Below are 57671 nucleotides of genomic sequence, written 5' to 3'. Positions count from 1 at the left end.
AAATCCTATCAGTAAAAAATCTTATTAATGAACTTCTTAGTGAGTGCAATTCTACATTAGCGACATCTAATCACATTTAATTTTTCAAACGCCCACATTCTTTTATAAATGTGGGCGTTTAATATATCTTATGACTTTGTATCTGCAATCAGTATTTTCTCATTTAATTATTTCTCATCCACCACCTGGAACACTAAGAACTTTAGATAATAGCTTTCATCTGCAGCCCAAAGAATTGGGTGGTCTGGTGCCTGAGTGCGGAACTCTACCTGGCGAAGGCGCTTATGAGCAGCCTTGGCAGCCTGGCCGATTACTTTTACAAACAAATCCTGTGTCATGAAATGTGAACATGAGCAGGTAGCTAAATAGCCGCCATCTTTAACAAGCTTCAACCCCTTCATGTTAATCTCGCGGTAGCCCTTCATGGCATTCTTTGTTGCTTCACGAGATTTTGTAAATGCTGGTGGATCCAATATTACCACATCATATTTTTCTCCAGCTTCTGCGAGCTTTGGAAGTTCATCCAGCACATTTGCCTGACGAAACTTAACAGTTTCATCTAAGCCATTAAGCTTGGCATTTGCAGTAGCCTGTGATACAGCAAACTCGGATATATCAAGTCCTGTTACATCTTTAGCCCCTGCGATACCTGCATTAAGAGCGAATGTTCCCATGTGGGTAAAGCAGTCAAGAACCTTCTTGCCCTTACATAAGCGCTGAATAGCCAGACGATTGTACTTCTGATCAAGGAAGAATCCTGTCTTTTGACCATTCACCACATCCACCATATAGTGAACGCCGTTTTCTACAATCTCTACATTTGTATCAAACTCTTCACCGATAAATCCCTTATATGGTGCCAATCCTTCCTTCTTACGAACAGCTGCATCGCTACGCTCATATACACCACGGATATTAAATCCATCCTCTGCCATAAGCGACTTAAGATGCTCTACAATCTGTACCTTGAATCTATCAATACCAAGTGCCAATGATTCCACCACAAGCACATCATCATACTTATCAATTACAAGACCAGGCAGGAAATCTGCCTCGCCAAAAATTACTCTACAGCAATTCAAATCCTTCTCTAGCAGCACTGATTTACGATACTCCCATGCATTCTTTACTCGCATGGCAATAAAATCATCATCTATAAGCTGCTCTTTATCTCTTGTCATCATACGCACTCTAATCTTTGAATTAGTGTTGATGAAGCCGCGGCCCATCATATACCCATCAAAATCATGAACAATGACAATGTCTCCGTTTTCGAAGGAGCCCATTACTGTGTCTATTTCGTTGTCGAATATCCAGGCGCCGCCGGCCTTAATAGTACGGCCTTCGCCCTTTTTTAATGTTACAATTGCTTCCATAAGATAATTAATATACTCCGGCATGTTCCTAGTTCTCCGTGCTCCCGCAAGCCATCTCCCATTTCAGCCAAGGGAACCTCCCTAAAGGGTCCCTCCTTAGCTGAATGGGGCCCTCTTGCTCGCGCTTGCCGAGGTTGTGTACATGCCTCATTTAAAATTAAAAAATTGCTTAGTCACGAGAAAATACATCTCTGGTATATACCTTGTCGCGGACGTCGTCGAGGCAAGGGTTGTAGCGGTTGGCAATGATGGCGTTGCTGAGGGCCTTGAACTTGGCAAGGTCGTTGACTACACGAGAGCCAAAGAATGTAGTGCCGTCCTCTAATGTTGGCTCGTAGATGATTACGGTAGCGCCCTTAGCCTTTACACGCTTCATAACACCTTGAATTGAAGACTGACGGAAGTTATCAGAGTTAGACTTCATAGTCAGGCGATATACACCGATTGTTACTTCCTTTTCTGCTTCCTTGCTATACTGGTTAGATTCGCCATAGCCATAGTAGCCAGCCTTTTTAAGAACCTGGTCAGCGATGAAATCCTTACGTGTTCTATTTGATTCAACGATGGCACGGATAAGCTCCTGTGGAACATCGTTGTAGTTTGCAAGTAACTGCTTGGTATCCTTTGGTAGGCAGTATCCGCCGTAACCAAATGAAGGATTGTTATACTGGTCAGAGATACGTGGGTCGAGGCAAACTCCCTTGATAATCGCCTGTGTATCCAAGCCCTTTGTCTCTGCGTAAGTATCAAGCTCGTTGAAATAGCTTACACGAAGTGCAAGATAAGTATTAGCAAAAAGCTTTACAGCCTCTGCCTCTGTAAATCCCATTACAAGAGTATCAATGTTTTCCTTAATTGCACCTTCCTGAAGAAGTGCAGCAAACTCATGGGCTGCCTTTGTAAGAGCAGCATCCTTTTCATCTGTACCAACGATGATACGGCTTGGATAAAGATTATCATAAAGTGCTCTTGATTCACGAAGGAACTCAGGACTAAACAAAATCTTATCAGAGCCCATTTTCTCACGAATTCTCTTAGTGTAGCCTACAGGGATTGTAGACTTAATCACCATGTATGCATTAGGATTAACCTTCTGAACAAGCTCGATAACTGCCTCTACAGCAGAAGTATCAAAGTAATCCTTTGTACTATCATAATTTGTAGGTGTTGCAATAACTACGAACTCTGCATCCTTATATGCACTCTCTCCATCAAGTGTAGCTGTAAGGTCAAGCTCCTTATTTGCAAGATAATCTTCAATCTCTGGGTCTACGATTGGAGACTTTTTGTTATTGATTAAATCTACCTTTTCTGGGATAACATCTACAGCCATTACGTGATTGTGCTGCGCTAATAACGTAGCTATAGATAATCCTACGTAGCCAGTACCAGCTACTGCAATTTTTCTATTCATATAATGCTCCTAATCCGGACATATCCTAGGTTTTCAAAGCTCCCGGAGGCCACCTTCCATACTGCGCTAGGCAACCTCCCGCTACGCGGTTCCTTCCTAGCTTGCATGGAGCCTTCCTCCTCGCGCCTTCCAAGACTATGTATGTCCTCATTGAAATGATTTATATATTCAAATATAAATTAGCCTTTGACTACTTTACGTTTACTCTTCCTTTAAACGATACCAACCATCGAGAATTGATAGGTTTGGGTTGTAGTATGGGTCGCCTTTTTCAAGGATGTCCGGCCAATATTTTTCTAGCTTTTCTACTTCGGAATTGAAGCGGGCAACCTTTTCGCCGGTGTCTTCGTAACCGCGGGATTTAGATTCGTAGTGATATAGCTCAGCGTGTGGGTTGTAGACTACTAGGTAGCCCTTATCGCGAACCTTCATGCAGAAGTCTACATCGTTGAATGCAACGGCAAGGTCCTCTGTAAGACCGCCAACTTCTTCAAAAACATCACGTCTTACCATAAGGCAGGCTGCTGTAACAGCTGATAGGTCCTGAGTGGTTACGGCTCTAAACATGTAGCCTGGCTCGCTTCGCTCTAGGCCTACAAATGTGTGACCTGCAATACCGCCGATTCCCATAACAACACCAGCATGCTGCACTGTGTTATCAGGATAGTATAAAAGCGCTCCACAGATACCTACATCTGGACGAAGGCACACATCAACCATTTCCTTGATACATGTTTCGTTAATAATTTCTGTGTCGTTATTAAGAAGCAGGAACATCTCGCCCTTAGCTTCCTTTGCTCCGCAGTTATTGATTGCAGAGAAATTAAAGCCTGGTGTCTCATAGCGGACAATCTTTACATCAGGGCGATTCTCAATACTCTTATAATACTCAAATGTTTCTGGTTCTGTAGAATTGTTCTCTACAATGATATACTCAATATTCTTATATGTGCTCTTGGCATCAATAGACTTGATACATTTGTCCAAATCATCTGTATGATCCTTATTAGGAATGATGATTGAAACAAGTGGTTCCTTGCCCCAATTATATGTGGTGCGATAGCAGCCATAGAATGTATCCTGCTCAACTGTGGCAGGGATGCCTAGTCTATCGTAATGAGCCTGTACTGCCTTAGCACCTGCATCAAAAGCGTAAAGCTTGCTTTCAGCACTCATGGCTGTAGATGCTGCGTGGCTTCTCCAGTGATAAAGTGCCTTTGGCACATGATGAACCTTAGTGGCAGCCTCACAGTAGCGAAGGATTAAATCATGATCCTGGGCACCATCATATTCCTTGTTAAATCCGCCAACCTTCTCAAACAAATCCTTTTTGAAAATGAATAAGTGGCAGATGTAATTAACCGAGCATAGTAAATCCAGATTGAAATCAGGCTTAAACACTGGCTCAAAATATTCCTTGGAATCCATGGAAATCTTGTCCTCGTCAGTGTAAAGCACATCTATGCTTCTATCCTTATTAATAGCAGCCACGCACTCATACATAGCGTTTGGTGCCAGTGTATCATCATGGTCGGAAAGCACGATATAATCACCAGTTGCAAGAGCTATGGCAGCGTTAGTATTCTCAGAAATACCTAAGTTATCTGAAAGCAATGTGTATTTGATTCTGCTTTCCTTAGGGTATTTCTTCTCAATAAACTTGCCAATTGAATCATCCCCACTGCCATCTGCCAGACAAAGCTCCCAGTTAGGATAAGTCTGGGCGATAATAGAATCAATAAGCTCCACTAAGTACTTTTCTGGTGTCTTATATAATGGAATTACAATACTCATAAGTGGATTGTAATCGAATTTCTCGTCACGCTGACGCTGAAGCTCCACTTCTGTAGGACCAAAGCTTGTAAGGAAATCCATGTAGGTGTACTTAGGCGCATCCGCATCCTTGAACTTATCAATGGCATGCTTGATAGTTGCACCTAGTCCGTTGTCCTGACGATAAAGCTCGATACGTTCCCACAGGCTCTTCTTAGGAAGAAGATTGCCACCTGTAAGGACGTGCTCTGTATCAACCTTGCAATCGTAAACCTGTCCATTTGCAGTGATTGTAAGGCGAAGCTTCTTGTAATTACCCTTGTCAAAAACTATCTCTAGGCCTGAATCACATTTTTCAGTAAGCTCAGGATAAACACCGTAAACATCCTTTCTGAACATACGCTTTACAGAAATAGGGATTTCGGTGTTGCCATCATATAGATGGAACTCCTCTGGAACATTGCCGATAGCCCAGCCTAAAATCTGAATCTTATCATCTGTAACAGCAGCACGCTCTAGATTGTATTCGTATTCCTTCTTAAGCTTTTCAAGGTCACGACCATTTGCCTTGTACACAACACTTTCAGTGTCACCTAAAACACAAACAAGCTTAAGCGACTTTACCTGCTTTAAATCCTCTGGCAACTGGATTTCGCCAACATATTCCTTTGACACACTTTTGTGTGCTGCGATATATCTACGGCGCACTTCGTTACCCTCGTTGATGGTAATATCCATCTTATAAGGCTCACCATTCATCTGAGCAACAAGCTCGTATCCCTTAGGATTGTCAAATGGGTAAAAGCCCTGGAATAATAATGTATTTTTCTTGGTTAGGTGATATCTAATGAATACCACATTAAAAGTATCTCTCATTTATAAACACCTCATCAGTCACCTGCGGTGACAGCTTCCCCTCAAGGGGAAGCCACATCCCATGTACCTGTCTTTACGTCAAATTTCTGGACACCGCCGCGGCTATAGCCATCCTCAACAGATAGAGAATCAGCAATATCCTCAGTCAATGTACCGTCTGCAATTATATCATAGAATAAATCTTCTACAAGTGTTGTATCTGCCAAAAGCCCATCCATTGTATCCTTGGTACTATCGGCAAACTGCTTAACAAAGTCCAAAATACCCTGCTGAAGCCTTCTAACATCCTCGCTTACATAATCGTCATCCTTAAAGTGAGGCTGTGGTTTGCCACCTTCCATGGTGAAGTTGATAAGCTGTCCCACCGGTGCCTTAAGGGCACTCTCTAGGAACAATTGATATTTTAACAGCTTGCTATCTCCGATTTTGTTAGCATCAGTTATCTCATAGATTGCATCCGCACGGCCTCCAATTCGCTCAGGCTTGTTTGAATGAAGCGCCATGTAGTGCCCTGCAATATCCCTGCCTGTAAGCTTCATTAAAAAATACTGGATTGTGCCGGAAAATCCCACATCAATAACTGCCAAGTCAGATGATGTTGCAATGAATTCATTAGCGTAGTTAAGATAAGAATTCTTCTCAACTGATGCTTTCTTAAGTATCTCATCCTTGTATGGCGCAATCATTGCCATCAGTGCATCCTGAGAGGTTTCGTAATCAATCTGAACATCCTCTTCACCATCATGAATGCTGATTCCAAAGCGCTCATCCAAAAGATTACTGAAGCTTCCCTGATACTTCTGTCTTAAAAGCTCACGAATATCCTCATCATTTTCAAGGGCTGGCACTGCCACTGCCCTACGGGATGTAAGGAAATAATGAGCAACAGGCATATCTACAGCACGATTCTTGCAGTAATCCTTAAGCATCTGCTCTAGTAAATATCCTTCCCTGGCAAGGAGAAGTAACGCCTCACCTGACTTTTTATTATTCTCTACTATCCACTGAATAAATCTGGCCATAAGTGGCCCCATAGTGGTGTAGCCAAAATCGTAGTTGTTCTTAAACTGCAAAGTACCATCAGCATTGTAAGCAAATGGTGAGTTAAACAAACCGCCGTTTAAAGCCTGCCCTAACATCAATGAATTAGCAATGCTTCCCTTGGCAAAACCCTTAAGATAAGCAAAATCTGATAGTTCAAACATTGCCCTTGGACTAAGCACCACATGGCTTGCCACTCCTCTGTCCATGAGGAACTGCGAATCCGAACGGAAATTGTCTCCCACATGGATAAAGCTGCCCGGATTAATGCCGGAAAGCAGCATATCCCACATGCTTCCGTCATCCTTTCTAGCTCCTACCTCGCAGGAAATAATAAGCTCGTCATATCCACCGATGCCGCATTTATGAAGAATTCCAACCATCTGAGCACGGTTAAGATACATATCGCTCACAAGAATTACATGTCTGCCCATGGCCTTCAGTGTGTTAAACACATCCACCATGTCCTTCCTTGGCATGCAAAGCCTTGTTTCAAGGTCAACCTCCAGCTTCTTAATATCCTGGGCGATATTTCCTAAGGTCTTGTCGTTAGCCACCTCCACATAGATTTTATCTAATGTGGTCATTGGGCCGTATTTCTTAACTGCCTCTGCCTCTGCAGCCTTTCTAATCTTAAGGAACTGCACCTTCTTACCAAACTTATTAAGAATGATTTGCTCCATCAGCTTAAACACATCATCAGGCTCATAGATGCCCCTGGTAACCAGTGTATCGAAAATATCAAAGGACACCACATCATAAGCCCCAAGCTTCATGGTAAGAAGTTCCTTATCCACCTTAAATGTATTAAAGAATGGCCTTAAGCTCTTATTCTTAACTGTATCCGCTTCGTTAAGATACAGAATGTAATCGTCGTAGCCCTGCTTTCTGGAAACAAACGGCAGGATGCGCTCTAGTGCGTGGGCAAGTGTACCATCTGTCTGCCCCTGCTCCCTAGGGAAATCCTCATAGGTGTAGCCATGCTCCAGCAAAGGGCGCAATGCATCACATCTAGCCCAGAAGAATGAACCAGCTGGATAGTTAAACACCGATGGCATATCACCAAGGTCGTACTCCTTGAAAAGCTGTCTGCCTAAGCCTTCATTAGCAAGCCATGAATAGGCAATAGTAGGAACCTCTTCCTGAATATCAGGATAGATAAGCCCTGCATTACCATTCTTAAATAAATCTATGATACCTTTTATCTTATCCTCAGAGCCTAGTAGAAGCTCTAGTGAGAACTGTCTCCAGCCTCCCTTCTCCTGACCGGAATAAAGGGACTTCTTACTATGTATATGTAAAAAATAATCGTGATTTAATATTTCATTTGCAAATTTCACATACAATGGAGCTAAATCCCTGCCCCTATTTGGAAGAGGTCGGATATCAATTATCTTAGCTTGTTTTAATTCTTTAAGCCCTGATTTAATTTCGGCAACATTGGCATCTTCCTGACATGAGATATATAAATCAAACCTGTATGGCATATTTGCAAAATAGCTGACAAACTCTGGCAACAAATCCACGTAGAATAGATGCAGATGAATAGCTATGCTTGGCTCTGGCTCTCCCATTGCAGCCAGGCGCTTAGCTTCCTTTGCTGCCTGTTTAGCACGCTTTTTTTCTTCCTTAGCTGCACGCTTTGCCTGGCGGGCTGGAGTATCCTTTCCAGATAAGAAAGACTTAAAAGCTCTAATGCTTTCTAATGTCTGATAGCCTCTGGTATTGACTGTGTTATCATATATGGTCTTAATCTGCTCCAGGTTAGCCTCGATATTTCTGATATGAACATCCTTAGCTGCAATCAGTTCCTGCAGCTGCTTTATCTGGTAATCACGGCTTGCGATAGCAAAAACAGCACTTGTTTTGCTGCGGCTGTTTGCATGCTCTCTAAGCTCATGCAGATTCTTAACATCCTTAAAGATATACTTAGACTGGAAATGATCCTCCATCTGCTGATAAGCTGCCTTTTCTGCATCAGATATCTCCACCAAATGCTCTGGCAAATCACTAAACTTGCTGGCTCTGTAAAACACATAATTGATTGGTACAAGAAAATCAAATGTCCACTCGTAATCAATTATCTGCCAACCCTTATCTGTTTTTATAACATTGTCAAAAATTAAATCTACATCTAAGTATTCACTTGCAAGCACTCCACGTGGCAAATCCACCTGGCCGAACACCTCTTCAAACTCAGGGCTAGTCTGAAACTCCTTAGCATTCTTAAGGTATGCATCCTTAACAGCCTTTATAAATACAGTTGCATCATCTGCTGTAATATGCTGCCCTTCAAGAAATTCACTTTCGATGGAATCCCCCACCAAATTACTTTCATTTACGCAAAAAGCAGAGCCTTGCAAAACTTCCTGCAAGCCTCTGTAACAATCATAAACTCTATGTATGTGGCCTTTGGCCTCTTCATTGTAAGGGCGTTTAATAACTACCCTTTTTCCGTCTCTTTCTACTATATCTGTGATGATATTGTATTTTGGATTACGCTCATTCGAAAGCTTTTCGTACAGTAATCTCTCCATTATCTAGCAATGAGCAGATAGTCGCCTGCTCCTCCCCCTATATAGTCCTCTGCGTATATTTCTGTGGTAAACATATAATCTGGGCTTACCCTATAGGTCTTAATATCCTCAAAGCCAGCTTCCTTAAGAAGCTTCTTAGCAAAGTCCGCAATTCTTTGCTTTTCAGGCAAAGCATATACCAGCTTGCCATCTGTAGATAGCATCTTCTTAAGAACTGATGGTGTTTCTGTTAAATAGCCTAGGTTGATGATAATATTAAATATGCCTTTAATTTCATCCAAGTTGTCAGTCATGCCAACAGTTACTGTTGCCTGCTCTTCTTCCTTGAGCCATTCTACCAAGGCTTCACTGTCTGGTTCGATAATAAGCACATTATCACCCTTTTCAATCCCTACTGGAGTCAGCACATTACTCCTAAGGTGTGATAGGTTTTCAATTGCCTCTTCTGTTCCCTCATCAAAAATACGCCTGTTATATTTTTCTTGAATCATAGGCACTCCCCTTTATTTTACCTGCTCAACAGAAACCATTGAATTCATATCATAAAAACCTACAGTATTCTTAGTACTTACAACTGTAAGATTCATAACATCGTATAATCTGTGGTATGCCACAAAGTCTACTCCATCAAAGCCTGTGCAGCTAATTGACATCAGGTACTCGCCGCCTTGCATATCCATCCGTTGTGTGAAGGTAGCCACGTATTCGCTGCCCTCTTTACAAAGCCCAACATCACACTTTTCGTACATGGTGTTTGTTCCTGTAACATCTATTCCCTTAAGGGTCTTAAATGTAAGTGTGAAAATAGGATTCTCGATATCTGTATTGAAATGCACCTTGGATTTAACTGTAAAGGTGCTTCCCTTCATAATAGCATTAGTGTAATTGCCGTTATCATCTATTACTGCAAAATCCACAATAGAGGCACGGCCATCACCGTATTCATTAACATTAGGATTAAGCTGATAGTTAGACTTCCATGTGGTGCCATTATCTGCTGCATTGTCATGCTTGCCACCATCTGCTGCAAACCCGTCTGCCATATCCACCTTACTGTTAAGGGCTGGCTCCTGACCTACCAATATCTTCTTGTAGATATCTATCATATCCTTTGGTGTGCCCTCAGCCACCTTATCACCCTTGTTGATAAGCACTGCCTTATCGCAGTATTTGCTGATGGCGCCCAAATCGTGAGAAACAAATAGAATAGTCTTTCCTGCTGCCTTAAATTCCTCGAACTTCTTGTAGCACTTAGCCTGAAAGAAAACATCACCTACAGAAAGCGCTTCATCTACGATTAAGATCTCTGGATCTATATTAATAGCAACCGCAAATGCAAGACGCACAAACATACCGCTTGAATATGTCTTGACCGGCTGGAAAACAAAATCTCCTATATCTGCAAAGCTAAGAATGTCATCAAGCTTCTCATCAATCTCTTCCTTGGAATAGCCAAGCATGGTTCCGTTAAGGTAGATATTTTCCATACCAGTGTATTCCTGATTAAATCCTGCTCCAAGCTCCAGCAGTGCTGAGATACGACCATCTACAGTAACCTCACCTGCTGTAGGAGAAAGCACTCCTGTGATAATCTTTAGAATGGTGGACTTACCAGAACCATTGGTTCCAATAAGACCTACGCACTCACCCTTTTTAACAGTAAAAGACATATCCTTAAGAGCGTAATGCTCCTTATAATTCTTTTTTCTTGAAAGCCCCAGTGTATCTGCTACCCTGGCTCTATTGCTATCGTAGAGCTTATAAACCTTATCCACATGCTCCACGTTAATAACGAAATCGCTCATATTATCTCCAATCTTACGTATTCCGTTATATTTTAACACATTTTCACCATAGTATACAAAAAATCTGTTTAAGAGCCAGATGTGCCGCAGCACTCACCCAGCTTCACTTCCGTTTCCACCCCTGATTCTGAGGCCTTCAGGATATCATCATTGATGATAGCAACATTCTTAGGAATTAGTAGGATGATAGTGGATCCACCGTATTCAAAATGTCCCTTTTCACTGCCTCTCATAACAGCAGCAGGTGCCATTTCTTCATTTACGATGCGGCCAACTAGCATTGCCCCTACTTCCATTTGGACGCATCTGCCAAAGCTTTTTGTGTCGATTACCGTATACTGTCTGGCGTTTTCAGTAAAAACAGGCCCTGCTTCTAATGCTACTGGTTGAACTGTGTGATAAAAACCTGGTATCACCACATCTGCCGATTTCTCTCCTGAATCAAAATAAGCGTAGCGATGATAATGGCTAACGCAAAGGCGATATACCAGGCAGTATCCACCTTCAAAAGAGGCTGCAAGTTCTCCGTCCTTTAGCAAATCAGCAATTGTAAAAATGCTTTGCTTCACAGGAATAACCAAACCATCTGTAATAGGGTAAACCTTTAGCAATCCATCGCATGGTGCCATTAGATGTGATTCATCTAAATCCAGGGGCCTAAGCTCTGGCTTAATCCTTCTGCAGAAAAAATCGTTGAAGCTGCCTATATCTCCAAGAATATAGTCCGACATTTTAATATTGTTAGCCCTGGCAAAGCCTTTAATAATACACTTTGAGACCCTTGAATCCAAGAGCCACCCTGAAAAATCTGATATCGGTTTTAACAATAAAGGGCGAAGTAGTATTCGCCCTGGCTTAGTGTTATATAAAAAATTTAATCCGTTCATTTACTCATACAATAAGATTAGTAAAGTGGCTACTAATTCTATAAATCCAATTAATAATATAATGGCAAACTGCTTCTTATTAGGCTTTGGAACCTTAAAATTGCCGATAAACAACATTGCTACAACAAGCATTACCCAAAAGTAGAATACTGTAAGATCCGCCCTGGTAAACCAATGTGCCACCAATGTAAGTGGAAAAATAAGGGCAGCTGCAGTAACAGGAAGACCTGTAAAATAAGACTTACCCTTAATAAGTGCCTCTTCTGCTCTTTCATCAGCCGTGGAGTTAAAATATGCCAAACGAATAAGAGCCGCCAGCACATAAACCGCCGCAATAGTGATAAGCAATAGCACTAAAGATCTGTTCTCCTGCATATCCACACCTCTGCCCAAATCTACCAAAATACCGCTAACTCTGAGCTGAGCTATACCTATGGATGCCGGTAGCACACCAAAGCAAATCAAATCCGATAGAGAATCAATCTGAACTCCAAACTCCTTTTCCATATCCGAACGATTCTTTTTGGTTCGAGCCACCTTGCCATCAAGACCGTCCAACAGACCTGAGAACATCAAAAATAATGTACCACAATATGGATGTCCCATACCTGTCATGGTAACAATGATACCTACCACACCTGACAGTGTTGATAGATAAGTCAAAATCACCGTGTAATCGTATACGCCTATCATACAATTTTCCCCTTTATATATCCTATTAGTGTTATTATTCCGCTGACTGTGACACAGATATAAAAAGTCATACCTCGGCTAATCATATCCAGTTCAAATGCAGCGCCTTTAGACATAATACTAGAAAATCCATCAATCATCAAATAATCTGCTATTCCTAATGCGCCTGGAATAGGAACATAATTGTAACCGATTGTAATGAGGCATTGCTTTGAAAACATAAGCCCTGTCATGGATTTGTCACCGCCCATAGCTATAAACGCGAATGCAGGCACCATAATCTGCCCTGCTCTTTGTAGAACATTCCAGAAAAAAGCCTTCGCCATAATTGCCTTTTTATTGGCAATAAGCCCCACACAATTAGCGTAATCTTCTTCTATCTTATCAAGCTTCTTAATCCTTCTATCAAAATGATGGATTAGCTTTTTATCATGAAGATAGTTCATAATCCGCCTGATACCTGAGAATACCCTATCACCGCCCTTTAGAATAGCCAAAAATATTAGGCTTAATAAAGTTAATCCTACAAATCCAAGAATTATGAATATCTTAGCTGTAGTATGAAAGCTCAGAAGCACCTTAGGATTCACAATGATTGCAACAATCCCCAGGAAAATAATAGCAGCATTGTACATCATCAAATTAAGGATTAATGCCGCAGATGCTACCCCTGCGCCAATACCATCTTTCACCATAAAATAAGCGCTGGCCGGCTGTCCACCGGTAGCAGATGGTGTTACAGCAGAAAAATAAACATCCGATGTACTGTACAATAAACCGCTCAAAAAATGAGTCTTGCAGCCAATTCCCTTTAAGATAGAGCAAAGGGCTACCCCTTCAAATATGATGTAGCTCAATGCTGAAAGCATGGATATGGCAATCCAGGCTTTATTTGCATCTTCAATTTTGTTAATTAATGTTTCTACAGACATACTCTCACTTTGTTTTAACAGAGCCCATACCGTTAAAACCGAAAGAACCAGTGTGAAGCACATCCAAAAAAACTTTTTTGCATTTTCTTTTTTCATATATCTTATTTTTTCTTTAATTTATTTTCTAATTAACTTTATCATATTGACCCCCGTTGGACAAATAGCGTTTCACTTTTATTTCCTTAAATTTTATAAAAAGCGGGCAAGCACTATTCTTTAGTGCATGTCCGCTTTCTACGCGTTGCTCCATATTAAATTTTACAATGCGCTCATATCGGCGTAATCAGTTATCACCCCATCCACACCTAGGCGTTGAAGGGAAAGCATTTGCCCCTTATTCTGTGGTGCATATGTATACACCTTGCTGCCTGCTTCATGAATAGCCTTGATAGTTTTTGGAGTGAGAGTCTTCATGTTGACTCCATAGTACTCTGCCGGATACTTTGCAGGTAATGTGGATTTACCAAATGATGCCAATAACATAATCGGTTGATTTGAATTAAGCTCTTTGATTGTTGACAAATAATCGTAGTTAAATGACAAAAATACAATTCGGCCTAGCATATCATACTGCGCGCATTTGTCGTATACCTGCTTTGCAAAATCCGGGTCATCTCCGATATTTTTTAGTTCGCAGAACACTCGCATATTTGTGGTGCTTAACAGATCTAATGCCTGGTCTAATGTAGGAATACGCTCACATCTGTAATCCTTATCAAACCATTCCCCCGCATCTAATTGTAATAGCTCCTGGTATGTGTGATCTGCAACTGTGGTCTTGTCTCCTGTTAGCCTTTCCAAGGTATCATCATGATAAATCACAAGCTCCCCATCCTTGGTCTTTCTAACATCGAATTCTACTGTCTTAGCTCCGCATGCGTAGGCTCCAGCAAATGCACTGAGGGTATTTTCTGGATAGGCACCAGAATAGCCACGATGTGCTACAATCTGAACCACAATATCCTCATCTGCATCAGCGGGTAAGTAGAAGAATTCATTTGCGACCATAAAAGAACAAAGCAAGGCAACTAAGCTGACAGCTAACGTTCTCCCTACTTTAAAAAAATGTTTATTCCCCATACGCAAGCCCCCTCTCTCTAGCTATCTATATTTTACCACTAAATCCCATACCTCGCATAAAGCTAACATAAAAAAAATGCCCGAAATCCTCGAGCATTTTTTATTAAATATTCCGTATTGTACTTTCCTTGCAAGCTTCTATAAAGCATCTGCAAACTGAGGCTGAAGCTTTCTAAACACATGAGTTCCTATTGCAAATACAACTATTGTAAAACACCAAAAGTAAAGTGTAAGCCATGGCTTAGTCCAAAAGCCGGTCTGAGATATAAAGCTGTCACGGTAACCGCTTGTGATGTAATACATAGGGTTGAGCTGTAGTAAAATAACAAGCCATCTTGGTATCTTATCAACCATAGTATCAAAGTTCCACATAATTGGTGTAGCCCAAATGCCTACCTGTAAGAATATATTTACTAGCTGAGCCATATCCTTGAAAAAAACGCAAAGTGCGCTGGTCAAATAGATAAGTCCTATTACAAGAGCCATCATTGCCACAAAATAATAAATAAGCTGCAAAATGTATGGTGTGATTCCAAAGCCATAAAGCAAGCCTACAATCAATGTAAACAGCGCAAAGAAGCCATGTACAAATACCGATGAAATGGATTTTACAAAAGGTAGTACATTGATTGGGAACACTACCTTTTTAACAAGGTAATTATATTCATGAAGCACTATGGTTCCTGCAGATAATACCTCGCTAAAATAAAACCAAGGTACAATACCGGCAGACAGCCAAAAAACAAAGGGTGCTGATATTCCTGCCTTAGTGCCCTGTGTCCCCTGATTAAGAGCCTTGTCAAAAACTATCCAGTACACAAGCACCGTGATAACAGGCTGAACAAATGCCCAGATAACACCTAATGTAGAGCCTGCAAAATTCTGTTTAAAATCGTTCTTTGCAAGCTTTGCTATAAGCTTTTTGTTTGAAATAATATCTTTTATCATTCTTTTCTACCAAACCTCTATTTAACGGCTGAAAGTCCATCGTTGCATCTAACACTATAAATGCTCACTTCATCATTTTCAAATACTAATTTAAGCATTGGACTTTTTGCCTTGTAATCAGGATGTCCCATTTTAGTAACAACCAGGTAATTTATATTATTCATATTCAGCGCTGTCTCTGCTTCAGCTGGATTGTTGCTGTAGAACTTTTCGTTGATAGAAAGCATAGCCTCTATCTGTCTTTTAGTTACATCTGAATAATCGTAGCCTTCAAGATAACACTGTCTTTCAGAAAAGGCACTACAGTAGAAATAAATGCTTCTGTAATCTGTCTCTTCCGACAATCTATCAACTGCCACAAGAGCATTTTCATCAGTGTTGTCTCTAAGCCATAAATAGGCCTCTAATGTATCCTTTGATACTAAGCTTGGTTCATCACCAGCCTCTTTATTAAAAACAGCATTTTGCTTAACATCATCGTAGCAAAAATATGCCAAATCAACTGCAACAAACAGGGTTCCTATACACAAAAATACCATAGTAAAATACGAAATGAAAGTCTTGCGGTGCTCCACTATATATTTGATTGCGCAATAGAAAATAAATCCAGCGTTTGTTATAACAAAATACCCTTGAGACAATCCTGGCACGCTTATAAAGCAAAAACCAATAACTCCCATAATTATGGAGCCAATGGCAAACCAGTCAAATATCTCTCCGATAACCCCATCCTTAATGAGAGTGTTAAATTTCTCAACAGTAAACCCGATAAATGGCAATAAAAGTGGACCAACAATACAAATGCCACATACTATAACTGCAATAATCACCCATGGGAAAGACATGTAATCGAAGCCCAGCTTTGTGATAACCTGCCCTATTCTGCTGGCTTCAATAGTACCCTCTGGAGATATTTGCATAGCCCTGTTATTAGCTCCAGAAGCATTAAGCCCTACGGTAACTACAATATATGTAAGCACAAAACCTACTGTACCTGTTAAGGCATACAAAAATCTTGGTAAATGAAAGCTTTTAAGGATAATAGCCTCGATAATAAAAACCGACCATGTGATGGCCACAAGAAGAATTCCTGTAGTGCCTTTAAAGCCTGTAGCTACTGCAAACAACAGATATATTGCTATTAGAACCCTGCCATCTAATTTGTCGTACCATACCTCTACAAGTATATCTACCACCAATATAGATAATGACATAGCCATACCAAGTGCATTGGCGTTGCTAAACAAATGATTATCAAGCCAAGAGAATGGCAGCTTAAAGCCAACAATATTAAGCGGCATGATACAAATACATGAAGCCAGAATACCAGCGCAATAAACAAAATAGTTAAATCTATGTATAATTTTGCATTCTCGTATTCTTTCGCCTATAACAAGCATGCTAAGGCTTGTTGGCAGTGCGCACATAAGGGCATTTCCATTCATGTACAGCCTAAATGCATCCATCTTAAATATGTGCTTGCACATGGCAAATATTAATTCGTAAAAATAATGGTAATAGAATGTAAGACCATTTATACGAATATCAGTGTTAGGAAACGATCTGCTAAGAGATACGATATTTCCAGTGTGGAACAGATAATCATGGTAAACCTGAATAGTCTGTCCGCTGAATGCACCAATATATTTTAGCTGGAAATTAAGGACTGAAGCTAAATAAATAAATCCAAATATAATTATCCCAGTCCACCTGAAATGTTCTCCTGCATTGTAAAATGATGGGCGTCCCTTTTTGATATAAACAATTATTGCAACAACAGAAGTAATTGGACCTGCCAGCATAATAAGGCCGTTAAGCTTAAACATGGACTCCACAAAATACAAAGTAGCTGTGTAAATGAAGCCAATAAAAAATGCCGCAAGCAACCTGGTTGCAAGCTTTAATCGCCTTGGCAAAAGCAGCTCCTCAAAAAGCATTCCTGGAATCTGTATCCATATTGCAATAAAAGCCCAAAATATCAATGTGATTGATAAACTAAATGTCATTAGCACTCCTCTTTCTCGCTTGGGGCTAACTGTCCTAGCTTAAAATGCTTACGGCATAATGCAATATATGAATCATTAGCACCTAGCATTACCTGTGGGCCTGAACGAACAATACCGTTCTCATTATACCTACAATTGCAGGTTGCCTTGTGACCACACCAGCAGACAGTCTTAACCTCGTGAATAACATCAGCTATAGCAATCAGCCTCTCAGAACCCGGAAACAGCTTATTTCTAAAATCAGCCCTAAGGCCATAAGCAACTACAGGTACATCCATGAAATCAACAATATCTGAAAGATAATCTACCTGCTCAGGTGTTGCAAACTGTACCTCATCAACGATAATACAATCGTATTTTTTGATTTCCTGCTCATCCATTTCAATTAAATCTTCAAGAAAAACACATTCATTCTGAAGACCGATTCTAGAGCGTACTATACGCTCTCCATCACGTGTGTCAAGCTTAGGCTTAACAAGAAGCGCACTTTGCCCAACCTCCTCGTAATTGAAATGTGTCATCAGTGCATTAGCAGTCTTTGACGAACCCATTGCACCATAATAGTAGTACAGCTTTGCCATAGCATATATTCCCCTTTACATAAATTGACAGAAGACTAAAAATCGCCTTCTGTCTAATTACTACATATTTTAATAATATTGCTGGTAAAAGTCAAAACCTTACTTCCAGTCTTGATTTTCTAAATCTGTTGCTCTATGCACAAGCCTTACATTGTCCTTACCATGGTTCTTGACAAAATAAAGAGTTAAATCTGCTGCATTCAGATAATCCCATGCTCTGTTAAGAGGGCGTGGCACATGATTAACGATACCCTGTGACACCGAAACACCCTTAAGCCCCATTTTCTCACTGGTGTTTTTGATAGATTCTTTTATCAAATGAGCCTTTTCTATTATTTCTGCATCTGTCATATCATAATAGAATATTACAAACTCATCACCGCCATATCTGGCAACAAAAATCTTGTTATCAGTGATTTTCTTTAATACATTTGCCAGCGATACAAGAAGCTCGTCCCCCTTAGAATGACCGTAGGTATCATTTACTTCTTTGAAATAATCTACGTCCATCATCTCTACGCCAAGATGTTTTTGCTCCTTATTGGCCATCTCAAACAGCTCGTCTACAACAGCATTCATCTTAAGCCTATTTGCAATACCTGTAAGCGAATCTGTCTCCGCTGCCGCAAGCAGGAATAGATTCTGTGTCTTCTCCTGGGCAAGCTCCGAGCGAAGACGTATATTTGCAAGAAAGGATCTCTTACTATCCTCATTCTTTTGCTCGCTATATAGATGATAGCTATTTAAGCTCTTCATAAGCTTTTTATCATCCCCAACTGTCTGATAAATCACAACTCGACAGTTTTCTATATATAGATGCAAATCAACACAATCCTGTTTAGGAACAATCTTTTCAATATGCTCAAACATTTTTTCAAGCTCAGCATACTCGTTATCTTCCATCATAAGACTGATTAAAGCCTTAGTCTCATCAAAATACAAAATACAATCATCGCAGGAATAGAATGCATCTAAACATTTTTGCTTGAAAATCTTGCCGTTAAGGTCATCTTTTCTAAATCTAAAATAATATAAACGAGCTAACAAAATACTTAAGTTATCGTTGAAATCAGGATAATTCTTAATTATTTTCTCCATCTCAACAAAGCTTTCATCAGCCTTCTCGTTTTCCCCTAATTCCACATAGAGCTTCACTATAAAAGCATAGTTTGTAACCATAAAGGTATTCTTAAGCTCTTCATCCTCAATAAAAGTACAACATTCTATAGCTCTATAGCTATATTCTAATGCCTGAAATGCCGCATCCATTTCATAGCACAAAGATGCGAAATTGGAGCAAGCCACCGCTTCATCTGAATACAGGCGGTTAGCCCTTGCAATTTCTATACAATTGATAAAATACTCCTCAGCTGTGATGAAATGGCTCTCACTTCTAAAAATAATGCCAAGCTCATTGCAGCAACGGCATGTAAGCTGATATTCATCAGTCTTGGACACTGCCTGCACACCAGCGGAAAGATAATATAAACCCTGAGAAAAATCACCATTTTTACAGCATGCATCGCCAAGCATGCAGCTTGCGTAATTCTTCAAATCTTCATTTCCGCATTCACATGCCAAATCAAACAAATCGCAGGCTAAATCCAAGTGCTTTTCAGGATTTGTGCCTCGTACATTATCAATTTTCTTTACCAGCTCCACAACTTCTGGAGACTGCTTACTACGTAACTCTTCCAATATTATTCCCTCTATATCTAAAAAACTAGAGTGATTATAGCATGGTTTAAGTTATTTATCTACTGTTAAATTTAATTAATTTTCCAAATATAACGCCGCTGTCAGCTTACCTGTTTCTGCCGAAACACATACAAGCATGTTGGTATCATAAGGATTTGCAAATCGCATATCAAGAGAGCCCCAGGAAATTGTAGCATCCCATCCCTCTGGCAGGTAATAAACTGGAAGGGAATGAGGATGTCTTTCCAAGGCATTTATTCCTGCCATCTTAGTAGCCGCATATATCGTAGATGACACCTGGCAAACGCCACCTCCTAAGCCCATGGCATGTTGCTTAGCTATAAACACTGGTGCCTCCACAAAGCCATTAGCCGTTGTTCTAGGACCTATGGTATTAGATACAGAAAATACCTTACCTGGTGCTAACACTTTGACACCGATATTCTTTGCAGCCCTTGCTATATTGCTTCCTCTTGGAGCAGTGGCATCATAATCAGTACAATACACTCCAAGAAGCTTTACATTAGTTGGTGGAACCACCTCTACCACTCCTGCGGCTGGTGTTCCATCCCTTCCCTCTGCAATGCCTGCAGTGCCATAATGTACTGCATATGCCAGCATATTATCTCCATAAAGGGCAACCAAATCAGGATATCTGTTTTTATAATCTGTAGCGTTAAAATATGCGCTGGCATTTCTGCCTTCATTTACACCGTGATAAATATAATGGTTTAGCAAATATAGTGGACTTCCATTTCCTCTGGCTGCCACATCAGGGTACATCATTGCATAATAATTAGCATCGAATATCTTGGCAACCACCTGAAGTTCATCATTTGTTGCAGCCTCAGCATTCATCTTAGGTGCAAATACAAGTGCCATTGCAAATACAAAAACTCCAAAACATAGTTTACGAAATCCTATTTTCTTCCCCATAGTTCCTCCTAAAAAATATTATGTTGTGTATTATTTTAACACTTATTAAGTATAATTGTGTGACATTTCTATCATTTTTTTGTTTTTCTGATGAAAAACAAAAACCTATAGGTTATATTCTAAAAAATAGTTGAAAAAAGACGTAGTCCCATAAGACTACGCCTCATATTCCTTGATATTACTTATATGTGTATGTTCCTACAGTATATTTATTAGAAGAAGTTCCCGAAATGTAATATCCCAATCCATCAGTGAAACCACTGGTAATATCGATTGTTTGATTTCCATTTCCATCTGTGAAGATTAATCCAGCAATGTCCTTTGGAACTGTAATGCTATATATGCTTTCGTTAAACTCATTTTGTCTAACATATGTCATTGCCTCACCTGGCCAAGCCTTGCCCTCTGATGAGCCGCCCCATGTATAAGCATATACCTGATTCCAATTGTAATTGTTACTAAAATAGAGCTTTACCACGTCTGGCTCATCTGGATTTACTGGTGTATCAGGAGTTGTTTCCTCCTTTAACAGTACTGCGATTCCTGATAATCCAATGTAGCCTGAGATGCTTGATGCTGTAACTTCGAAGGTTGAACCACTAACTGCATCCTTATATGTGCCTGGCTGAAGCTGAGAGCCTGCATTGTTTACAGTAACATTCTGATTACAGCCTGAACCAAGTACAAGTGTTGCACCTGTCTGTCTTGCTACCACTGCCACATTTCCTGTTGTGCTATAGTATTCGCTTTCCCCTGCGCACTGATTATGAAGCTTGTTTACTGCAGCAATTTCAGGATTTTTAAAGCTTGTGCTTCCCTTTACGCCAATCTTAATAGCTGTCTTTTCTGTCGCGTAAGGTCTTGAGAAATAAAGTGCTGAAGCATTTGCCTTTGAAGCAACGATTGCATATGCTCTATCAACCTTGTTCTGTTCGATGTACTTTGTCCAGCCATCTTCATTTGTGTTGTTAGAATAAGTATCGTGAGTCTCAGCAAAATATACAACCTCGTTATCTTCGATACCATTTACCAAAGTCCAGAAGCCATATCCTGTTGGAACGCTTCCGCTATTGATAGCTTGCATGACGCTTCTGCTATATACAGCATCTGAAACTGACATGTAATCTGTGTACTCACTCATAAGTGAATTTGCATAGCCATCATTGTTGCAAACAGGTCTATCAAGAATCTCGCCGTAATTGAACATCGATTTATCGATTACTGAGCTCCAGAAACCACATCCCTCTGATGGTAATGAAATGTGCTTTGCAGCATCCCATCTGATTCCATCTACACCATCTGCCTTGAGCTGTGATACATACCACTGAACCTTTTGCTGTACATATGAGTTTTCTGAATTAATATCTGGCATTCCTATGTTATGGTGAGTGATTTCGTATCTGTTATTGTAATCGATACCACCATAGCAATTGTGCCAATACTCAGAAGGCTTTAGGCTATCATCGATGTATGTATGATCACCAGCCAAGTGGTTAGCAACCACATCAACTATAATCTTAATTCCATATTTATCTGCCTCAGTACACAAACGCTTTAAATCATCCTCAGAGCCAAGGCCTGCATTTCCCACATAAAAACCGCTTGGCTGATACAGATAATACCAGGTACCATCCTCTGCGCGAGCCGCCTGTGCTGGCGATGTCTGTACAGATGTAAAGCCTGCTGCTGCAATGTTTGGCAGCTCATCAATTATCTGCTGATAAGTCCAATCAAAGCAATGAAGAATATTTCCATCCTTAATGTTTGTTGCCAATCCATAGCTGTTAAGCGAAGCAGCCTCTACCTTAGGTGCGCTTACAAAGCTTGTAGCCACAATGCCAGCGGCCATCAACAAAGACAAAATACCTTTGCTTATTCTTTTATTTGACATGTTATCCTCCCAAATTGTATTCTCTTTTTCTTCTTTACCTTTTGTTTTAGTCGACTTTAGCGCAACGTGTTGCGCTTTTTCTTTGGTTTGGAAACGTTTCCAGCTGTTAACAAAGAAAATATTAGCTGATAATACACACTTTAGTCAATCTTTTTTTATTATTCGTATACAATTACAAATAATAACTGTGCAATTTGTTTATTTTTACTATCATTATTGCGCAATTTATGCGCAACATTTTTAGGATTCTTGTGAGCTTTTTCCGTAAATGCCCCACAACAAGTAAAAAAAATAGCGCCAGCGGATTTCCGCTAGCGCTTAGTGTCTAATTATTTATTTGTTCTTTGACTGCTCGTTAAGCTCTGCCTGCTTCTTAAGTGCCCAAGCTCTAAGACCACCCTTTTTCTTCTTAGTGTCCTTCTGCTCTGTCTTACCGTGTAAACCCTTAACCTTAGTAATGTATAGACCTGATACAGTAGCCTTAACTTCCTTCTTAACAGGGATGTCATCAAAAATCTGAGCATCACAGATAAGAGTCATAACCTGTGGACCTACCTTAGCCTTAACAACAGGAATCTTAGAACCCTTAGCATACCATGGTGTGTTAGCTACAACAGCCTCTGGAAGACCTGCATCCTTAAGCTTCATACGCTTCTTATCAATGATAAGCATTGAAACCTGCTGTGCAACAGCATCCATCTGTGCCTTCTGCTCATCCTGGCGTGTCTGCATACGCTTACCAAGAAAATATAAAACCACCATAGCAACTACGAGAACAATCGCAATCACTAGTAGTACAATTCCAAGTGTATTCATATAAAAATATCCTCCATATCTATCGCTCCCCTGGAGCCACAACTAGGTGATATTTTACCATGGAATAGGCAATAAATCAATGAAATCCTTTTTGAGAATCTAACCAATCTAAACGGGAAGACGCACCCATTAGGATTGCCTTCGGCAATGGGGTGCGTCGTGATAATAAGGAATCCTCCCACTTCGTGGGTCCCTCCTTATTATATATTATAATTTCCAAATATCTTTGTTGTACTGCTCGATTGTTCTGTCTGATGAGAAGAAGCCTGCGTTTGCGATGTTTTTAATCATCTTACGTCCCCACTCTGTGCGGTTTTCGTAAGCCTTGTAAGCCTTTTCCTTAGTCTCACAGTAATCCTTGAAGTCAGGGAATGTCATGAACCAGTCCTTGTTAAGAAGCTCGTTGTAAAGTCTCTCAAGGTTCTCCTTCTTGCCCACTTCCATAAGCTTGTCAGATACGATGAAATCTACGCACTTCTTAAGATTAGCATCCTTCTCATAGTAGTCGCGCGATACGTAGCTTGCATCAGCGTAACGCTTGATAACTGTGTCTGAATCCTCACCAAAGATGAAGATGTTGTCGTCACCTACGAATTCGTGCATCTCAACGTTAGCACCATCCATTGTACCGATTGCAACAGCACCGTTAAGCATGAACTTCATGTTTGAAGTACCAGATGCCTCCTTAGATGCAAGTGAAATCTGCTCGTGGATATCGCATGCTGGGATAAGCTTTTCAGCAAGTGTTACGTTGTAGTTTTCTACCATAACAACCTTGAGATAAGGGCTTACCTCTGGATCATTGTCGATAATCTCTGACAGGCAGAGGATAAGGTGAATGATATCCTTTGCGATTACGTAAGCAGGAGCTGCCTTAGCACCAAAGATAACTGTGATTGGACGAGCTGGCTTCTTGCCTTCCTTAATCTCGAAGTACTTGTTGATTACGTAGAGGGCGTTCATCTGCTGACGCTTGTACTCGTGTAATCTCTTAATCTGAATATCGTAAACACTGTTGTCGTCGATGTTGATTCCCTGTGTCTTTGCAAGGTAGTTCTTAAGAACTGTCTTTCTTGTGTTCTTAACGTCTAAGAATCTCTGAACAACAGCATCATCGTTCATGTACTGCTCTAACTTCTTAAGCTCTGTAGCATCCTTCTTGAAGCCTGGTCCAATTAACTCTTCGATAAGCTTAGAAAGCTCAGGATTGCTGTAAAGTAACCATCTACGGAATGTGATACCGTTTGTCTTGTTGTTGAACTTCTCTGGGTAGAGCTTGTAGAATGCGTTAAGCTCTGTATCCTTAAGAATCTCTGTATGAAGGGCAGCAACACCGTTGATAGAGATACCGTAGTGGATATCCATGTGTGCCATGTGTACAAGACCATCCTTGATGATATCTACTTCTGGGTTGTTGTACTTAATATGGATTCTGTTGTGAAGCTCGCGGATGATAGGCATAAGCTGTGGAACAGCCTTCATCATAAAGTGGATTGGCCACTTCTCAAGAGCCTCTGCAAGGATTGTATGGTTTGTGTATGCGCAGCACTTTGAAACTACGTCGATAGCCTCATCCATTGTAAGTCCTCTAATCTGGAGCAATCTGATAAGCTCAGGGATTACCATAGATGGGTGTGTATCGTTAATCTGGATTACAGCATAATCTGCAAGGTCGTGAAGGTTAGAGCCCTTCTCTACTGCCTCATCTAAGATAAGCTGGGCAGCGTTACTTACCATGAAGTACTGCTGATATACTCTAAGAAGTCTACCGTTATCGTCAGAATCATCTGGATATAGGAATAATGTAAGGTTCTTTGCAAACTCGCTCTTATCAAAGTTGATTCCATCTGTGATGATGCTCTCATCTACTGTATCAACATCGAAAAGATGAAGCTTTGTAGTAACTGAATCGTAACCTGTTACATCGATATCGTACATGCGGCTGGTTACGTTGAAGCCACCGAAATCAACACGGTATGTTCTCTCTGTAGGTGTCATCCAGCTATGGTCGTTCATCCATGGGTTTGGCTCTTCTGTCTGAAGATTATCCTTGAACACCTGCTTGAAAAGACCCATGTGGTAAGCAAGTCCTACGCCATCACCATTAAGGCCAAGTGTTGCGATAGAATCAAGGAAGCATGCTGCAAGACGTCCTAAACCACCATTTCCAAGTGAAGGCTCAACCTCGATTTCCTCAATTTCTGCAAGTGACTTTCCGCAAGCCTCAAGCTCTGCCTTTACCTCGTCATAAAGTCCCAAGTTAATAAGGTTATTTGAAAGAAGCTTTCCGATAAGGAACTCTGCGCTGATGTAGTAGAGCTTCTTCTTGCCGCCGGCGATTTCCTTGTTCTTTGCCTGATCCTTTACGTATTCTAGTAGGCCGATGTAGATTTCCTCGTTTGTACACTGATCCATGTGGCGGCCGAAGCGCACCTTGATGTATTCGTTTGCTGTCATGTTATCCTCCTTAAATCTGCCCCTCATCAGTCAGCTGTGCTGACAGCTTGTCTCGCCTCCCGGCTCGGTCGGTGCTAAACAGGCTCCACTGGAGCCTGTTTAGCACCCCCTAAAGGGGCGAAGCCTTTTTGCCTTCCCCCTCTGGGGGAAGGTGGCACCGAAGGTGACGGATGAGGGTATGTATCAATCAACTTTAATTGCATTATAATGCTCATGGCGCACGTTTTACTTGCCTTATACCGCCAAAAAGTGATACTATTCTGCTATTAGGAGATATTTATTATGATAAACATTAACGAATACCAAGCCATACACGAAAACAAAAGTCACTTTGACTACAATATTCCATACAACACATACCCTTGCACAATTCCTTTGGATTTTGAGAGTGTGCCATTGCATTGGCATGAAGATGCGGAATTCATTTATATCAAAAAGGGCTGTGGCATCATTGTTATTGATGGACATGAGCATACGGTGTCAGCTGGGGATATTGCATTTATTTTGCCTAGTAGGGTGCACGGCATATATCAATTTGAAAATGAATCCATGGAATATGAAAATATCATTTTTGATTCTAAGATGTTTGCGTCAACTCTAGATGATTTTTATGATAGTTTTCTGTTACCTTTTTTTGAAAGTGCGGTTGCCATTCCTTCTATATTCAAGCCTGGTGTTACCGGGTATGAAAGCATCAAAAGATATCTGGATAGCAACGACAACATTTCCAGTCACCGTGAAGGTGCCTGGGGGCTGGCTATAAAAGGGAATATGTATCTGTTGCTTTTTAATTTGGTTACCATATACGAGCAGCACATTGATACATCTACCAAGAAAAAAATAGACAAGCTTAAGCCAGTTATCAAGCATGTGGAGTTCCATTATGATGAACCCACATCAGTTGATGAAATGGCAAAGCTTGCCGGATTTTCTGAATCTCATTTTATGCGATTTTTTAAGGAAGCCTTTGGGGTTAGCTTCGTAACATACCTAAACGACTACAGGCTTTCTATGGCTGCCCGCCTGCTTCTTTCTACAGAGGATTCTGTGCTTGATATATCTCAGCAGGTAGGTTTTGAAAATCTATCTCATTTTAACAGGCAGTTTAAAAAGAAATATGATAAGACACCGAGGGAGTACAGAAGATAGTACTCACCTTCGAATAATTAATCGAACAATACTGTGTATTAATAATAACGTAATGCCAAACAATATTAATGTTTTAAGATAATATGCGTCATTGATACTATTCAAATAGTGAAATGTAGGGCAAAGTTTTTGTAGTATTCTACCTTCTTTAAAATCTACAAACACAGGAGACAGCAAGGCTGATGCCATAATTAATACTGGCGTTATTATGCCAAGGCCCTTTATTGTACCCATTATTTCACGCAGAATGTTTGCCATGCAAATTAAGGTGAAATCGTAAATAGTAATTGATAGTATCTCCCTATGTAGACTGGTGCTAACACCACCAAATCTTAAGCCCACTATAACCATAATTGTAGGGATTGCCATTATTACTACGTAGTACAAAAAATCTCTTATCAGTCCAAAACGGGGCTTCCACCAAATGAATAATCCATTTTTTTCATCTTCTAAATAATACATGGATGCCGCTATGGATAGGGTTAGCAGCCACAGGGCTAGTATTCCTCTTAGTGGCATCATTACGTAGTTTGTAGCATTGTTGTTTTGGGTCTTAGTATCATCTAGGTAACCCATTTCAAAGAGATTACCGTTTATTTCATAGCTATCAAAGGTATTTAGGATTTTGTTCTGTTGAGCTTTAGATTGTTCTCCTTTGTACAGCTTTTCTGAAATGTATGTATATGCCATCTGTCTTGCCAGGCTTTTGTACACTCTACTGTTTAGCACCTCTCTGCTAAGCAGGTGAGATAATCCCTGTTCCCTGATTACAATTTCTATTCTGCTATCAGACTGCCCCATTGATACAATGCTTTCCACAGCCTCATCTAAATTATCAGGACATATCCACCCTTCGGAAAGCTGCTGGCACTTTACATCTTCTATAAGTTTCTCCCTGTCATCATAGAAGATATACTTAAAGCTACCTGGCTCATCTTCTATGCTTTCCATTAAGCTATTGCTGGCGTAATCATCCCCTGGAATATAAACACCTATTGTCATAAGTCCGGCGTCACCGCGGCTCACCCCTTTAAGCGCCAGTACCATCACCGGCACCAGCAAAAGCATGAATATATAGCTTTTCTTTTTAAATAGTCGCTTTAAAAGCAACATATATTTTGTAAGAATCATTTTTTAGTATTCTCCAAACATATATAATCCATTTTTTACAATTACAGCAGTATAATGGCTGGTCTTATCAATATTGTTCTATCTCTGACATATCTCAAACACTGCCAAAAGCAGTAACTTAAGTGTATTTTTCATTCTTCTATTTTCACTTAACTAAAAATCTCTCCTTTGTTAAGTGAAAATAGAATTAATATTTTTTCACTTAAAATCGCAAAACCCAGTTAAGTTTTCTCAGCAGAAAAAAGAATTCACTTAACTTTTTGCTGCTTATTATTGCTGCTGTTAAGTGACCATAGCCAATAACCATTTTTCACTTAACAGTAAGTTAAGTGAAAATCTGAGTTTCGCCAATTCACTTAAATATAATTAAAATCATTTAGTCTTTCTTAAGTGAAAGATTAATTTTCATTTTCCCCACTTAACTTACTTTTCAGATTTTAAGTGGGATTAATAAAATTATAAAATCCACTTAAATAATATAAGTGTTATTTCAATGTCATCGCAAAACACTTATCACCTTTTTTGAAAAGTTAAGTGGATTTCACTGAATATCTTAAAAAGCTTACTATTTCAGCCCATAGTTAAGTGCATTGAGATTATAAACAAATTACACTTAACTATTATATAAGTGTTTTATTACATAGCCCTGCAATCACTTAACTTAGCCTGAAAATAGTGCGTTTTTTTCCATATAATTCTTATTCCACTTAACTTTTTTTAAATTGTGATAAGTGTTTTTTATGAGAGCTATAAAAACACTTAGATTAGAACTCACCATAAATCTTATGTCCAATAAATATCTCTATCCTCACGTCTATCCCAGATATGCATCAATTCATTAATACCTTCGCCTAATAAGCACTGAACCACCCACAAAAATAACCACGTAGATAATCATAATCACCATGACAAATGCTCCGCTATCGCCTGTAACAACACCACCTAGATAATCAAAGGCGAGGCCTGTAGGAAGCCACTGGCCTACCTGCTGCATAATCTCAGGTAAGATGCTCCTAGGATAAAAGTAACCAGAAGCATATGAGCCTGCTATGTACAGCAAAAATGTCACTAACACTTTGTTTATTATTCCTTCTAGGATTTCGTATAACAAAAAAGCTAGTCCAGTAAACAGTGCTTCTATAACAGCCATTCTTAGCACAAATCCACCGCCAATATCCACTCCGATAAAATCACCCAAGCCAGTTAGCTTAGCAAGACCTGTCACTAGCAGTGCTACAATTATATTAACAGTAAGAAATGGTATGTATTCCCCCAGCACCTGCTGCAACGGTGTTATTCCTTTGGATGAAAAGAATTTGTGCTGGGCTTGATTAATACCAATAAAATAAGACACAAAACACATAGTCACAAGCAAAAGAAAAAACAATAGCAAGCTTACAAAATAGTACTGTGGCGTTGTAAGTCCATTCGATATGCCAAGCTCTGTTACGGTGGAAATCTCACCTCGCAGCATCATAGTATTTACATAAGCCATGAAGATTTCGTATACCGCCATGTAAGTATCAGTTTTGTCATAGCCTTCTTGAAGCATAATGTCTCGCAGGGTACAGATACCTTTTTCCGATGGTACAATGATGTTGGTTGCAACAAGTGCTATCTCGTCCATCATTACATTTGATATGCCCTTTTGCCCTGAGGTGGCATAGTATGTAAGCTTGGCATCATTTGTCATGGCATCCACTGCATCTGCAAACTCATCCGTAATTACGATATAGGCAGATATGTCTGCACTTCTAAGGGCTGCCTTTGCCTCAGCTTCATCTTCATACTGAACCAGTTCTAATACAAATTGCATGTCATCCTCAGTTTCAAGCAGGTGTACACCCAGGTCAATCATCTCATTGTCCGTGCTGCCTACAAGGCCAAGCTTGTAGCGCATCTGCTCTGATTTGTAGGCATCTCTATTAAGCAGTGCAAATAAAGCTGCTGATAGCAAAATAGCCACCAGGGCAATCATTAATATGATGCCTGGCAGCAATTTAAAAATCCTCTTATATTGAATTAGTAAATAATCCCTAAACCCATTCATAACATTACAATCTTCCAATCAAATGTGGAATATCCCCATCGTATTTACAATCTACAAGCCTGCCATCCTTTAGGATATAGCACTTATCGCATAGTTCAATCTCCTGCACCTCATGGGTGGCTATTATCACGGAACCATCTTCGTTCTTGTAGCGCTCCAAATAATTGTATATCTTTTCCTTGCACACCAGATCAAGTGAACCTGTTGGCTCATCCAAAAGCATTAGCTTAGGGCTTGTATTCATGGCACAGGCCAGACACAAGCGCTTTTTCATACCACCAGACATCTGATGAACTGGCACCTTGATAAACTGATCAATCCCAAGCAGCTTTAACACCCCTGAATCAAGCTCCCGCTTTAGCCTGTCAGCACTGTACCACATCCTCAGGTTATCCCATGCAGTAAGTTCGGTGATAAGCGGCATCTCCTGTGGCAGGTATGCAACCAGTTGATTTCGTAGCTTTGTATCCTTTAACAGATTCTTCCCCTCCATGTTGAAGAATCCTGCGTCACACTTTTGTAAACCTGCAAGTATTGTAAGAAGTGTGCTCTTGCCACTGCCATTTGCCCCCAGGATTCCCACAATCTCACCTGGCTCCACAGTAAAATCCACCCCAGCGAGAACCTGCTTCTTGCCATAAGATTTATGTATATTTTTTATCTCAGTCATACTTAGTTGCTCCCCAATAGCGACTCATAATCGTAGTTATTATAAAACTCCCTCTCCACCTGAATATACTCTTCGTAATTATCCTTTGTAAGCTCATCAGTGCCGGAGTATAGCCAGCCTAAGATTTGAGAGTTTATCCAATCACCATGGTGGCATTCGTCGCTGTAGTTATCCAGGTCGCAGGTCATATCAAATTCTGTGTTGAAAGAATACAGGTGGATGTTATCACACTCTAGCATTAAGGAAATAGCATATTCCTCTGCTGCTATAAACCGGTCTAGATTTCCCAACTCTTTTTGGGAGCCCCACCAGGCTATGGAGTAAGGGGTGAGATAATAATAGAATTCCACATCAGGATTAGCCTTTGCAAGCTCTACCACATTCTGATTGATGTTGTCAGCCACCATCTGCTTTACCTCGTCCACAAATGGCTGAATCTCCTGAGGTTCCTTGTACTCTGTTCTGTCACCAAGCACTACATCAGCCCCAAACTTAGTATCAGCATCATTCATCCAATTGGCGTATTCATCAAAGGATGTTATGCCCCCGGCCTTGCCAGCCTTAGCATCCTCTAGCATAGGAAAACAGATGCTAAACAAAATATCCTTATTAAAGAAATATTTCACATCATTAAATGGATTGTTATCGTATAGATAATCCGGGTAAGAGCCCAGGTCATTTCTGATTCTGTCCTTGTCATCCATAAGATATGCGTAATCAAGTGGGCGCACCACCAGCTTCAAATCAGGATTGTACTTTATGGCCTTTGCGATATTGTCATTCTGTTCCTTATATGTGCCGCCTGCAAATGGCACCTTGATAGAATTCACGCCAAACAGCTCATCTAATTCACTTGTCTTAAAATTCTCCGCCATGGATGTGCCAATAATCATTGCATCATAATTGAAATGGCGAATGATTCCATCGTTTTGACTGCGCTCGTTATCGAGGGTGTAATACAGCCCCTTCAAAGGCTTATGATAATGAAAATATGGATCCACCACACAAATAACAGCGGCTTGTGCTACCAAAAGGGCCAGCATCACCGCCATCATTCCTATTAACCAATTTTTAGTATTTTTATTCTTCTCGTTTTTCATAGACTACAGTATAACACATTTTCTCCTATGATTTACTAATAGCTTCCACAAGTTGATGGGTACGTATGCTGTCTTCCTTGGTAATTGTGCCGGTTTTGCCACCATACAAAACCTTGTAATACAGATTAAAGCTGTGTTGCACCTCTGGTTTAAGGCCATCGGCTACCAACGCAAGATAATCGGATAGTAGCCCTCTATCTTCTATTTGTGAAGCAGCATTTTTTACCAATTGAAGCTTGATGCTTTCCACATCTATGATTAATCTTTCGTCCAATGATGCATGCTTATATTTCACATACCTGATTAATACTGTAATGGCTATAGCAAATCCTATTAGTGCAGCAATGGATAAAACAATTATCACCACCACCGTGACAACAAATCCCTTATCCACTTTTCTGGAATCTGCTTTTTCATCTATTGGTATATCTGGTGCTATCGTTGCTAAGGATTCTCCTACAGCACCATTATCCATTGCCTTTTCCCCTTCCCCGCGATGCCAGGTTACTTCCTCGCTGCTGTAATAAGCGCTGGTTGGTTCAAAGGGAATCCACCCCAGGCCATCTATATATGCCTCCGGCCACAGGTGAGCGCAGTTTGCCTGCACCTTGTATTCCTTTTGCCTTTCATAAGGGTACAAATATCTAAAGCCAGACATAGCCCTTGCAGGGATTCCTGCCTCCCTGAGTAACATCACCATGGATGCGGTAAAATGCACACAGTAGCCTTCCTTAGTATCAAACAAAAACCTGCCAGCAATATCTCCCATGCCATCTGCAGTTGCCATGGTGGACTGCTTATCATAACCACCTACTGCATCTGTGGTGTAGGGATATTGTCTAAGATACCCTTCGATAAGCCTGCACTTATCATAGTCATTATTTGCTGGCCTTGTTATTTCCGTTGTAAGGTCATGTAGATTTTTATCATCCTTAGGAAGAACCTCATACTCTGATAAATCATCATCTAAAAGTGATGCCTCATATTCCTGTTTGCTCACTATTTCAGACAAATCCATCCTATATATTTCGTTAGTGTATTTACACATCTGCTCATAAGAAAGAGCTGGCTTGTCCAAGGCTTTCTCTCTGCAAAGCTGCATAAATATCGGACTGCCATAATCTATATCTAAATAGACAGTATCCTCCTTATATCCCTTCTTATGGATTTCTCCACCTGATGATTTAAGAGAAATCACCCCTCTAGGAACTATCTCATCACCTGTTGTCAGATACACGTATTCAACAGAAAGCTTTGATATTTGCGAGAAAATGCTAGCCTTACTTCTATCCACATTATGATCATAGAGAAACTGCAAAAACTCAATCAGCTGCCTGTTATCAACACCTTGCTGTCCTTGCAAATAAAGAATCTTTCGCCCCTTCATCTGCTTGCCGGTAGTTGAATCCGTATATACGATATATGGCATTTGGGATGTGGTAAGAACCAGCTGATTTTTGTTTGACTTTTTCACCTTACCACCGTTGACCTGCAGGTTGCTGTAGCCCGTATCATAGTTGCCATTATCATAGATGCCTGAAAAATAATATGCCACGTTATCAGATGCATCTGCTATTTTGCCAGCCAAGGACTGCACCCTGCTCCAATCTAGTGGCTTTGGTTTTACTGGAATTATCAGGATAAAAAGACATAGTAACAGAAAGAAATGAAATGGAAATTCCCCTTTGTTTTTCTCCACCAGGATTTGTTGAATTGATGATAAGGATATAACGATTATGGCTGCAAACAGTAACCGATTTATGGTATTTACGGTTTCAAAGCAATCGTAAAAATACCATAAAAATACAGCTACAGCGCCAATTAAAAATATGCCGTATTTAATAAGCTGCTGTTGCCATGATATCAACCCAAGGATGAGCCTGAGGCCGACAGCTATTATCAGTGCTAAAAGCAGGGCTATATGACGATACCTAAAAAGCAGCACCCCAAGAGGAAGTGCCACAATCACAGACAGGATTATAGCCATTTTTCCATCTTCAAATAGATTAATCATATACCCGATGAGGCAAAACAAAAGATAGAATAACGTGGTGCAGATTACAAAGCTGTTTCTTTCTAAATCAGCTACACCTATAGCTTCGCTAAAGCCACCAAGCAGGTACACTTCCACCCCTATAACAGAAATGATAAAAACAAAAATCGTAGCCCTAATATCTCTAATAAATCCTGCAGAATTCTTCATTCTCTTTTGGATTTTCCGTAACAACAATCCAAGTATCTTCCCCATAGACACCCTTCCCCTGATTCTGTAAAGTATCCTTCAAATCCTTATAAACCCCAGGTGAATTATAAAAAATACCATCTGCAACAATGCTATAAAACTCCGAAAAGCTCTTTTTAGAATCTACCGTAAACTGTGAGATTCTTCCTGCTGGATAGATGAACTTTACCGGCATATCCTCACTGGCAAAATACCATGCTGCAGATACAATGAATTCTAGGAAATAATCCCTGCGCTTTAATGCTGTAATGGTATATTTGTCCTCTTCCTTTTCATCGGCAAGTAAAAGCATGGTAACTGTCTGTCGCTCCATGTTATCAGGAACTCGCACCATTATATCCCCTACCTTGGCAGACACCTTCCAGTTAATAGAATGAAAGCTATCTCCTGGAACGTATGGCCTGATATCACTTCCTGGAATCTCTTGCACAAGATTATCGCTGCTAAGGCCTCTGTTATTGAAAATATTTTCAATCTCTATGGCCTTGCTAGCCATATCTGTTATCTGAGGACTCACCACTGCCCTGAATTTATACGGCACATCAAGTATCACCTTGTAGATTCCAAATGGGTCCTCCAAGGATATTTTTTCTATTCCAATATCATAAGCCCCGGCATATTTGCATTTTATTTCTGACTTCAGTTCAATCTTTTCTTTTGAATTAAGAGAATAAACTAAATCCCCCGTCAGACTTTCCATAATGCATCTATCTTCATATAGAAATATTCCAAGCTTATAAACAGGAAAAATAAAGGCGTTTTCAATGGTAGCTCTGTAGTTATGCAGTTCTCCCTTCGTCACCTTTACGGTGTCGATTTCCTGATACACCTTAAGATTCATGTAATTAATTATCGTATATACGATAGAAACTGGAAGAAGCAAAAGTAATGCATGCAGCAAAACATAAGGCAATGGTCCTCCATAAAAACTTACGAAAGCCACGCTCCCTGATAGAGCAAGTACATATATTACTCCCCTCCATTTTCTGATTTCCACTTTCATGAAACCTTCACCTGTCCCAAGATTTGCTCTACTAAATCTCTTCCTGTGATATGATTCATTTTTGCCTCGGTGCTAAGAATGATTCGATGAGATAGGGTAAGCTCCCCTGCCTTTGCAATGTCTTCTGGAACGCAGTAATCTCTGTCATCTAAAAAGGCAATAGCCTGTCCACAGCGAATAAGTGCAAGCAGCGCTCTAGAAGATGCACCGCATTTAATCTCTGGAAAGGTTCTTGTTGCTTCCACAAGCTCTACAGCATAGCCCGTAAGCTTCTCATGGACAGACACTTTCTTTACCTGCTCACGCATTTCACTTACATCATCACCTGTAATAACAGCTACAGTCTGGCTGTGAAGACTTCCCTCTAAAAAGCGCTTTGCCATATCCTCTGATGCCAATGTATTAGGATATCCTACGGATAATTTCATCATAAATCTATCAAGTTGTGATTCTGGAATGGGATAAGTTCCTGCCATCTGGGCAGGGTTTTGCGTGCCGATTACCATGAAGGGCTTAGGCACTGAGATTTGTTTACCATCGATAGTTACTGCCAACTCTTCCATTACCTCTAAAAGAGCCGACTGTGTCTTAGGAGATGTTCTGTTTAATTCATCCACAAGAACTATATTGTTAATAACCGGGCCAGGCACGGTCTGAAATGTGCCGGTGCTGGCATTGTATATTGATAAGCCCGTAATGTCTGAGGGCGTGGTATCAGGCGTGCATTGTATCCTGGCAAATGACAGTGACATAGCATCTGCCAAAGTCTTTGCAAGGGTGGTTTTGCCCACGCCTGGCACATCCTCTAAAAGCACATGTCCTTCAGCCAACAGGGCTGTGATTAGCTTGTCAATCACATCGCCTTTTCCCACAATACGCTGCTCCATGGCAGCCTTTAGCTTGCTTACCTTCTCGTTCATAATATCCCCCCATAATATAGATTCTTCTATACTCTCTTTTTTATCATACTCATTTTCGAGAAAGTGTTCAATATCTAAAAGTTGAAATATAAGAATGTGCTTATTCCTGACAATGACATAACGCTGGCAGCAATCAAAGCGGCGGTCCAAAGCATATTCTTAACAGTTGGCTTAAAGGCAGCCATTAGCTGATGTGAATTACGTGAGCCAAGGACTATAAAAAGTGCCAGGAAATAATACATTCCCACATAGATAAATGGCAGGGAATGTGTAACCGGTGTTCCATCAAGGAAAAACTTAAGGGCTGGTGTTTGGAATGCATATAGAATATGCACATCGATATTGGTGAAATCCACATACAATATCTGCTTGATAAATTCTATTGCATCACTGATTGTATCAGCTCTAAAGAATACTAATGTGAGATTAAAAAATCCCTGTGTAAGCATCCAACCAAGGGCTGGGTGCATGGCTTCAAACTGCTTTCTAAACATCCTGGTGATAATAACAAAAATGCCGTTAAGCACTGACCAGATTACAAAGGTCCAGGCCGCCCCGTGCCAAAATCCGCTTAGAAGGAATACGATAAACAGATTAATGTAGGTTCTCACATTACCCTTACGATTACCTCCAAGTGGAATGTACACGTATCTTGTGAAGAATCGGCTAAGGGTCATGTGCCATCTATTCCAAAACTCAGTGATTGTAAGAGATTTGTATGGGCTATCAAAATTCACTGGCAAATCAATATTTAACATCTTACCAAGACCTATTGCCATATCACAATAACCACTAAAATCGAAATACAGCTGGAAGCAGTAAGCAAGCAGCACAAGGATTGCGTTGGTGGCCTTAAGTGATGCCACATCCTCAAACCCCCAGTTTACTGCCACGCCAAAAACATCTGCGATTAGCACCTTCTTGCCAAGGCCCATGGCAAACATATAAAATCCCATTGACATGTTGTCCCAGTTAATAGACTTCTTGCTTGCATCCTTTAGCTGAGGAATAAGCTCGTCATGGGTAACAATTGGGCCTGCTATAAGCTGTGGGAAAAATGTAACGTAACAGGCATAGGTTAAAAACCCGTAGTCAGGCACCTCACCTCTGTATGTATCCACGATAAATGATATCTGCTGGAATGTGAAAAAGCTGATGCCAAGTGGAAGCATTATGTGCATTAGTGGCCAATCAGTTCCCGCTATGGCATTTACATTTTCGATAAAGAAATCCATGTACTTGAAATAAAATATTATTCCAAGGTTTATCAGCACCCCAAGTATCACTACCGGCTTGCATTTTTTTAGCTTTCCAACAGAAGATATTGGAAGAATATCCAATTCAGGATTTACTGTGGATGCCTCTAGCAGTGCCTTTTGCTGTAATCTCTTCATCCATTTATAGATGAGATAATTGACAGCTACAGAGGCTATAATAATAAGCAAATATCCTGGATTGAAATATCCATAAAACCACAAAGACATACCCAGCAAGAACCCATGTCCAAGCTGGTATTTCTTAGTCTTATTCAAAAGGAAATATCCCAATATGCAAATTGGTAAAAAACAAAATATAAATATATAAGAATTAAATAACATAGTTATCCTCTAATTATTATTTGAAAGTCACTATGGTAACGCCAGCGTCGCCTTCGCCAAATTCTCCCAAGTGGAAATCTGCCACGTTCTTGCACTTGCGAAGATACTGCTGCACACCTGCACGAAGTGCGCCTGTTCCTTTACCGTGAACTACCCTAACTGATGTAAGATGGCTGATATATGCATCGTCTAAGTATTTTTCAAGCTTGGCGATTCCTTCATCCACAGTGCATCCTAACAGATTAATCTCTGGAGAGATAGTCGCTGATTTGTTAAAGCCACCGTAGGTCATATTCTTAACACGAGTGCCCTTCTTAGGAACAAACTTATCCTCTTCTTCAATGAGCACCAAATCCTTGATGTTTACAGTGGACTTCATGATGCCCATCTGCACCATTACATCACCCTTGGCGTTTGGCTTAGAGCATACGTTACCAGTAAGATTCATTGAAAGCACCTTAACCTTGTCACCTACATGTAAATCTGTAGGTACGTTTGTGTTTTCCTGAACCTCTACCTTTTCCTTGGCCTTGCTCTTGGCCTTGTTTACACCCTTACCAAGTGCGGCACGCTTTGCTTCCATAGCAGAGATGTTTCCGCCGCCCTTGCCAAATTTATTAAAGTCACGGATAGTTTCGTCAGCGATATCCTTTGCCTCCTGAAGGATTGCTGCTGCATCCTCATGAGCCTGACGGATAAGCTCCTCACGCTGTGATTTAATCTTTTCTTCCTTTGCTGTGGCATTTGCAAGCTTAGCCTCAGCTTCCTTAAGTGCTGCCGCAGCCTCTGCTGCATCCTTTTCAACCTGATGGCGCTTTTGCTCAAGGTCTACCATCAAATCCTCGAAGGATTTATCGTTTTCTGAAAGACGTCCCTTTGCATCCTCTATTAAATCTGTTGGAATGCCAAGCTTTGATGAAATAGCAAATGCGTTAGACTTTCCAGGCACACCGATAATCAAATGATATGTAGGGCTAAGGGTCTCAAGTGAGAATTCGCAGGATGCATTCTCAACTCCATCTGTTGAAAGGGCATACACCTTCAGCTCGCTATAGTGAGTGGTTGCCATTGTACGCACATCTAATGTGTGAAGTCTGTCAAGAATAGACTGTGCAAGTGCTGCACCTTCCTTTGGATCTGTTCCAGCGCAAAGCTCATCTATAAGGATTAAAAACTGTGGAACCTTGTTAGGTTCGTTGGTTCCATGCAATACCTTGGAATGAACGAAGTCCTTAGCGTTCTTTTCCACAAGTTCCTCTGTTTCATGGCTGTAGTTTCCACTGTTTATCGCCTCTAAAATGTGGACAATGTTAACCATATGAGATGAGAATGTGGATAGCGACTGCTCAATAGACTGCTCGTCACCTATATCTGCATAAACATCATCAAATACTGCTATCTGACTGCGGTCCTTTGCAGGAATGTGGAGTCCTGCCTGGGCCATAAGTGTAAGCAAGCCGCAGGTCTTAAGTGATACTGTCTTACCACCTGTGTTTGGACCTGTTACAAGAAGCAGGTTATAGTCCTCTCCTAATTTAATATCTGTTGCCACTACCTTCTTTGGGTCAAGAAGTGGATGGCGAGCGCCACGAAGATTAATGATACCATCCTCGTTAAACTCTGGATTACTAGCGTTTAATTCGATGGCAAATCTACCCTTTGCAAGGATAAAATCTATTTCTGTAAGCAATTCGAAATTACGAATTATACCCTCTGAGCTTTCTGCGATTCTGTTAGAAATGTTTGCAAGGATTCGGGCAATCTCATCCTGCTCTCTAACCTGAAGCTCTCTCAGTTCGTTGTTCAAATCCACAGCCTGCATAGGCTCAATGAAGAATGTGCTACCTGTTGATGACTGGTCATGAACCATACCAGGCACTCTTGATTTGTAATCAGAACGAACTGGCAGACAGAATCTGCCGCCACGAACAGTAACTACAGGCTCCTGAAGATAGCCTCTTGTAGTGCTGTTATTAAGCATGGAATTCATGACGCTTTTAATCTTGTCATTGGTGCGCTTCATACCCATACGGATATCGTAAAGGGCAGTGCTGGCATCATCTGCGATAGTCTCCTCATCAATGATGCAGCGTCTGATTTCGTTTAGGATGGCTACCTCTGGAGAAAGTCCATTGAAGTAGAAGCTAAGAGCATCCTCCTCTTCCATCTGCTTGCCATAAGCACTTACTCGCTTGGTAACCTCTAGCACATTTGCTACCGCAAGAATCTCCTCAATAGTAAGTGTTGAACCAAGCTCAAGACGTGCAAGGCTAGGACGTAAATCTGTAGTACCGCTGGCGCTTACATCTGAAAACTTAATAAGGCGATTAAAGGCACAGGCAGTCTCCTGCTGCATCACCTTAATATCTTCTATATTGTTTATTGGAAGAAGCTCTAAGCAACGCTTCTTACCAGACTCGCAGGTTGCAAGCTCTGCAAGCCTATTTATTATCTTGTCATATTCTAGTGTTTTTAATACTTTTAAATTCATCTTATTTCCTCAATTAATACTTGTCTGAAATTATCTTAATCAGTTCATCAGCCGTATACTTTCCAACTAAATCTATAAATTTGTTTTCCTCAATATCTTCTATTAAAGATATTACTTCTTCATCAGGGATGTTTTTAGTGTAATCGGTTGGCTTAACTGTGGCAATAAGAGAGTTCTCTTCTGCCTCATTGTCCTCATCAGCTGTATTATCATAATCATAGGATAAGCAATACCTCATTTCAAGCTCATTATCTTTAATAAAATAATACTGTATTTGGTTTGTGTAGTAATCTGAGCCGATCTCTTCATCATGCAGCTTAATCCAATTATTGTGTGGTGAATACTGATATGGCTCTTCACCTGTAATATAATAATCCAAGTCTATAGCAATAGGTGTAACTAATCCATCTTTAAAATTATATATACTAATACTTTCTATTTTATCTTTAATCAACTCTGGAACATCATCTCCATTAATATAGGCCAGGGAATACTTTTCATCTGCATAATAATCAGAGCCCTCAACTTTTATGAACTGCTTATAGGCCTCCTGCCAATTATGGTTTGCTTTTCTTTCGGTGCCAAGAATAGCTTCTTTTATGCCGTCTATTGTTAGATTGTCTGCTAATTCATTACTAAGTGAAAATGATAAATCACTAGCTGTAAATAGACCATAGGTATCATCATATTTCTTCTCAGTTGTAAATATTATTGTTTTTAATATGGAATGGTTATCATATCCAATGGCAATTAAATCATTCACGCCATCACAGTTCAAATCGCAAACTTCAATATGGGTGATTTTTCTAATATCAATGATATCATCATCTGAAGCGTATAGATTAACAAAATCCACCAACTGATTATCACCGATAATGGCAATCCTTGCAGAGTTACCATCGTCAAAATGAGCATCATCACTTTGATAGGTAACTAACCTGGCATCTGATGAAAGCTGTGGAATATCAACATCAAATGTAAGCTTCTTATCATTTCCAACTTCCCACATGTTTACGCTTAACTTAACTACATAGCCATTTTCAATCTTTACCAAAACCATTTTCTTATTAGGCTCTGTAATATTTCTTTTGTCACTAGCCACCTCTAACACATAGGTGTCTTTTAATTTCACTCCGGAAACGCAGGTGCATGGTTTATACTGTAAATAATCTAATTCCTTATAATAAACATCCTTATTTTTATTATAAACCCACAGGAGGTCATCTTTTAAATCGATGCTGGTGCCTGTGTGCTTATAAATATAATCTTTTATACTAGCTCCTGAAATGGCTAATAGCTCACAATCCAGTGAATTATAAGATCTATCATCTAAATAGAATTTTTTATCCTCTTTTGTTATCTTCTCCCTTGGAATTCCGGCCCCATCAGCTAACACTTCATTCCAATCAATATCTTTTGGATTATCAAATGTTACTCGATAAAAGCCATTATATTCATCTGAATCCAAAAGCTCTGTGAATTCCTTGCACTCATCCCATGACAGGTCCACGGCATCCTTGGAAGCTTCTATTTCATCTGCATCCACAGTTCTAGCTATGGCATCCTGAAACTGGGCCTCTTTCTGGTAATCATTGTATGCTCTCTTTCCATATATAGCTCCACCAATTCCCAACAGGCCAATCAGCAGTATCACTACTAGCTTTTTCATTATTTATTGTTCCCTTTATCTATAGGCCACGTAAGCCTTTCGAACCTTTCTTTCTAACAATCTTTTATATTATAAGATATATGGGGGCTAACACAAGAGAAATATTAGTAATCCAGAGTGCTTCACTTGAGATACCCACCATATTTCATTCATGTCAGCCGCTGGTTACTCGTTACTACTATCTGCGAGATATTTTTCCCTGTAGGTAGTAGTACTAATAGAAATAAATTGCTATTTACCTCTAGTAATTATTAATTCCTGAATTATTAGTGGTACGATTTACACTCTTTACCTCTAGTAATCCCCATCATAGTCGTTACCAGTGGTATGTTTTAACATCTTTACCACTAGTATTATATCTAGCATCAATTTATAGTGGTAATCACTTTCTGATTTACCACTACAAATATGCATTTTCCTTATTGCTAGTGGTAATCGCCGGATATTTTACCACTGAAAAAGCCAGTAACATCCTCTGCTAGTTGTAAAGTCCCCATTTCTACTAAGGAAACTCTCTATAGCAGTTTCATAATTGTATAATTCTGTATACAAAAATTTTTAAACACCATATATATTTACATTACTCCACACAAATGGTATATTGAGCAGCGGATGGTATTCGAAAGAAACTATACCCTTTAATTTCTAAGTTTTAAAATAGTAGAACCCGCACGGCATGCTCGTATCATTTTGAACGAGACTGTATCACCCCCATAAAGGAGGTGTTGCCAATGAAGGTTGGATTTATAGGCGCTGGAAAGGTGGGCTGTTCCTTAGGAAAGCTTTTTGCCGAGACCCAGCATAATCTCACGGGCTTTTATAGCCTAACTTCATCATCTGCGGAATCTGCAGCTGAATTTACCAACTCAACATATTTTCAAAATTTAGAAGACTTAATTCAAGATAGTGATACAGTGTTTATCACAGTTCCTGACGACGCTATTACTGCTGTCTGGGAGCAGCTTAAACACATGTCAATTGCTGGAAAAATGATATGTCATTGCAGCGGTTCTTTATCTTCAGAAATCTTTAGGGATATAGAAGAAACTGGCGCGTACGGTTTCTCGGTCCATCCATTACTGGCGGTATCAGATAGATACACTTCATACCAGGAGCTTCCAAAGGCTTTATTTACAATCGAAGGAAATGCAAATCACATAAGTGGTATCGAAGAATTGTTACATGCAAGCAATTTGCAATCTGCTCGCATAAGCGCAGATGTAAAAACCAGATATCACGGTGCAGCTGTACTTTGTTCAAACCTAGTTGTAGCCCTTGTTCAAGCTGCGGAGGATGAACTTCGTATATGCGGATTTTCAGAGGAACAGTTGGCTGATGCCATCGCACCACTTTTATTAGGCAACGTGAACAAGGTACTGTCTGTAGGAACTAAGGCGGCGTTGACAGGTCCAATTGAACGAAATGATGTTGGAACTGTTAAAAAGCATCTAGACACCTTTGAAGGAATTGATAGGGAAATCTACAGGGTTCTTTCAAAAAAGACCTGTGAGATTGCAAAGGATAAGCATCCTTACGCAAACTATAAAGCTTTGGAGCAATTACTAAACTCGTAATTGGAGGACGAATAATTTATGAAAAACACAGTAACTACCCTTCAGGCTATGAAGGCTAAGGGCGAAAAAATCAGCATGCTTACATGCTACGATTACACAACAGCATGCCTTATGGAGGAGGCTGGCATCAACGCTATCCTCATCGGCGATTCACTTGGCATGACAATGATGGGCTACAGCGACACACTTCCTGTAACAGTTGATGACATCATCCATCACTGCGCTTCTGTATCTCGCGGACTTAAGGATACATTCCTTGTAGCAGATATGCCTTTTATGTCTTATCAGACAAGCGTGGAAGATGCAGTTAGAAATGCCGGCCGTCTTATCAAGGAAGGTCATGCTCAGGCAGTTAAGCTAGAAGGTGGCGCCACAGTAGTTGAGCAGATTAAGGCTATCACAAAGGCTGATATTCCTGTTGTTGCACACATCGGTCTTACACCTCAGTCTATTAATGCATTTGGTGGATTCAAGGTTCAGGGCAAGAACACCCTGCGCGCTCTTCAGATTGTAGAGGATGCAAAGGCTGTTGAAGCTGCCGGCGCATTTATGGTTACACTTGAGTGCGTTCCTGAGGAGCTTGCAACTCTTATTTCTAAGGAGCTTACCATTCCAACGATTGGCATCGGTGCAGGAAATGGCTGCGATGGTCAGGTGCTTGTTTACCAGGATATGCTTGGAATGTTCTCAGGATTTAAGCCTAAGTTTGTAAAACATTTTGCAAACATTGGCGAGGAAATGAAAAACGCATTTAAGACTTATGATGCTGAGGTTAAGTCACAGGCTTTCCCTGCTGCAGAGCACAATTTTGCAATCGATTCAGAGGTAATTGCCGAAGTTGAAAAGCAGATTAATACAAAAGAATTTACAGTAACCATTGATTCAAACAAGGTTTTAGCATAAGGAGATATTATGATTAGAGCAACAAAAATTGATGAAGTAAAAGCCAACGTTAGGGAATGGAAAAAGGCTGGTCTTACAATCGGCCTTGTTCCAACCATGGGATATTTACATGAAGGGCACGCAAGCCTTATTGAGCGTGCTCGCAGGGAGTGCGACAAAGTTATCGTTTCAGATTTTGTAAATCCAATCCAGTTTGGACCTAAGGAAGATCTTGCCACCTACCCTAGAGATTTCGAGGCAGATTGCAAGCTTTGCGAAGGTCTTGGCGCGGATTTGATTTTTCATCCTGAACCAGAGGAGATGTATCTTGATGGTTTCCATTCTTACGTTGGTGTGGATACTTTATCCACAGAGCTTTGCGGCAAGAGCCGTCCTATCCACTTCAACGGTGTTTGCACTGTTGTTAGCAAGCTTTTCAACATCACAGAGGCTGATAAGGCTTACTTTGGTGAAAAGGATGCTCAGCAGCTTGCCATCGTAAAGCGTATGGTTCGCGACCTTAATTTCAACATTGAAATCGTTGGTTGCCCTATCATCCGCGAGGAGGACGGCCTTGCAAAGAGCTCACGTAACACATACTTAAACGATGATGAGCGCAAGAAAGCTCTTATTATCCATCAGGCTCTTACCAAGGGTGAGGAAATGGTTCGCTCTGGTGAGAAGGATGCTAACAAGGTAAAGGATACTGTTAGATCTATCATCGAGTCAGAGCCTATCTGCCGTGTTGATTATGTTGAAATCGTAGACTGGAACGAGCTTCAGAAGGTGGATACAATCGATGGCCCTATCCTTACAGCCGTAGCTGTTTACATGGATGAAAAGGTTAGATTGATTGATAATTTTATTGTTGAATAAGCTAGTGTATTAGAAATGAGGATATTATGATTTTAACAATGCTTAAAGGAAAGATTCACAGAGCAACCGTTACTCAGGCTGCTTTAGACTATGTTGGAAGCATAACAATTGATGAGGATTTATTAGATGCTGCTGGCATTTTAGAGTACGAGCAGGTACAGATTGTTGATGTTGAAAATGGAAACCGCTTCGAGACTTACACTATCGCTGGTGAGCGTGGTAGCGGAATGATTTGCCTTAACGGTGCCGCAGCCCGCTGCGTGCAGGTCAACGACCACGTTATCATCATGTGCTATTGCAGCATAGATTCCAAGGAAGCTGCAGACCACAAGCCTAATGTAGTATTTGTAGATGACAAAAATGGAATCAGCCGCGTAACATGCTATGAAAAGCATGGTAGGCTAGAGGATATGTAAAGACTTCATTGTATAAATCAAGCCCCTATCACATACACATAGGGGCTTTTCATTTTGCATTCTTCTTTCCATCTTTATCGTGTCTCAAAATCATAGCTACATGAAAGACATTGTATCTTTCCACTTCGCCATTACTTGCAAATACTGTTAAAGTAAGGATTGGCATAGGCATTTACAATGTTAAGTAATATTTCAACATTTTTTACCATAGATTGAATTGGAACATATTCAAATCTTCCATGGGCATTTTCATATCCTGCTGATAAATTAGGGCATGGCAATCCTCTGAAAGAAAGAGCTGCTCCATCTGTGCCGCCCCTAAAAGGTTCACATACTGGTCTAATTCCTGCTTTTTTAATGGCATCTTCCAGTATTGCCGTCATATATGGTACATCTTTAAGAATTTCTTTCATATTACTGTATTGATGGTTGATTGTAAGTTTAACTCTATCATGTCCATAACCGCTTCCTATTTTTTCAGCACATTCTTTTAAAAACGATTCTCGTTTTTTGAAGATCTCAAAATCGAAGTCACGTATAATAAGTCTAACTTTAGAATATTCGCAATCACCATTACATGAGATTACATGATAGAAGCCTTCTCTTCCATCAGTATTTTGCGGCCTTTCTTTTTTAGGTAGCATGTCGATAAATTCAGCTGCAATATCTACAGCATTAATCATTATGTCTTTCGCTGTTCCTGTATGAACACTTCTGCCTGTGAATTCAAAAACTGCTTCTGAAGCATAGAATGTTTCATTTTCATACCATCCTAAATGGTCGCCATCTAATGTGTAAGCACATTTTGCTCCAAATCGGTTTAAATCTAAATCCTTTGCCAATCCTCCTACCTCTTCATCAGGAGTGAATGCTAAGGCTATTTCACCATGTCTTACATCACTATTATTACAAAGATATTCCGCCATTGTCATGATAGCTGCGATGGATGCTTTATCGTCTCCACCTAATAAAGTTGTTCCATCGGTAAGTATCAAATCCTGTCCAATGTAATTTTCAAGATTTGTATAATCCGCTGCTTTCATTACAATATGCTCTTTTTCATTAAGAACTATGTCTTTGCCATCATAATTCTCTAATACCCATGGTTTTACATCGGTTCCACTTGCATCTGGTGCGGTATCCATGTGTGCCACAAAACCTACAGCTTTAGCATTTTCATCATTAATATTAGAAGGAATTCGGCCATATACTACATAGTTTGTTTCATCCATATACACATCTGAAACACCTATATCTATCATTTCTTTTTTCAGAACGATTGCTAGATCCTTTTGTTTTTCCGTAGTTGGCCAATGACCGCTATAAGGCTGAGATTGAGTATCAATCTTTGCATATCTTATCAGTCGTTCTTTTACTTTTTCATAAACATTAATATTTCCCATTTAATACTCTCCGAATTTATAGGTTCTTGTTTTTCTGATGAAAAACAAAAACCTAGACTAATCTAGACTCTACATATTCCTTGAATCGAGGTAACTTTACCTTAACTACTCCTCTTTCAGAGCCATCCAAGATTCCCTTTTCTATAAGTCTTTTTCTAGGTTCGCTCCATTCATTATGACTTGTCTTTGTTAGTTCTAACAATTCAGTTGCCGAAATGGTATCCTTTTTTACTATAAAACTCAAATACCATTTTTCTTTTTCTCTTAATTCACTCCAGATTTTGTCATATACCTTTTCAGCCAATGCTTCATCTACAAGAGCCAACACAGTTTTTGAAATCTGCTTATTTCCGGTCTCCCACATGTATTTTCCAAATGCCTGGTAGGCAAATGCATAACCTTTTGTCATTTCAGCTAATTGCTTAGCCATATCTTCTGGCACCCCAAGGGTTTTCTCATAATCGTCTTCTATGATGACGAGATTGAGAGGTTTCATTTCATATTTGGCAGCTCTAAGGAAAAATGTGAGTCCATCAGCATTTTCCAAACTTTCTATATCATCATATAAACCAGCTGCAATCAAATATATTGGCAGTTCATTTCTGATAAGAATCTGAAATTCCTGTATAAAATCAACGAGCTCATCAGTTTTCCTTGCTTCATCTATAACAACAAGAACTTTTTTATTCCTTTTCTGAACCTCGCCAAGAATCTTTTTCAAAATAACATCCATGCTTGTTACAGGGCTCTTTTTATCTATATTAATTCCTATTCCAAATGCAGATAAGTTCAGATTAGTGTCAATAAATGATGTTAAAAAAGGTACTTCGCCATAAAGGCTCGCAACAAGTTCTTTTGATATTTCTGAATTAGATTTAACATCAACTATAATCCACTGATCATCTTCTCTTAGTTCTTTTTCTATGGCAGTCAGTGTAACTGTCTTTCCTGTTCCCCTAATTCCAGTAATCTTAAAGGCCTGTTCCTCCACGGGGTCTGCATTTAATATATCTATTATATCTTCTATCATCAGGCTTCTGCTAATATATTGATTTGGAATTCTTCCAAAACTTATACTGTAAGGACTTCTTTTTATCATATATAATCCTCGCCTTTCATATATAAATATATATAATCTTCTATTATTATCTATAAATCCATTTTAATAAATATAATTAAAATTTCAAGTTAATAATCAAAAAAAGACCAACAAACACATTGATGCTCGTTGGCCTTAATCATTAGTTTATTTATTCTTAATTTCGATGTAGGATTTCACAACTTCGATTAGCTTATCATATTCCATAACACCTGTGTCCAGGCAGAAGTCGTAGTTGCGGGCGTCGTTCCAGTCACGGCCGGTGTAGTATTTGTAGTACTCGGCGCGGTGTTTGTCGATGTCGTGCATGCGCTTGATAAGCTCTTCATCAGTGCCACTAACCTGCTTGCGAAGACGTATCAAGCAATCCTCTTCAGAAGCGTAGAAGAAAAGTGAAAACACATTTGACTTATCCCTTAAAATGAAATCTGCGCATCGTCCAACAATGATGCAGCTTTGAGTATCTGCAATCTGCCTGATTACATCTGCCTGCAATTCAAACAGGTTATCATCTGATGTAAATGCTGAATCCTCTGGAGTCAGTGGCTTGCCCTTATATTTGCCCTTAGCCTTCAGGAAAATCTTGCGGACATGCTCATCCACCTGGCCAAACATCTCCTCGCTGATACCACTTTGGTCTGAGGCCATTCTAAGAATTTCCCTATCGTATACTGGCAAATCCAGCTCTTTTCCAAGCTTCTTAGCAAGTGTAAGACCACCTGAACCATAACTTCTAGCAATACTAATAACTAACTTCTTTTCTTCCATAATTACCCCCTGTAATTTGGCTTAATCGACTGATAGATAGACTTACTTTCCACCCTCATCAGTCAGCTTCGCTGACAGCTTCCCCCTACTTAAGGGGGAAGCCTTTTATTCGCCTAAATAAGCCTTCTTGATAGAGTCGTCATTCATTAAGGCATCGGCGTCGCCAGAGAGGACGATGTTGCCAGTCTCTAAGACGTAGGCGCGATCGGCGATGGCGAGAGCCTTCTTGGCGTTTTGCTCCACTAGAAGGACAGTTGTGCCAGCCTTAGAAATCTCTTCGATGATGTTGAAGATTTCATCTACATAGATTGGTGACAATCCCATAGATGGCTCGTCCATCAGCACGATGCGAGGCTTGCTCATAAGAGCACGACCCATTGCAAGCATCTGCTGCTCACCACCTGAAAGAGTACCTGCCAGCTGGTTTTGACGCTCCTTTAATCTTGGAAAGCTTCCGTAGATTCTCTCGAAGCTTTCGGCTATCTCTGTCTTACTACTTCTAGTATATGCTCCCATTTTCAAGTTTTCAAGCACTGTCAAGCCACCAAAAACTCGTCTGCCCTCTGGCACATGAGCAAGGCCCATTGAAACGATTTTATGACCTGGAATCTTGGTAATGTCCGTGCCCTCTAAAAGCACCTTGCCACTTGTAGGTGAAAGCATTCCCGAGATTGTTTGTAAGGTTGTGGTTTTGCCGGCGCCGTTGGCACCTATTAGGGCGATGACTTCCCCTTCATTTACTTCAAAGGAGATGCCCTTAAGGGCCTGAATGATGCCGTAATTTACTACTAAGTTTTCTACTTTTAACATATATTTATTCTCCCAAATACGCCTTTATTACCTCTGGGTTGTTTAGGACGGCGGTGGTTTCGCCAGAGGCGAGGACGCGCCCAAAGTTTAGTACAGTAAGCTTTTCACAGATTCCTGAGACAAGCTTCATATCATGTTCGATAAGCAGGATGGTTACCCCAAATTCCTTACGAATAAGTGCGATAGTGTCCATCAAATCCTTTGTTTCGTTAGGATTCATGCCAGCTGCCGGTTCATCAAGCAACAACAGCTTAGGGTTAGTAGCCAAAGCTCTTGCTATTTCAAGCTGGCGCTGCTTACCATAGGGAAGATTAGATGCCAGTACATCTGCCTCCTTATCAAGCCCAAACACTGACAATATCTCAAGAGCTTTTTTATCCATTTCCTTCTCTATAGAAAAATACTTTGGAAGACGGAATACTCCTGTAAATGTTCCATATTCAAAATGATTGTGTAGACCGATTTTTACATTATCAAGTACCGATTGATCTCCAAACAATCTGATATTTTGGAAAGTCCTTGCAACACCAGCTTTGTTGATATCAGCTGTGTGCTTTCCTGTGATGTTATTTCCATCTAAGAAAATCTTGCCATCTGTAGGCTTGTAAATGCCTGTAAGCATATTAAATACTGTAGTTTTTCCTGCACCGTTAGGACCGATTAAGCCGTAAAGCTCACCCTTTTCGATTGTAAGATTAAACTCATCTACAGCCCTAAGACCTCCAAAGGAAATGCCAAGATTAGTAACCTCTAGTAATGCCATTACTGCACCTCCTTTTTCTTTTTAAATCTGCCAAACAGCTGCTTTGTTGTAAGCCCGTGCTCTTCTCTTAATTTGAGAATTCCTGGAGCCCAGTTAAATAACATCAATGCAATCAGCACGATTGAGTAAATCAACATACGATATGTTGAAAGTCCTCTTAACATCTCTGGAAGCATGGTAAGTACTACTGTTGCAATAACAGAGCCAGAGAAGTTTCCAATTCCACCAAGCACTACATATACAAGAATCATGATAGACATGTTGTAGCCAAAGTTGTTGGTTGTGGCTGTAAGGGAATTGATATTGTGAGCATATAAAACACCACCAACTCCTGCTATGGCTGCAGATATGGTAAATGCGGTAAGCTTGTATTTTGTAATAGGAAGACCTACAGTCTCTGCTGCAATCTGATTATCACGGATAGCCTTTACTGCTCTACCTGTTCTGGAATTTACAAAGTTGTGGGTAATAATCAGTGCTACAATAAGCAGAATCACTGCAATTGTAAATGTAGACTGACGTGGTGTGCCTGTGATTCCCTGTGCACCATTAATAAGAACAACTCCATCTAAATCCAGCCCTAAATCCATCATGTCCTTAAGTGAAAAATGAAGCCCTGCTGCATCCTTTCCCACGTAAAGTACATTTATAACATTCTTGATAATCTCGCCAAAGGCAAGTGTTACGATTGCAAGATAATCTCCGCTAAGTCGAAGTACTGGAATGGCAATCAAAAATCCAAACAGCGCTGCAAAGAATGTACCGATGATAAGCGCCAAAATAAATCTTGGAACATCCGGGATTACATCCTGATACATCTTAGAAAAGAATGCTGAGGTAAAAGCACCTACGCACATAAATCCTGCATGGCCCAGTGATAATTCCCCAAGATATCCAACGCAAAGATTAAGTCCGATTGCAACAAGTGAATAAGCACAAACAGGAACCAAAAGACCGCTCATAAGTGAGCTAAGATTGCCTGTTGCCTGCATGCCGTTCATTACCAAATAAAGCACTACAATGATAGCAATAGATGATATTAATTTTCTGGTAGATCCGTTTAATTTCTTCATTTATATCACCTACACTTTCTCTTTAATCTGCTTGCCAAGAATACCTGTTGGCTTCACTAACAGCACGATAATAAGTACCGCAAATACGATAGCATCAGCAAGCTGGCTTGAGATGTAAGCCTTTGCCAAAATCTCGATAACCCCAAGCAACAATCCACCGATAAGCGCCCCTGGAATAGAGCCGATTCCACCAAATACAGCAGCGGTAAATGCCTTGATACCAGGCATTGATCCAGTGTATGGATTCAGTGTTGGATATGCACTACACAAAAGTGCCCCAGCTATTGCTGCAAGTCCAGAGCCGATTGCAAAAGTAAGGGATATAGTTGCATTTACATTGATTCCCATAAGGATTGCTGCGTCCTTATCCTCTGATACAGCGCGCATTGCCTGACCTGGCTTAGTATTTTTAACAAACCACATGAGCGCAAACATGATAATAAGACATGTGATGATTGTAACTATAGCGCTACCTGTGATTTTTAGCTGGCCACCTGCCAGTGATAATCCTGACCATTTTACAACTGATGTGAAGGATACAGGATTTGAACCAAAGATTAAAAGAGCCATATTCTGTAAGAAATAGCTGACACCAATTGCAGTGATAAGTACCGCAAGATTGGTTGCCCTTCTAAGTGGCTTGTATGCTATCTTTTCTATAATTATTCCGATTGCAGTACAGCAAACAATTGCAATAACAATAGAAACTACAGCAGGAAGTCCTGCATTTGACATACACATAAACACTAAATAAGCTCCCAGCATGATTACATCACCGTGGGCGAAATTTAGCATCTTTGCAATGCCGTATACCATTGTGTAGCCAAGGGCGATCAGCGCATACACGCTTCCCAGGCTAAGTCCATTTATCAAATAGGTTAAAAATCCCATACCTAATCTCTCTTTCAAAAATTAAAGTCGATGCGGGTCTCCCCGCATCGCCATTGATGTTCCCCCGTATTATATATCTTATAGTCCTTAGATGAGGCTGTAGATTATAGATGAGGCTGTAGTCTACAAGCAAAAAATTACTTAAGCGAAGCATCCCGCTGAGCGTAGTGATTTATTGCTTGTAGGCGTAACAGCCGGACTCCATTATTCTACAGATACATATCCGCCATTTTCGATGATGACAGCCTTAGGACTCTTAGATACTTCACCTTTTTCGTTCCATGTCATGCCCTCACCTGTAAGTCCATTGTAGTTTACATTCTGGATTGCTCCAATAAGAGCTTCGCAGATTTCCTCGTTAGAAGCCTCTGGTGTAAGTCCTGCAGACTCAAGTGCTTCCTTTAAGATGTAAACTCCATCGTAAGCATCTGCTGCAAACTGGTTAGGTGTGCCGCCGAACTGCTCTTCATACTTAGTTACGAAGTTCTTTGTAGCATCATCAGTAGCATCTGCTGCGAATGGTGTAAGAAGATATACACCCTCTGCAAGGCTAACATCGAAGTCCTTAACACCAAGAAGTCCATCAAATCCGTCTACACCAAACATGATTGGTGCATAAGACATATCGTGTGCCTGCTTAAGAACTACTGAGCCTTCCTGATAGTAGAATGGAAGGAATAACAAATCTGCTCCTGCATCCTTACATTTCTGAAGCTGTGTTGAGAAATCTGTCTTGTTGTCTGCTGTGAAAGCTTCAGTTGCTACGATTTCAAGACCTACATTTGCTGCCTCTTTAGCAAAGTTCTGATAAACACCTGATGAATATGGATCAGAACTATCATAGATAATACCAATCTTTGTTCCAAGTGAGTTTTCAGCGATATAATCTGCTGAAACTGTACCCTGGTTAGGGTCTGAGAAACAAATCTGGAATGTGTTGTCGTGTCCTTCAGTAACACTTGTTGATGATGCAGATGGTGTAAGCTGGAAAATTCTGTCGTTGTATGTTTCTGCTGAAACCGCTGCACATGCACCTGATGTTACTGTACCTTCTAATATCTGCATGCCCCAATCCTTAAGAGTATTGTAAGCATTAACTGCCTTCTGAGGATCTGTCTCGTCATCCTGGAAATTAAATGAAACCTTATAGCCATTAATTCCGCCTGCCTCATTAACCTCGTCTACCGCAATCTGTATAGCGTTCATAACTCCCTGACCGTACTGAGCTGCACCCCCTGTAATTGGCCCAATACCTCCAAGTCTCCATGTAAGCTCTCCCGATGTATCAACTGTCTCTGTTGATGTAGCTGCACCGCCGTTTGCTCCGCAGCCTGCAAATAATGATGCAGTAAGTGCCGCGCAAAGACCCATGCTTAGAATCTTTTTCTTCATCTTCAATCCCTCCTATTCTTCATGAAACTGCTCTCCCCAAATGGCAAATTTCACTTTCACGCTTTAATACTTTAAAGGCTAAAACCCCTCTTTTGAAGATTATAATAAAACTTATTAATTCAAGAGTCAATACTTTAATGAGTTAAAGTGTTCTAATTCGCAAATTTCTCCTTCTTTTAATTTTTCTTCGTCCAGCTTTAGAGGTCCAAAAGCTGTACGTTTAAGCTCTATTACCTCACGTCCTACAGCAAAAAACATTCGCTTAACCTGGTGGAATTTTCCTTCATGAATAGTGATATAGCAGGTATTTCCACCAGAATATTCTACAGTGGCAGGTGCTGTTAAATCCCCCTCACCGATGTGTACACCTTCTTCTAATTTAGCTACATCATCTGATGTTAATTCATCATCAAGGGTTACAAAATATGTTTTATCCACATGCTTTTTAGGGGACAACATATCGTGAGCCAACTGCCCATCGTTAGTGATAAGCAGAAGCCCTGTAGTATCCTTATCAAGCCTGCCTACAGGTGCCAAGCCCCTAGGTGCATCTGGACATTTGCTATAAAACACATCCATAACTGTCCTATCCTTAGCATCCTCTGTGGCGGTGATAACTCCCTTAGGCTTGTTCATAACATAGTAAGAAAACTTCTTGTATGTATATTCCTTCCCCTGATATGTAATCACTACAGTGTTTTCATCCACCTTTGCTTCAGGCTTTAACGCCTTTTGCCCGTCTACAAAAATAAGGCCCTTCTTAAGAAGAGCCTTAACTTCAGACCTGGTTCCGATATTTAATTCTACCAAAAGCTTGTCTAATCTAATCATTATTCAATTCACCTTAATAAGAAATTACTTCGTAGCCTGTCTCTGTAACAAGTACCTGATACTCCCACTGAGCAGAAGGTTTACCATCAAGTGTTGAAACCTCCCAGCCATTGTTAGGGTCTGTCTTAATCTTCTGTGTACCCATGTTAATCATAGGCTCGATTGTAAACATAAATCCAGGAACAAGTAACAGCTCTGTACCAGGGAGTGTATTATAACCAACCCATGGCTCCTCGTGGAATTCAAGCCCCACACCATGTCCACCGATTTCACGTACAACCTGGTAGCCATTAGCGTGAGCATGCTTGCAGATAGCAGCACCTACATCTCCAAGGAAGCCCCAAGGCTTAACCTGCTCAAGGCCAAGGTCGCAGCACTCCTTTGTAACCTCTACTAGCTTCTTAGTCTCTGGAGCAACATCACCAATCATAAACATACGTGACGAATCAGAGAAATATCCATCCAAGATAGTAGAGCAATCAACATTTACAATATCACCGCTCTTGAGGATAACATCATCAGATGGATATCCGTGGCACACCTGGTCATTTACCGATGTACACACGCTATATGGGAAGCCCTCGTAATTAAGTGGTGCAGGGATTCCGCCCATTTTTGTAGTTGTCTCGTATACGATTCTATCGATTTCTGATGTTGGCATTCCCTCGCAGATTGCCTCTGCAACCGCATCAAGACATGCCATATTAATAACTGCCGATTTCTTAATCTTCTCCACCTGCTCAGGTGTTTTAATCATGTTGTGTGTAGGAACCTTATGTCCCTTTACTGCAAAGCTTTCGATTTTTCTATCGAATGCCTCGTGACACTGCTTGTATTTTCGACCACTGCCACACCAGCATGGGTCATTTCTGTTTAACTTAACCATTTGTATTGCCTTTCTATTCTTTGCTCTTTTTCTTGTCCTCATCAGTCAATCCATTTATATAATTAATCCGCCCGTGTGCCAGAGTAATATCTCCTAACACCAGCTTTTTCCACAGCTTATTATTCACCTTTAGCTTATGATTTTCAAGAATCTGACTGTAATAATAACCATCATACCTATAGGCGGCCTTGCTGGTATTATTCTCCTTGGCAAGATAATTGCCATATTTTTCAGCCACAGCAGCAATGCGAATCTGATTGTTGATAGTTTCTTCATCACATGGCAAATGCTCCCACTGAACGTCCAGCATATCTTCCCAAAAATCACTAACGGAGCCTTCAAGCTCTATCTGCTCAACTCCGTTAAGCTTATCCATGCCCTCATCCACAGCCATCTGATAAAACAGATAATCATGCACTGCCATATTTAAAACTGCATCCTTGGCCTCTGTCTGAATAAACTTATCATCGGTATGGATATTCCAATAATCCTTGGTATAGTCCTTATTATAGATTCTGGCCTGTTCCTCCACCTTTCTCTCCTCAAAGAGAATGTAAAAGGCCAAATCCTCAAAGGTAACTTCCTCATCATCGATGGTAAAGGCGGTATCATCCAAATGTTCCCAATAATCAAGAGGACCCCTACCGTTTCCCATGGTAAGAAATGCGTAGAGCATAACCCCTACGCAAATCAGTAACACCATCGGTTTTAGAAGCTTTTGTATTCTCATAGCACCCTTCGTATTGTAATAATTGAATGGCAATTGACTGAGCGATAATTAGTAATACCGGTAGCTGTACTCTGTGCCTCCACAATAGTACCACCACCTGCATAGATTGCTACATGTCCAGGGTAGCAAACTATATCACCGGGTTGCATGTAATTATAGCTAACCTCTTGACCGACACTCCTAAATCCGCCCGAAGTCATTCTTGCACCATAATTGATTCCAAAATTAGCCAAAACCTGCTGTACAAATCCTGAGCAATCACAGCCTTCTGTAAGGGAATTACCTCCCCACACATATCTGTTGCCCACATATTGATTAGCATATGATACAACGCTTGAACCACTAACGCCAGTTGAATATCCTGGGTTCAAATCGCCATTAACATTGTAACTAGAGCTTGCTGATGTATTAGCCCCACCAGAGCTATTACCATTTGCTGCCGCCGCTGCTGCTGCTCTTGCAGCCCTAAGAGCTGCCTCCCTAGCCGCAATCTCCTTAGCCTCTTTCAGCTCAGCATCCAAATCATCCATCTCGCCACGCTTCTCATCAATCATGGCCTCCAGTGAAGCCTCCTGAGATGCAAGTTCCTTCTTAGATGATTCAAGACCAGCCTTCTCTTCCTCTAAGGCTGCTGCAAGCTCTTCAATTTCCGCCTGGGTAGCCTCAAACTGATTAAGCTTTTCTCTATCATATTCATATACGCTATTAGCGTACTCCAACCTATTCAGAAACTGACTAATAGAACCCGATGAAACAAGCATCTCAAATATGCTAGGGTTCTCCTTCTCATACATATACTTAATACGTAGCTTCATAGACTGATACTGGGAATCCCTAGCAGCCTTAGCCTCCTCCAAAGAAGCCTCCGTATCTACTATCTCTGCCTCCGTCTCAGCGATTGCATTCTCAATCTCTGTAATCTGGCTTACCAAACTATATAAATCAGCATCCAACGTATCGATTTCATCCTGCAGTGAATCCTGTTCCGCCTCTATCTCCGAAATAGAACGCACCGCATTAGAAACTGTAGAATCCGACGCCAACATACAAACTGCGACAGCTACACACACCGCTGTCCGTATAACCTTCTTATATCTCATAAACACTATCTCCAACCTAAGGGCCTAGCCCTACATCTAGTGCAAATTCTCATAATCTCACAACATTATGATACCGTTTATCCGCCACGTTTTCAATAATAAAACAAACTATTCACCGACATACACGTAATTAAGTTATGGGGATTTAGCAGCAAACCGCCCTGCTCTTTGCACCCCAGACTAGCCCCGCTACATCTGCCTGTGGCCGCCTTAGGCATTAGACAGTGCCCCTAGCTAATTGCATCATTGGAGAAGAATTGCTGATTTTCTTAATGCCACAAACGAGCATACGTCACGTGTCCTTTCACGGCTTTGACTATTCGAAGGCACTGTATGTATCTCACAGACACTTGGTGGGTTTCATAATAGCAGTGGCGGCAATATTAGTATTAATTGCATTCATATTA

At 40.4% G+C, this 57671-nt stretch carries 46 protein-coding genes (1 of these 46 running past the window's edge); 6 read left to right on the top strand and 40 right to left on the bottom strand.

All coding sequences use genetic code 11. The features are described from left to right. Window positions 1-80 carry the end of an NAD(P)H-dependent flavin oxidoreductase gene (locus IJ535_RS04970; protein ID WP_294299587.1) on the top strand. The gene continues 1006 nt to the left of window position 1, outside the view, so only the last 80 of its 1086 coding nucleotides appear in the window; its start codon lies off the left edge, out of view; the stop codon is at window positions 78-80. Window positions 81-167: 87 nt separating this feature from the next. Here the strand turns inward: IJ535_RS04970 and IJ535_RS04965 are convergent, their stop codons facing one another. The 18 genes from IJ535_RS04965 to IJ535_RS04880 all read right to left on the bottom strand — a co-directional run bounded on the left by IJ535_RS04965 (window position 168) and on the right by IJ535_RS04880 (window position 25747). Beyond that, complete coding sequence (locus IJ535_RS04965) at window positions 168-1376, bottom strand: class I SAM-dependent rRNA methyltransferase (RefSeq protein WP_294299601.1); 1209 nt, start codon at window positions 1374-1376, stop codon at window positions 168-170. Window positions 1377-1545: 169 nt separating this feature from the next. Then, window positions 1546-2790: a nucleotide sugar dehydrogenase gene (locus IJ535_RS04960; RefSeq protein ID WP_294299585.1), complete on the bottom strand. Its 1245-nt coding sequence runs from the start codon at window positions 2788-2790 to the stop codon at window positions 1546-1548. A 201-nt stretch (window positions 2791-2991) separates the two neighbouring features. Then, entirely contained in the window at window positions 2992-5439 is a 2448-nt protein-coding gene (locus tag IJ535_RS04955) for a glycosyltransferase family 2 protein (RefSeq protein WP_294299582.1), read from the bottom strand. Window positions 5440-5480: 41 nt separating this feature from the next. Beyond that, a complete protein-coding gene (locus IJ535_RS04950; RefSeq protein WP_294299580.1) occupies window positions 5481-9017 on the bottom strand; it encodes a rhamnan synthesis F family protein in 3537 nt (1178 codons plus the stop codon). Then, on the bottom strand, window positions 9017-9508 hold the full coding sequence (locus IJ535_RS04945; RefSeq protein ID WP_294299577.1) for a hypothetical protein: 492 nt from the start codon (window positions 9506-9508) through the stop codon (window positions 9017-9019). The genes IJ535_RS04950 and IJ535_RS04945 overlap by 1 nt, the downstream gene beginning before the upstream one ends. A 12-nt stretch (window positions 9509-9520) precedes the next feature. Further along, window positions 9521-10822, bottom strand: coding sequence for an ABC transporter ATP-binding protein (locus tag IJ535_RS04940; protein ID WP_294299574.1), 1302 nt, complete (start codon window positions 10820-10822; stop codon window positions 9521-9523). Between the two features lie 68 nt (window positions 10823-10890). Next, complete coding sequence (locus tag IJ535_RS04935) at window positions 10891-11553, bottom strand: phosphatidylserine decarboxylase (RefSeq protein WP_294299571.1); 663 nt, start codon at window positions 11551-11553, stop codon at window positions 10891-10893. 156 nt (window positions 11554-11709) lie between these two features. Further along, window positions 11710-12402, bottom strand: a complete 693-nt coding sequence (locus tag IJ535_RS04930; protein ID WP_294299568.1) for a CDP-alcohol phosphatidyltransferase family protein — start codon at window positions 12400-12402, stop codon at window positions 11710-11712. Continuing rightward, complete coding sequence (locus IJ535_RS04925; protein WP_294299600.1) at window positions 12399-13397, bottom strand: lysylphosphatidylglycerol synthase transmembrane domain-containing protein; 999 nt, start codon at window positions 13395-13397, stop codon at window positions 12399-12401. Before IJ535_RS04925 ends, IJ535_RS04930 begins: the two co-directional genes overlap by 4 nt. A 195-nt stretch (window positions 13398-13592) precedes the next feature. Further along, complete coding sequence (locus IJ535_RS04920) at window positions 13593-14414, bottom strand: glycerophosphodiester phosphodiesterase (RefSeq protein WP_294299565.1); 822 nt, start codon at window positions 14412-14414, stop codon at window positions 13593-13595. A gap of 138 nt (window positions 14415-14552) precedes the next feature. After that, entirely contained in the window at window positions 14553-15362 is an 810-nt protein-coding gene (locus IJ535_RS04915) for an ABC transporter permease (protein ID WP_294299562.1), read from the bottom strand. 17 nt (window positions 15363-15379) lie between these two features. Continuing rightward, window positions 15380-17368 carry a hypothetical protein gene (locus IJ535_RS04910; RefSeq protein ID WP_294299558.1) on the bottom strand — a complete coding sequence of 663 codons (1989 nt, stop codon included), beginning with the start codon at window positions 17366-17368 and terminating at the stop codon, window positions 15380-15382. Further along, the gene (locus IJ535_RS04905; RefSeq protein WP_294292676.1) at window positions 17368-17949 is read right to left on the bottom strand and encodes a thymidine kinase; all 582 of its coding nucleotides are present in this window, start codon (window positions 17947-17949) and stop codon (window positions 17368-17370) included. The genes IJ535_RS04910 and IJ535_RS04905 overlap by 1 nt, the downstream gene beginning before the upstream one ends. 99 nt (window positions 17950-18048) lie before the next feature. Further along, the gene (locus tag IJ535_RS04900; RefSeq protein WP_294299555.1) at window positions 18049-19647 is read right to left on the bottom strand and encodes a GGDEF domain-containing protein; all 1599 of its coding nucleotides are present in this window, start codon (window positions 19645-19647) and stop codon (window positions 18049-18051) included. Window positions 19648-19722: 75 nt separating this feature from the next. After that, on the bottom strand, window positions 19723-20583 hold the full coding sequence (locus tag IJ535_RS04895; RefSeq protein ID WP_294299552.1) for a VanW family protein: 861 nt from the start codon (window positions 20581-20583) through the stop codon (window positions 19723-19725). A gap of 178 nt (window positions 20584-20761) precedes the next feature. Then, on the bottom strand, window positions 20762-22474 hold the full coding sequence (locus IJ535_RS04890) for an alpha-amylase family glycosyl hydrolase (RefSeq protein ID WP_294299549.1): 1713 nt from the start codon (window positions 22472-22474) through the stop codon (window positions 20762-20764). 333 nt (window positions 22475-22807) lie between these two features. Further along, window positions 22808-23290 (bottom strand): hypothetical protein, encoded by a 483-nt coding sequence (locus IJ535_RS04885; protein ID WP_294299546.1) that lies wholly within the window; start codon window positions 23288-23290, stop codon window positions 22808-22810. A gap of 207 nt (window positions 23291-23497) precedes the next feature. Further along, a complete protein-coding gene (locus tag IJ535_RS04880; RefSeq protein WP_294299543.1) occupies window positions 23498-25747 on the bottom strand; it encodes a glycogen/starch/alpha-glucan phosphorylase in 2250 nt (749 codons plus the stop codon). Between the two features lie 282 nt (window positions 25748-26029). Here IJ535_RS04880 and IJ535_RS04875 point away from each other — a divergent pair, with 282 nt between their 5' ends. Continuing rightward, the gene (locus IJ535_RS04875) at window positions 26030-26896 is read left to right on the top strand and encodes an AraC family transcriptional regulator (RefSeq protein WP_294299540.1); all 867 of its coding nucleotides are present in this window, start codon (window positions 26030-26032) and stop codon (window positions 26894-26896) included. Between the two features lie 3 nt (window positions 26897-26899). Here the strand turns inward: IJ535_RS04875 and IJ535_RS04870 are convergent, their stop codons facing one another. The 10 genes from IJ535_RS04870 to IJ535_RS04825 form a co-directional block, all read right to left on the bottom strand. Then, window positions 26900-28027 carry an ABC transporter permease gene (locus tag IJ535_RS04870; protein WP_294299538.1) on the bottom strand — a complete coding sequence of 376 codons (1128 nt, stop codon included), beginning with the start codon at window positions 28025-28027 and terminating at the stop codon, window positions 26900-26902. 838 nt (window positions 28028-28865) lie between these two features. Continuing rightward, the gene (locus IJ535_RS04865; protein WP_294299535.1) at window positions 28866-30077 is read right to left on the bottom strand and encodes an ABC transporter permease; all 1212 of its coding nucleotides are present in this window, start codon (window positions 30075-30077) and stop codon (window positions 28866-28868) included. A 4-nt stretch (window positions 30078-30081) separates the two neighbouring features. Beyond that, a complete protein-coding gene (locus IJ535_RS04860) occupies window positions 30082-30747 on the bottom strand; it encodes an ABC transporter ATP-binding protein (RefSeq protein WP_294299532.1) in 666 nt (221 codons plus the stop codon). Window positions 30748-30749: 2 nt separating this feature from the next. Continuing rightward, window positions 30750-31847, bottom strand: a complete 1098-nt coding sequence (locus tag IJ535_RS04855) for a hypothetical protein (protein ID WP_294299529.1) — start codon at window positions 31845-31847, stop codon at window positions 30750-30752. 25 nt (window positions 31848-31872) lie between these two features. After that, window positions 31873-34095 (bottom strand): transglutaminase-like domain-containing protein, encoded by a 2223-nt coding sequence (locus IJ535_RS04850; protein WP_294299526.1) that lies wholly within the window; start codon window positions 34093-34095, stop codon window positions 31873-31875. Then, a complete protein-coding gene (locus IJ535_RS04845) occupies window positions 34025-35002 on the bottom strand; it encodes a DUF58 domain-containing protein (RefSeq protein WP_294299524.1) in 978 nt (325 codons plus the stop codon). The genes IJ535_RS04850 and IJ535_RS04845 overlap by 71 nt, the downstream gene beginning before the upstream one ends. Window positions 35003-35088: 86 nt before the next feature. Next, window positions 35089-36012: an AAA family ATPase gene (locus tag IJ535_RS04840; protein WP_294299521.1), complete on the bottom strand. Its 924-nt coding sequence runs from the start codon at window positions 36010-36012 to the stop codon at window positions 35089-35091. A gap of 74 nt (window positions 36013-36086) precedes the next feature. Then, the gene (locus tag IJ535_RS04835; protein WP_294299518.1) at window positions 36087-37544 is read right to left on the bottom strand and encodes an MBOAT family O-acyltransferase; all 1458 of its coding nucleotides are present in this window, start codon (window positions 37542-37544) and stop codon (window positions 36087-36089) included. Window positions 37545-37626: 82 nt separating this feature from the next. Then, on the bottom strand, window positions 37627-40101 hold the full coding sequence (locus tag IJ535_RS04830) for an endonuclease MutS2 (RefSeq protein ID WP_294299516.1): 2475 nt from the start codon (window positions 40099-40101) through the stop codon (window positions 37627-37629). Window positions 40102-40114: 13 nt separating this feature from the next. Next, window positions 40115-41770 carry a hypothetical protein gene (locus IJ535_RS04825; RefSeq protein WP_294299513.1) on the bottom strand — a complete coding sequence of 552 codons (1656 nt, stop codon included), beginning with the start codon at window positions 41768-41770 and terminating at the stop codon, window positions 40115-40117. Window positions 41771-42501: 731 nt separating this feature from the next. Between IJ535_RS04825 and IJ535_RS04820 the strand changes: the two genes are divergently transcribed. From IJ535_RS04820 to panD, 4 genes are read left to right on the top strand one after another with little or no spacing between them, the layout of a single operon-like run. Then, a complete protein-coding gene (locus tag IJ535_RS04820; protein ID WP_294299511.1) occupies window positions 42502-43344 on the top strand; it encodes a Rossmann-like and DUF2520 domain-containing protein in 843 nt (280 codons plus the stop codon). An 18-nt stretch (window positions 43345-43362) separates the two neighbouring features. After that, window positions 43363-44247, top strand: a complete 885-nt coding sequence (gene panB / locus IJ535_RS04815; protein WP_294299510.1) for a 3-methyl-2-oxobutanoate hydroxymethyltransferase — start codon at window positions 43363-43365, stop codon at window positions 44245-44247. A gap of 9 nt (window positions 44248-44256) precedes the next feature. Beyond that, window positions 44257-45102: a pantoate--beta-alanine ligase gene (panC, locus tag IJ535_RS04810; protein WP_294299508.1), complete on the top strand. Its 846-nt coding sequence runs from the start codon at window positions 44257-44259 to the stop codon at window positions 45100-45102. Between the two features lie 26 nt (window positions 45103-45128). Beyond that, window positions 45129-45518 carry an aspartate 1-decarboxylase gene (panD, locus tag IJ535_RS04805; protein ID WP_294299503.1) on the top strand — a complete coding sequence of 130 codons (390 nt, stop codon included), beginning with the start codon at window positions 45129-45131 and terminating at the stop codon, window positions 45516-45518. Between the two features lie 131 nt (window positions 45519-45649). On the opposite strand, the gene pepT is transcribed toward panD, so the two are convergent. From pepT to IJ535_RS04745, 12 genes are all read right to left on the bottom strand, one after another. Continuing rightward, complete coding sequence (gene pepT / locus IJ535_RS04800) at window positions 45650-46921, bottom strand: peptidase T (protein WP_294299500.1); 1272 nt, start codon at window positions 46919-46921, stop codon at window positions 45650-45652. A gap of 52 nt (window positions 46922-46973) precedes the next feature. Continuing rightward, window positions 46974-48020, bottom strand: coding sequence for a P-loop NTPase fold protein (locus tag IJ535_RS04795; protein ID WP_294299497.1), 1047 nt, complete (start codon window positions 48018-48020; stop codon window positions 46974-46976). 147 nt (window positions 48021-48167) lie between these two features. Continuing rightward, complete coding sequence (locus IJ535_RS04790; protein WP_294299495.1) at window positions 48168-48788, bottom strand: cytidylate kinase-like family protein; 621 nt, start codon at window positions 48786-48788, stop codon at window positions 48168-48170. 105 nt (window positions 48789-48893) lie between these two features. Next, window positions 48894-49598, bottom strand: a complete 705-nt coding sequence (locus tag IJ535_RS04785) for an ABC transporter ATP-binding protein (protein ID WP_294299494.1) — start codon at window positions 49596-49598, stop codon at window positions 48894-48896. A gap of 4 nt (window positions 49599-49602) precedes the next feature. After that, a complete protein-coding gene (locus IJ535_RS04780; protein WP_294291608.1) occupies window positions 49603-50361 on the bottom strand; it encodes an ABC transporter ATP-binding protein in 759 nt (252 codons plus the stop codon). Continuing rightward, on the bottom strand, window positions 50361-51434 hold the full coding sequence (locus IJ535_RS04775) for a branched-chain amino acid ABC transporter permease (protein ID WP_294299492.1): 1074 nt from the start codon (window positions 51432-51434) through the stop codon (window positions 50361-50363). Before IJ535_RS04775 ends, IJ535_RS04780 begins: the two co-directional genes overlap by 1 nt. Before the next feature lie 9 nt (window positions 51435-51443). Beyond that, window positions 51444-52325, bottom strand: coding sequence for a branched-chain amino acid ABC transporter permease (locus IJ535_RS04770; protein WP_294299491.1), 882 nt, complete (start codon window positions 52323-52325; stop codon window positions 51444-51446). A 204-nt stretch (window positions 52326-52529) separates the two neighbouring features. Then, entirely contained in the window at window positions 52530-53717 is a 1188-nt protein-coding gene (locus IJ535_RS04765) for an ABC transporter substrate-binding protein (RefSeq protein WP_294299489.1), read from the bottom strand. A 126-nt stretch (window positions 53718-53843) separates the two neighbouring features. Then, a complete protein-coding gene (locus tag IJ535_RS04760; protein ID WP_294299488.1) occupies window positions 53844-54548 on the bottom strand; it encodes a pseudouridine synthase in 705 nt (234 codons plus the stop codon). A gap of 13 nt (window positions 54549-54561) precedes the next feature. After that, a complete protein-coding gene (locus IJ535_RS04755) occupies window positions 54562-55434 on the bottom strand; it encodes a methionyl aminopeptidase (protein WP_294299485.1) in 873 nt (290 codons plus the stop codon). Window positions 55435-55447: 13 nt separating this feature from the next. Then, window positions 55448-56164: a hypothetical protein gene (locus IJ535_RS04750; RefSeq protein WP_294299483.1), complete on the bottom strand. Its 717-nt coding sequence runs from the start codon at window positions 56162-56164 to the stop codon at window positions 55448-55450. Then, window positions 56161-57264 carry a coiled-coil domain-containing protein gene (locus IJ535_RS04745; protein ID WP_294299479.1) on the bottom strand — a complete coding sequence of 368 codons (1104 nt, stop codon included), beginning with the start codon at window positions 57262-57264 and terminating at the stop codon, window positions 56161-56163. Before IJ535_RS04745 ends, IJ535_RS04750 begins: the two co-directional genes overlap by 4 nt. Window positions 57265-57671 lie beyond the last annotated feature (407 nt).

The sequence above is a fragment of the Pseudobutyrivibrio sp. genome (assembly GCF_017471675.1).
Classification (GTDB): Bacteria; Bacillota; Clostridia; order Lachnospirales; family Lachnospiraceae; genus Pseudobutyrivibrio.
Note: the sequence above shows the minus strand (reverse complement) of the source record. Positions and strands in the feature narration are given on the sequence as shown.

Bases quoted from the DNA above. Each gene is read 5' to 3' on its own strand.
- IJ535_RS04965 (WP_294299601.1), bottom strand. From the start codon at position 1,376: ATGGAAGCAATTGTAACATTAAAAAAGGGCGAAGGCCGTACTATTAAG.
- IJ535_RS04960 (WP_294299585.1), bottom strand. From the start codon at position 2,790: ATGAATAGAAAAATTGCAGTAGCTGGTACTGGCTACGTAGGATTATCT.
- IJ535_RS04955 (WP_294299582.1), bottom strand. From the start codon at position 5,439: ATGAGAGATACTTTTAATGTGGTATTCATTAGATATCACCTAACCAAG.
- IJ535_RS04950 (WP_294299580.1), bottom strand. From the start codon at position 9,017: ATGGAGAGATTACTGTACGAAAAGCTTTCGAATGAGCGTAATCCAAAA.
- IJ535_RS04945 (WP_294299577.1), bottom strand. From the start codon at position 9,508: ATGATTCAAGAAAAATATAACAGGCGTATTTTTGATGAGGGAACAGAA.
- IJ535_RS04940 (WP_294299574.1), bottom strand. From the start codon at position 10,822: ATGAGCGATTTCGTTATTAACGTGGAGCATGTGGATAAGGTTTATAAG.
- IJ535_RS04935 (WP_294299571.1), bottom strand. From the start codon at position 11,553: ATGTCGGACTATATTCTTGGAGATATAGGCAGCTTCAACGATTTTTTC.
- IJ535_RS04930 (WP_294299568.1), bottom strand. From the start codon at position 12,402: ATGATAGGCGTATACGATTACACGGTGATTTTGACTTATCTATCAACA.
- IJ535_RS04925 (WP_294299600.1), bottom strand. From the start codon at position 13,397: ATGTGCTTCACACTGGTTCTTTCGGTTTTAACGGTATGGGCTCTGTTA.
- IJ535_RS04920 (WP_294299565.1), bottom strand. From the start codon at position 14,414: ATGGGGAATAAACATTTTTTTAAAGTAGGGAGAACGTTAGCTGTCAGC.
- IJ535_RS04915 (WP_294299562.1), bottom strand. From the start codon at position 15,362: ATGATAAAAGATATTATTTCAAACAAAAAGCTTATAGCAAAGCTTGCA.
- IJ535_RS04910 (WP_294299558.1), bottom strand. From the start codon at position 17,368: ATGACATTTAGTTTATCAATCACATTGATATTTTGGGCTTTTATTGCA.
- IJ535_RS04905 (WP_294292676.1), bottom strand. From the start codon at position 17,949: ATGGCAAAGCTGTACTACTATTATGGTGCAATGGGTTCGTCAAAGACT.
- IJ535_RS04895 (WP_294299552.1), bottom strand. From the start codon at position 20,583: ATGGGGAAGAAAATAGGATTTCGTAAACTATGTTTTGGAGTTTTTGTA.
- IJ535_RS04890 (WP_294299549.1), bottom strand. From the start codon at position 22,474: ATGTCAAATAAAAGAATAAGCAAAGGTATTTTGTCTTTGTTGATGGCC.
- IJ535_RS04885 (WP_294299546.1), bottom strand. From the start codon at position 23,290: ATGAATACACTTGGAATTGTACTACTAGTGATTGCGATTGTTCTCGTA.
- IJ535_RS04880 (WP_294299543.1), bottom strand. From the start codon at position 25,747: ATGACAGCAAACGAATACATCAAGGTGCGCTTCGGCCGCCACATGGAT.
- IJ535_RS04875 (WP_294299540.1), top strand. From the start codon at position 26,030: ATGATAAACATTAACGAATACCAAGCCATACACGAAAACAAAAGTCAC.
- IJ535_RS04870 (WP_294299538.1), bottom strand. From the start codon at position 28,027: ATGATTCTTACAAAATATATGTTGCTTTTAAAGCGACTATTTAAAAAG.
- IJ535_RS04865 (WP_294299535.1), bottom strand. From the start codon at position 30,077: ATGAATGGGTTTAGGGATTATTTACTAATTCAATATAAGAGGATTTTT.
- IJ535_RS04860 (WP_294299532.1), bottom strand. From the start codon at position 30,747: ATGACTGAGATAAAAAATATACATAAATCTTATGGCAAGAAGCAGGTT.
- IJ535_RS04855 (WP_294299529.1), bottom strand. From the start codon at position 31,847: ATGAAAAACGAGAAGAATAAAAATACTAAAAATTGGTTAATAGGAATG.
- IJ535_RS04850 (WP_294299526.1), bottom strand. From the start codon at position 34,095: ATGGGGAAGATACTTGGATTGTTGTTACGGAAAATCCAAAAGAGAATG.
- IJ535_RS04840 (WP_294299521.1), bottom strand. From the start codon at position 36,012: ATGAACGAGAAGGTAAGCAAGCTAAAGGCTGCCATGGAGCAGCGTATT.
- IJ535_RS04830 (WP_294299516.1), bottom strand. From the start codon at position 40,101: ATGAATTTAAAAGTATTAAAAACACTAGAATATGACAAGATAATAAAT.
- IJ535_RS04825 (WP_294299513.1), bottom strand. From the start codon at position 41,770: ATGAAAAAGCTAGTAGTGATACTGCTGATTGGCCTGTTGGGAATTGGT.
- IJ535_RS04820 (WP_294299511.1), top strand. From the start codon at position 42,502: ATGAAGGTTGGATTTATAGGCGCTGGAAAGGTGGGCTGTTCCTTAGGA.
- panB (WP_294299510.1), top strand. From the start codon at position 43,363: ATGAAAAACACAGTAACTACCCTTCAGGCTATGAAGGCTAAGGGCGAA.
- panC (WP_294299508.1), top strand. From the start codon at position 44,257: ATGATTAGAGCAACAAAAATTGATGAAGTAAAAGCCAACGTTAGGGAA.
- panD (WP_294299503.1), top strand. From the start codon at position 45,129: ATGATTTTAACAATGCTTAAAGGAAAGATTCACAGAGCAACCGTTACT.
- pepT (WP_294299500.1), bottom strand. From the start codon at position 46,921: ATGGGAAATATTAATGTTTATGAAAAAGTAAAAGAACGACTGATAAGA.
- IJ535_RS04795 (WP_294299497.1), bottom strand. From the start codon at position 48,020: ATGATAAAAAGAAGTCCTTACAGTATAAGTTTTGGAAGAATTCCAAAT.
- IJ535_RS04790 (WP_294299495.1), bottom strand. From the start codon at position 48,788: ATGGAAGAAAAGAAGTTAGTTATTAGTATTGCTAGAAGTTATGGTTCA.
- IJ535_RS04785 (WP_294299494.1), bottom strand. From the start codon at position 49,598: ATGTTAAAAGTAGAAAACTTAGTAGTAAATTACGGCATCATTCAGGCC.
- IJ535_RS04780 (WP_294291608.1), bottom strand. From the start codon at position 50,361: ATGGCATTACTAGAGGTTACTAATCTTGGCATTTCCTTTGGAGGTCTT.
- IJ535_RS04775 (WP_294299492.1), bottom strand. From the start codon at position 51,434: ATGAAGAAATTAAACGGATCTACCAGAAAATTAATATCATCTATTGCT.
- IJ535_RS04770 (WP_294299491.1), bottom strand. From the start codon at position 52,325: ATGGGATTTTTAACCTATTTGATAAATGGACTTAGCCTGGGAAGCGTG.
- IJ535_RS04765 (WP_294299489.1), bottom strand. From the start codon at position 53,717: ATGAAGAAAAAGATTCTAAGCATGGGTCTTTGCGCGGCACTTACTGCA.
- IJ535_RS04760 (WP_294299488.1), bottom strand. From the start codon at position 54,548: ATGATTAGATTAGACAAGCTTTTGGTAGAATTAAATATCGGAACCAGG.
- IJ535_RS04755 (WP_294299485.1), bottom strand. From the start codon at position 55,434: ATGGTTAAGTTAAACAGAAATGACCCATGCTGGTGTGGCAGTGGTCGA.
- IJ535_RS04750 (WP_294299483.1), bottom strand. From the start codon at position 56,164: ATGAGAATACAAAAGCTTCTAAAACCGATGGTGTTACTGATTTGCGTA.
- IJ535_RS04745 (WP_294299479.1), bottom strand. From the start codon at position 57,264: ATGAGATATAAGAAGGTTATACGGACAGCGGTGTGTGTAGCTGTCGCA.